The following is a 57,671-nucleotide window of genomic DNA, read 5'->3' as shown; positions in this document are numbered from 1 at the left end:
ATTTTTTTCATGTTTATCTCCTTTTTTTATGTTTATTTCATCTAGATAGTCCGAGGGCCCTTCATCTTATCTAAATGATTTTAACTACCTAATCTTAGTGATAGCATATGATTTAGAACCCACTATAATATTAAAATCATTGTTTAGTTCTAACCATTTTAAATCGTCTTTCTTTAATGAAATCGATTCATCAATTAATCCGGGATTAACAACAACTAAATAGGTTTCATTTTCATCATATCGTATAAATGAAAACACCTTTTCGCTTATTTCTAGTATGTTAAAATCACCGGTTTTGAAGACTTGTTTTTTCTTTATTTCAATTAAATCTTTATAAAAATTATATATATTTAAGTCTACTTGATTCCACGTCATTCCTGCACGACATAATGGATCCGTTTCACCCTTCATACCAATTTCATCGCCATAGTAGATTACTGGCATACCTGGTAACAAGAACTGAATTACTGCTGCAATTTTCAGGATATCTTTATCTTCGTTTGCAGTAGTTAAAAACCTTGCTGTATCATGACTATCCAAAAGATTATATAAAATATGGTGGACTTGTTTTGGATAATCAAAATAGATTGATTCAATTTGTTCATTGAATTGTGGTAAATCAATTTCTTTTAAAACTAGAATATCTATTAATGCATCTCTTAATCGATAATTCATTATAGTATCTACTTCATCACCACGTAATAAATCCTGCCCGTTATGCCAAGTTTCTGACATAATAAGTTTTTGCTTACTGGTTGATTTAATGTGTTGTCTAAATGATTTTCTAAACGTAAAATCTAATTCATCTCCCACATCTAATCTCCAACCTGCAACATGATATTTCAAAATCCAGTATGCCCCTACTTTGTTAAAATATGCTTGAACCTCTTTATTAGCTGTATTAAGCTTAGGCATATATTTGTAGTCGCCTACACATTCATAATTCACTTTATCTACATCGAGTTCATTACCATGTATTAAGAACCAGTCCCAGTATTTTGAGTTTTTTTGATTTTTAACCACATCTTGGAAAATATCTGAATAATATCCGATATGATTAAATACGCCATCTAGTACTAATTTGATTTGATTTTTTGACATTTCCTCAACCATATCATTAAATTCACTGTTGGATCCAAATGAAGGTTCTAGTTCAAAGTAATCCATTGTGTCATATTTATGATTTGATGGCGATTTGAATATTGGTGTAAGAAAAACTGTATTTACTCCCAATTCATTTAAGTAGTGAATTTTTTGTTTAATTCCTTCAAAATCCCCACCCATAAAGTTCTCTCTAGTTGGTATTGAATCCCAAGCCACCACTTCTTCAGGATCATTTTCTTTATTCCCGTTGTAAAATCTCTCCGGAAAAATATGATAACAAATATCCCCCTCAAAATTCGTTGGGATATCGAAAATATCATTGTGGTTTACACTTTGGAATTCGAAATATTTTTTAGGAAAACTAGACTGAACACCCGCAGGTGAATAATAATATGTTTTACCATTTTGATTGATTTCAAAAATATAATTTAAATATCTTATGGTATCTTCAAACTCAAGTTCTATGAAATAATACCTGCTATTCCCCATTGGGTTTAGCGAATACATTTTTTTAGTTTTCTTTGTATGATTTCTAAATCTTTTCCAATAATGAAGTGTAATTTCAGATATTTGTTTTGATGTTGCTTCAGCTTTTATAAGAACTTTTGAACGTGATAATGGATATATGTATTCTTTTGTCTCTTTATGTATAATTAATTTGTTCATCTTGTATTACTCTGTGGTTTCTCTTTCTATGATCTCTGTACCAATTAATAATCCTTTATTTTTTATTCCATTGTGCTCAATATGTTCAAAGAGTATCTTTGCACTTTGATATCCCAACTCGAATAAATCAACATCAATTGTCGTGATTGCTGGGTATGAGATTTGCGCAATTGAAGAACTATCAAAGGATATAATTGATACATCTTTTGGAATGCTTTTACCTAATTCACTGAGCGCTTTAATGACTCCAATCGAAATAAGTTCATCTGCACATATAATTGCATCAATATCTGGGTATTTTTTAAATAAATCCTGCGTATTTTTATAGCCGTCATCTTTAGTGTTTTCACATTCAACAATCAACTCGTGTCTAACTTCCAAATTACTTGTAATTAAAGCTTCTTTATATCCTTCGCAACGTTTTACAGAGAACATTTTTTTCTTATCAAGACCTAAGAAAGCAATGTTTTTATGTCCTTTATTTATTAAGAACTTTGCTGCTTGATTTGTTCCTAACTGATTATCTATATCAACCCATGAAACTGGAAGTTTATTTAAAACTGGCTGTCCAATTGAAACAAATGGAATTTGATATTTATGTAAAGTATCTATAAGTGCATCATCAATGATGGTTGATGGTAGGATGATACCATCTGTTCTTCTTGACTTAACTAGATAATCAACAATATTTTGATTTTTTATCATCGTCTTCATATTTGCAACAATAAGCGAATATTCTTTTTGATAAACATATCGTTCAATACCATACATTTCTTCATAAAAATACGGATTTTGGAAAGACACATCATCATCAATATTAACAATTAAAGTGACTGTATACGATTTATTATTCGTTAGTCCTTTAGCAAATACATTAGATGTAAAATTCAATCTTTTCGCTTCATTTTTAACGAGTTCTTTAGTTTTATCAGAAATAGAGGGGTGATCATTTAATGCCCTTGAAATTGTAGAAAATGATAAACCTAAGTTTTTTGCGATGTCTTTAATTGTTGGCATAAATTCCTCCTATTTGAGCAAACGTTTGCTCTACCTGCAATATCTTTCAATATGTAAAACGCTTGCATTACACTTAAATAATACAATATTGCTTAATATTTGTCAATCAAATTGTGCAAACGTTTGCACAGAAAATGAAATGATTTGTTTTCATTCTATTTTTCATAGCAGAGCATATAAAAAAAGCGGCCTTGCTCATATTGAGTTAGGTCGCTTTTGACTTATAATATTAGTTATTCAGTTTTAAATAAGTTAATTTAATTCCATTGTATGTGAAATATGCTGGACCTTGATATGCGCCGCTTGAATTTACATTGCCTTGTCTGGTGTAAAGATCTCTTACTAAAGGTGATAGTAGCCATTGTTCGTTTTCAAATAAAATATGTCGTTCAGCAGTAACAACTGCAGTTATAGTTTCATCACCTAAAAATTCTTTAATGTCAGCTAGTAATTCCTATACAGATTCTGAAGCAATATTAAAAAACCCGCGTCCTTTATTAATTCTTAGATCTGAAATTCTATCAATACTTCTGTGGATCATTCTTTCTGCTTCATTATATTTTCCAGTTTGTAGCGTTGCAAATATTTCATACGGTAGTGGTACTGCAGTATTATACAGCTCTCTACCTCTGACTTCTGGTAACCTACTACTTTTACCCAATTTTAACCCAATCATCTCTAAAACTCGGATTAGTTAAAACATAAACATAACCTTTAATAATTATGACGATCTCCTTTACTTGTTTGTAAACAGTAGTTCAGTTTGTTCTAATATCAATTTAATAGATTCATCATAGTTATTAGGGTTTAATGGATCATCCGGTGGATAGTTATATTTCTTTAGTAAAATTCTAATTTGAAATCTAATATCAGCTCTGACTGTTTCTCTGATATTCCAATCAACCGTTGTACTTGATTTGATTTTATTAGTTAACTCTTTTGCTATTTCTTTTAATATATCAGTTCCCATGATATCTTTGGCTGTAACATTGGATGATAAGGCTTCATAGAATGCATACTCTTCATCTGATAATCCGGTTTCTTTACCTTCTTCACTTGCTTTGGTAATTTCTTTAGCTAAAGAAATCAATTCTTGAATAATTACAGTTGATTCAACTAACCTATTTTGATACTTTCTAAGTGATTCTTCTAACATCTCTGAAAATAGTCTAGATCTTACTATTGTCTTTTTAGAAAACCCTCTTAATTTTCCTTGAATTAACCTTTTGAGCATTTCTACAGCAACATTCTTGTGTTTCATATTTTTAAATTCTTCTAGGAATTCATCAGATAATATAGAGATATCCGGTTTGTCTGCACCGATTTCTGCCATTATATCAATCACTTCATCTGATTTAAGAGATTTTGAAATTAACTGATTCAATTCGTGATCTAATTGGTCAACAGTTTTCTTTTTCGAATCATCTGTAGAAAGTTTTATAATGCCTGCACGGACTGTTTTATAGAAACTAATTTCAACATTTAGTTTTTCTGCTTCTTCAGTTGTTGAACATAAAGAGTATGCTTTAGACAACTCAGAAACAAGTTTTAAATAATCCTTTTTTCTTTCTTCCCTTAATCCTATGATATAGTCAATAGTCTCCATAATAGCTTGAAGTTTATCTGAATTTGTACCACTGAAATATTTTGAATAATCATGATGATGTAACATTTCTCTTATCACATCAATTTTTTCTATCATTAATGAAACTGCAACCTCGGTATCAAGTCCTGTTTCATTTCTATCATCATCTGTATACTCTGATAAGGCCTTTTTAAGGTTATCTGCAATACCAATATAGTCTACAATTAAACCACCTTGTTTTTCTCTAAAAACACGGTTTACTCTTGCTATAGCTTGCATTAGGTTATGACCTTGCATTGGTTTATCTATATACATGGTATGCATGCTTGGCACATCAAATCCTGTTAACCACATATCTCTAACAATAACTATTTCAAGTTCATCATTATTATCTTTCATTCTACGTGAAAGAGTTTCTCTTGTTTGCTTTGTTCCAGTATGTTTTTGCCATTCAAGCGGGTCGCTTGAATTTCCAGTCATTACGATCTTTATTTTACCCTTTAATAAATCATCAGAATGCCATTCAGGTCTTATTTTAATAATCTCATTATAAAGCTCAACTGCAATTCTTCTACTCATCGCAACTACCATTGCTTTACCGACTGGTGTTTCCATTGAAACTTGTCTGTTTTCAAAGTGAGTTACAATATCATTGGCAATATTTCTGATTCTATCTTGACTACCAACTATTTTTTCTAACCTTGCCCATTTACGCTTTAAGGATTCTTGTTGGACTTCTTCTTGGTATTCAGTGATCTCTTCATAATCATCATCAATATTGAAGTAATCATCAGTAAAATCAATTTTAGCAATTCTACTTTCATAATAAATTCTAACAGTATTACCATCAGCTACTGATTGTGCCATATCATAAACAGCAATATAATCACCAAAGACGGCTCTTGTATTTTTATCAGCTGATTCGATGGGTGTCCCTGTAAAACCGATATATGAAGCATTAGGCAATGAATCACGCATGTATTTAGCGTATCCATACTTTTCCGATGCACTATTATTATCAGTAACAATTTTAGCACTAAAGCCGTACTGGCTTCTATGTGCTTCATCAACAATCACAATCACATTGCTTCTATTTGTTAATGGTTCGCTTAATGAGGCTTCAGTAAATTTTTGAATAGTGGTAAAGATAATTCCACCAGAAGTTCTTTTGTTTAATTCTTGTTTTAAGTGTTCTCTTGATTCTACTTGAATTGGATTTGTTCTAAGTAGTTCACTCGATTTAGCAAAGGTTAAATACAGTTGATCATCTAAATCGTTTCTATCTGTAATAACCACAATTGTAGGATTAGATAATTCTTTTGAAGTTATCATTTTAGCAGCATAAAAAACCATTGATAGAGATTTACCACTACCTTGAGTATGCCAAACAACTCCAATTCTTTTATCACCTTCATCGCTTGTAGCATCTAAGCTAGAGGTAACTGCAGTATTAACTGCATGATACTGGTGATACCCCGCTAATATCTTTGTATATTCATGGTTGTTATCTTGAAACAATATAAAATTTTTAATTATATCTAAAAGGCGTTTTTTATGAAACATTCCTTTTATAACTACTTCTAATTGAGGTATCGATGTCGGTGCTAATTTTTCACCATCCATCGTACGCCATGTCATGTACCAATCTTTGTTTGAAGTAATCGTTCCTACTTTAGCATGTAGCCCATCACTTATTACATTAAATGAATTATATATAAATAATGACGGTACTTGTTCTTGGTATGTTTTGATTTGATTGTATGCAGCATCAATAGTAATATTTTCATCTGATGCTGTTTTAAGTTCAAATACTGAAATTGGAATACCATTAACAAAAACAACAATGTCAGGTCGTTTCTCATATTGTGTGTCAATAACTGTATATTGGTTCACAGCATAAAAATCATTGTTATTAATATTATCAAAATCAATAACCTTAACTAAACCATGTTTATTGTCCCCGTTTTTATCTTTATACCTAACACTAACACCATCTGTTAACATTTTTTGAAATGCTTTATTATTTTCAATTAAAGATACGTGCTTAGATATCAATATTTCTCTTAAGGCATCTTTAATTGCAGACTTAGGTAAGCCTTTATTTATCAGATACAAAGACTCTTCTAATTTATCTTTAATTATGACATCATAATAAGATTCCCTTAAAGGATTATCGCCACCAGGACTAATATTTGGTCCATATTCAGTACCATAGCCTAGTTCTTCTAACCATTCTAAAGCTGCTTCTTCAATGTTGGACTCATAGAATCTATTTTCATTCATATTGGACTACTCCTTTATTGGTACTTTAATTTCACCACTCATTAGTTTAGGTAATAGTAAATCTCTTAGTTTAGTTAATTTTTCATTCTCGCTTTTGTTATGTTCAGTGGTATTAATAATATTAGTAAAATAATATGAGAATTTTTCTAACTTTTCATTATCAGGCGTTATAATCTTATAATTTTCTAAGTCACCTTTTGTGATAAATTTAATAACACTACCTCTATGGCCGCTAGTTATTTTATTTAGATTTTCTTTTATCATGAAATAAAATAATCCTGCTAAATTTGAATTCTTTGGTATTAAAACATATGTTCTTTGATAAGCTTCAAATTTACCGCTATAATATTTAACATTAAAGTCTCCATTACCAGCTACTAAAATAGCTGTTCCGTCAAAAGAATAATCAGGAGCTTGAAAAACTTGTTGACTACAAGTGAAAAATTTAAATTTACCATCTAACGTTGCATAATTAGCATTTTTTTTACCTGTTATAACTGGAAAGTAGTCACCTTGTTCTCTGATTTCCCAGCCTTCAGGTATTAAACCCAGTTCACTTTCTACCATTTTTCCACCACTTGATTTGTATGGTAAACCTTCTTCATTTGGAAATTCAAAATCAACAAACCAATGTTTATAAAGGGTTTGGGCTAATTCTTCTAGGTTTTTATTGATTTTGTTATTGAGTTCGATTTTGTCATCAAGCGATGATAGGATGTTTGCTATTGCTTGTTGTTCTTTTAAAGTAGGGAGATTTATTTCTAAATTCGATAATTCTGTAAATGTAATTTGTGGAAATGTTCCTGATCTAGATTCTGCGACTGCCTGTAAAGTTTTTAATGTGTCATTACTCTTTAGAAAATGATATAAGAATTTATTATAAATATCTTTACTTTTAGTTCTTAAAACCATTAGTTTTGTTGATGCAACATAATTATTTGATTCAAAATCAATATAGGCATACCTTTTATTTGCTGGTCTTATCTCACTATATAAAATATCATTTCTCTTAAATGTTTTTTTGAATTGACCTGCAACATTAACAGGAAACACCTTACTGTGATTAAGGACTTTTCCTTCAAGAATATCAGATGTATTAACCAATACAACTGTTTGATTTTCACTAAATTTATATGTTTCTGATACTGTATTTATGAGTTCAAATAATTTCGTAGTTTTCCATTCACTATAGCTCATAACCAATGCCTCTTAAGTTCTCTTTAATCTTCTCCTCAAGAGATTTAGATTCTTCAAACAATTCAGAAAGCTCAGAGGTTAGTTTTTCCATCTTTTCTTCAAATGGAATACCATCATCTTCAACTTCTTCAAGTCCAACATATCTTCCAGGAGTTAAAACATAATCGTGTGTTCTAATTTCATCGAGTGTTGCTGATTTACAAAAGCCATCTACATCTTCATAACCATCATTGTTTTTCCAGTTATGATATGTAGAATAAATTTGTTCCATTTCTTCTTTAGTCAATTCTCTATGTCGTCTGGTTTCCATGTATCCCATTTTTCTAGCATCAAGAAATAAGACTTTATCTTTTCTATTTTCTTTATCTTTAGACATAATCCATAAACTTACAGGTATTGAAACGTCATAAAACAACTGAGAAGGCATTGCGACTATACAGTCTACTAATCCTTCTTCTAACATGTTTTTTCTAATTTGATATTCTTCTTTTTGACTTGTTGATAATGATCCATTAGCTAAAACAAATCCTGCTGTGCCTTTAGGACTTAATTTGCTTACCATATGGCTAATCCATGCATAATTGGCATTACCTGATGGAGGTGTTCCCCACTTCCATCTTGCATCATCTGTTAAATGAGCATGACCCCAGTCTTTAATGTTAAATGGAGGATTAGCTAAAATATAGTCTGCTCTTAAGTTTTTATGTTGATCATTAGTAAATGTGTCAGCATCCCTTGCACCTAAGTTACCATCAATACCACGGATAGCTAGGTTCATCTTTGCTAAGCGCCATGTTGTCGCAGTATACTCTTGACCATAGATAGAAATATCACCAATTTTACCTTGATGTTCTTCTACGAATTTAGCTGACTGAACAAACATACCACCAGACCCACAACATGGATCATAAACTCTACCTTTGTATGGTTCTATCATATTAACTAATAAATCAACCATGGTTGGTGGTGTATAAAATTGACCTTCACCTACACCAAACTTCTTTAAGAAATATTCATAAACTCTACCTAATACGTCTTTTGCTCTTGCTTCTTTTCCACCTACATCAAATGAAAACATATCAATCATTTCACCTAATCTAGTTTTGTCTAATTCTGGTCTTGCATAATCTTTAGGTAAAACATTTTTCAATGTTGGATTTTCTCTTTCAATTAAAATCATTGCATTATCGATTACTTGTCCGATAGTAGCTTGTTTAGCATTGCTTTTAATAAAATCCCATCTTGCTTCTTTAGGTACAAAAAATACATTCTTAGATGTATATCCATCCCTATCTTCTTCTAAACCTGGATACTCAACCTTTATTTCTTCATATCTTTCTAGAAATGAATCAGATATATATTTCAAAAAAACCAAACCTAATACTACGTGTTTATATTCAGAACTTTCAATGTTTCCCCTTAGCTTATCAGCCATTTCCCATAATTTATTCTCAAATCCTAATATTACTGATGACATCTTATCTCTCCTTCTAAAAATAATCAAAAATATATATCGATATTTGCATTAATTATAGCACTAAAAGCGGCTTTTTGAAAGAAAAACCTTATTAACATTATATTAACAACCTCTTTCAACTTAATTTTATAAAATCATGAATTATTATAGATTTCTTGTAATCGTTAAATTGTTGAGTAATCGTTAAATTGTTGAGTAATCGTGTAAATTGTTGAGTAATCGTTAAATTGTAGTTGCACTTTTGACTATTAACACTAAAAAGTCCCGAACAAACACCACTGCTGATATCATTTTAGAATATACAGAAACGGCAGATAGGGAAAAAAACCCTATCTACCAAACAAAAAAGGCTTGATACGATTGTATCAAACCTATTCTTTCAACTTGGTCCCCGTGACCGGACTCGAACCAGCACAGTCTTCACTACTTGATTTTGAGTCAAGCGCGTCTACCATTTCGCCACACGGGGATATAAGCAGGCATAAGCCTACTTTTTATTCAATTTTTCGTTGTTTTTATCTATTAAATCCAGATACAATGTTTCACAACTTTTTGCATATACTTCTTTAGCATATGGTTTTGTTGAGTTTTCAGCATTTTTAGATAGTGTGCTTAATATCTCAGGGTTTTGTCTAATGTGAATTAGATGTTTAACTAGCTCTTCATTCTTATTAAAGAAGATACCATTTTTACCATCTTCAACAAACGCATCAAATACATCATCATATCTTACTATAATAGGAAGTGATGCTGCAAGTGCTTCTACATAAGTTAGTCCTTGAGTTTCAGTTGTAGATGCATTTAAGAATACATCTGCAATTTGATAATAAAGACCCACTTCTGTGTTTTTGACAAATCCTAAAGTATTAATATACTTAGATGCTTTTTTAGAATCTATCAGTTTGTCTAATGTTGGTTTATCCGGGCCATCACCGATGATGATGAATCTCGAATTCGGATAACTCTTATAAAATTCTATAAAAGCTTCAACCAAATCACCAATAGATTTTTCTTTAGCAATTCGTGCTACAAGGATAGCTACAAACTCATCATTTCTAATGCCTAACTTATCTTTAAGTGCTTGTACCTGATCTACTGTGTGACTTGACTTATAAAACGGTTTTAAATTGATACCTGAAGGGATAATTGTAAACTCACCATCATGTTTCAACCTAATCATTTTATCATAAATTTTCTTAGTTGGAACAATTGTCATATGACAATTTTTAGTATATTGATTATTTATTTTAGCCGCTAACTTTTTAGCTACATTTGGTGCAAATTTGGTAAGTAACTTGGATACATAATGGGTGTAGTCCTGATAGCTTGTGTGTAATGTATAGACACTAGGAATACGTTCTTTTTTTGCAACCGCCAAACCTAATTTACCCATAGAAAACTCTGTGTGTATATGCACAACATCTAGTTTGAGTTTACGTATTTTTTTGACATATCTTTTAACAAAAGGAACTAACCTAAAACCCTTTAAAGATTTTCTTGGTATAACCCATCCTGGAATACGAATCACACTCGGATCGTTTTCTAATTTATCTTTAGATGGAATAGGCGTAATGATATACACCTCATGTCCTAAGGCTTCCAGTCCTTCTTTTAAATTAACTACCGATGTGACTACACCTGAAATAAGTGGTAGATACGCTTCTGAAAATATTCCTATTCTCATTTAGTTGTTCTCCTAGTTTTTAATAATAAAAAACCGATAAATCCAAATAGTAAACCTAAGTAGTACGTAACAATACGCCATATTAACATAACTGTTACAACTTGCACACTCGGCATTTTACCTGTTAATAATAAGCTAAACGAAAGCTCCGTGCCACCACTTGCACCAGGTAGAGGTACAAACATCATGGTTGTTACAGCTAGTATACTTGAATAAAACAAATAGAATGCATTATTTATACTTATTGATTGACCAAGTGCTCTTACTATGATTACTGTTGTTGAATAAAGTAGCGTTAAAGAAATAAGTTTTGTTAGTGAACTTAGGATAAATACACGTTTTTTTGTAAATAGAAATTTGACTCCACCTTGAAATTCATTAACAAATTTTTCAGTTCTTAATTTTAATTTATTAGCTGTTTTCTTGGTCCAATTAAATCGCTCAAAGAATCTAAATATTGCTTCAAATAATTTATATGCAGTTCGAACATATCCCAATAAGAATAATCCAACTAGGATCGCTGTATTAATCGTATAACCAATAAGTATGTAGATAATATTATGACCCATTACATTTAAAATATCTTGAAAATAAATAGCCATACCGATTGTAGATAATATAACAGATACGGTTTGGAAGATAATAAAGTTTACCGCAAGCACTGATGTTGCTTGATTCGATGCAACACCCATTTTCCTATAATAATATAACTGAAATGGTTGGGCACCGCTTGAAAATGGTGTGATGCCATTAAAAAATGTTTCAATAGACTGTATTAAGAAGCCGTCCACTAAACTAATCTCTTTATTTAATGCTCTAAGTACAATATGATTAGAAATTGATAAAAAGACAAAACTTAAAAAACTTGCTCCTAATGCTAGCCATAAAAACCTATTATCCATGGTTTTGATTGTACTAAATATTTCATTAAAATCGTTTAAACTACCAACAATAGTGAAGAGTGTTAATAGTATAACTACTACAACGATTCCATTTAACCATAATTTATTTGATTTTGTATTGTTGTTATTACTATTATTTTCCATATTACATTGCTTCTAAATGCTTCATACCTAGAAGTCTTAGGCCCTCGATTAAGATATTTAATATACTTTCTACTAATAAAAGATTCGTTTGTCTTACGACATCATTACTATCATTAATTTTTACTTTAGCATAAAATGTATTAAATTCTTGTGATAACTGTAATACATACTTAGCTACTGTAGATGGTGTATAACTTTCTGCTGCTCTTTGAACAATACTTGGGAATTGATCAAGTACCTTAATTAAACTATAATAATTTTCATCTTGATACAGTGTATAGTCTACTTGACTAATATCTATAGTATTTGATTTTAGAATAGAGAAAATTCTTACAATAGAATATAGCAGATATGGTCCAGTTTGCCCTTCAAACTTAAGCATACCATCTAAATCGAATTCAATATTTAAAGTTCTATCATTTTTAAGGTCATTAAAGATAACAGCCCCAATACCTACAACTTTTGCTACTTGATCTTTATTTTCTAAGTTTGGATTTTTTTCTTCAATCGCTTGTTTTGCTTTTAATACTGCTTGATTTAGTACATAATCTAACTTCGTAGTCTTACCTTTTCTAGTAGACATCTTTTTTCCATCTTGTAGAACAAGACCAAAGTTAATGTGTTCGATATTAAAATTATAACCCATCATTTTGACAACTTTCTTCAAGTTTTCAAAATGAAGTTTTTGTTCATTACCAACAACATATAATGCCTTATCAAAATGATATGTATCATTTCTATAAAGTAGTGCTGCTAGATCTCTTGTTGTGTATAATGTAGCACCATCACTTCTTTTAATCAGTACGGGTGGTGTGTCTTCTTCTAATTTAACAACCATTGCACCTTGATCTTCAACAAGTAGGTTTTTATCTTCTAGTTCTTTTATAACTCTATCCATTTTATCATTGTAGAACGCTTCACCATTATAGCTATCAAAACTTACATCTAAAATATCGTACATGTTCATAAACTCTTGTAAAGATACTTCTCTAAAGTAAGTCCATAGTTTTGTATATTCAGGATCTTCTTGTTCTAATTTTAAGAAAGCATCACGTGCTTCTTGTTTTAAAGATTCATCTTTTTCAGCTGCCTCGTGAAAACGTACATAAAGTGCTTGTAGTTCATCAATTGGATTAGCCTTAATTTTATCCTTGTCACCCCACATACGGTATGCAACCATCATAGACCCAAACTGAGTACCCCAGTCACCTAGATGATTAACCCCTACAACGTTATAACCTAATTTTTGGTAAATTAATTTTAAACTATTACCGATAACCGTTGAACGTAAATGACCAACACTAAAGCTTTTAGCAATATTCGGTGAAGAATAGTCAATAACAACTGTTTTATTGTTATTTGGTTGTGTGCCAAAGGATTGTTTCTCATCATGTATTGAATTTAAAATAGATTTTGAAACCTCTAATCGTTTTAAATAAATGTTTAAAAATCCTGCAGTAAACACTACAGATTCCACTAAATGATGTTGAATTAATATATCTTTAAATAAGTCAAAGATTTCAGGTAATTTTTTACCCATTTGTTTTTGATATCCAAATAATGGAATTGCCAAATCAGAATCGCCTCTTTTAGGTACTTCTAATACAACATCTTCTATATCTAAATGATCAAATAATAATTGTCTGAGCTCTAATTTAATTTGCTCTATCATGCATATCATCTCCATTTATCATATTATATCAAACTTTTAGTATAAATTATTTTTTTCTAATTGTTTTTACATACTTTTTGAACATTTTTTATTTTTATGATAGAATAAAGTAACCCCTAATAAGGGGGGGGTATGTAAGCGAGGTAAAATCATGCATGATCATAAAAATATAATCAAACTACTAAAAACTGCTCAAGGTCAGGTAGAGTCTGTAATTAAAATGACTGAAGATGATAGATATTGTTTAGATATTTCTACACAAATCAATGCTTCAATTGCCCTTTTAAAAAAAGCTCAAAAAGAGCTTTTGGTCAATCATTTAAATACTTGTGTACTTGACTCAATTAATGCAGGCAGTCCAGAAGAAAAGATTGAAGAAATTAGCGTATTATTAAAAAAACTGCTTTAATAAATAAAAAATACTTCGTTCGAAGTATTTTTTTATCTTCTTTAGTTGAGTTATGCTGTAAAAGCAATACTTTCTAGTACATCATTGTAGAAGTTAAATAATTGAAGTGGAATGTTTTCTTCGTTTAAAACTGCATAATCAACAACTTCATTATTTAGTAGCACTAAGACAAATGGCACATTTGAAGCAACGATTTTTGCATCTTCATATTTTTCATTTAGTGTTTCAACTAGTTTACTAAAATCTGTTCCATCATGTTCAAAATGGTATAGTTTTACTTGATCTTCTAATTGAACATATAAATCTGATGCTGCAATTACTGGGTCAACTTTATCTGTTCCATATAATCTAGCATATACATTCGCTACATGATTGCTACCATTTTCTAAAGATGGTGCACCAAAGTATACGATTGATACTTGGTCAACTTTATTTGTAACTGAGTATAAACCCTTGTTAATACCTAAGAAACCATCCTCTAAACGATTAATTAAAATATAGTTATTATCTTTTGGTAATTTCTTTTCAAAATTTACATCTGTAGCTACGGCGCTGTATGAATCATAAAATACATCTTTAGGTGCAGGTTGAAGTACAACTAATAAAACAATCATTGCAGTTACCAAAGTAGCCATAATTACCCAAGTTAACCAATGAATTTTGCTTTCAACAGCACGATATTTCTTTGCCATGTCAAATTCTCCTTATAGTTTTCGCAAATATAATTATAACATGATTAAAATTTTTATTCAATGTTATTTTTCTAGCTTTATTTTTAATTCGTTATCAAATACTCTATCTTTAATCATTTGAATTTCTAATTTGTAAGGTGCATTATCATTTACATACGGAGTTTCTAGTATTTTAGGAATCTCCTTAAATGCTTCATGATAAATTACTTTAAGTAAAGCGTCATAACCAATATAGCCAAAACCAATGTTTTCATGACGGTCTTTAGAAGCACCAAGTTCATTTTTAGAGTCGTTTACGTGGACTACAGAAATATAGTTTAATCCTACAATATCATCAAATAATTGGAGTGTTTTATCAAGATCATGAATTACATCATAACCTGCATCATGTACGTGACATGTATCAAAACAAACAGATACTCTTGATTTATCATCAACTCCATCAATAATTGCTTTGAGTTCTTCAAAGGTTTTACCAATTTCATTGCCTTTTCCAGCCATCGTTTCTAAAGCGATTCTTACGTTGTAATCTTTGGTGTTATCGATAATTTGATTTAAGCCTTCACTAATCCAGTGAACCGCTTCTTCTCTATTACCACCAACTGCTGAACCTGGGTGTAAAACCATTTGGTTAATGCCCATTTGTCCAACACGTACAACTTCTTTTGTAAGAAACTCTACAGCAAATGCACGGCGTTCTGGATCTGGGTTACATAAATTTATAATGTAAGGTGCATGCACCACGACATGATTTAAATCAATACCCTTTTCCTTCATGAGTGCATGCGCCTCTTCTATTTTCATTGATTCGATTGGTTTTCTAATTGTATTTTGTGGGGCTCCGGTATATACCATCATGGTATTGGCATTGTATTCTAGTGCTTCTAATACACTACCATAGAACATATCATTCCCCTTGAGACTGACGTGACTTCCTAAGATCAGCATCCCTGTACCTACCTTTCTTTACTTTTTTAATTGCAGCTTTAACTTTTTCAGCATGTTTTTTCTTATATCCTGGTGTAACACGCTTTGGTTTAGCTATTTTCTTAATCGCGTTAGCAATCTTTTTATCATAAGTTTTTGATTTCTTTTTAGGTTTTTTGAAACCATCTGGTGTTAAGGTGATTGGTATAAAATCAATTCCCTGGTTTCTTAATTTATCAATCTTTTTTTGATCCATTTCATCATAGAGTGTATAAACCTCACCGGTATCACCCATACGTGCTGTACGGCCACTTCTATGTAAGAAAAACTCTAATTTAAATGGTAAATCATAGTGAATAATATGACTTGCTTTAAAATCGATACCACGAGCTAACAAATCACTTGAGACAACATATTGATATTTTAAATTATGAATATCTTCTAGAATACGTTTTCTTTGTTTAACGCCTAAACTAGATTGAAATGATACAGCGTTAACACCTTGTTCTAATAGGTATTCATAGACAGTGTTGATGTCTTCGTTTTTACTTACAAATATAATACTTAAGTAAGGATTAATACGTTTAATGATATCCATTAAACTTTCTAGTCTTTGTTCTCTAATGTTTAATAAATAATAATCAATATTTAGAGTAGTTTCCTTCTTTGTATCAATAAATATGTGGTTTCCAAAGTATTTTGCAATAAATGGTTCCATGGCTTTAGTAATACTTGCAGAGAATATCATAAACTTGTCTATTTTTTGATTTGCTAAAACAGGGTCAATTAAACTCATAAAATCTTCATCAAACATCATATCTGCTTCATCTAGTATGAAGTAATCTAAATGTTTAATATTTAAAGCATTTTTATGGATGACTAGATCTATTAATTTTGAAGGTGTTGTAATAACGATATTGGGATGACTGTTTTTAAGTTTTACAGCTTCTCTTTGCATATCTTGTGAACCATAATATGATTTATAGCTTACAGTATCATCTGCTTCTAACAACATACTTTGAACTTGCATAACAAGCTCATTCGTTGGTAGTAAGATGATTGCTTCTACAACATTAGGTTCTCTTTTTAAGTTTTCTAAAACAGGAAAAAGATAAGCATGTGTCTTACCAGTTCCAGTTGGAGCTAAGCCCACAATATGTCGCTTATCATTAAAGTTTTTAATGACTTCAGTTTGTATTGGGGATAATTCAGTATATTTTAATTTCTCAAGCATTTCTTTTATTTTCATATTTTCACCTCCATAATTATATCATAATTTAGTGATAAACTTTTCATACGTGAACAGATTAAAAGGAATTTCATTATCTCTGTGTAAAATTAAGTTACTTAATGATGCACCAGCTAAACGATAAACCCCACCTTCAAATTCATTTTCAAAAAGTGATGTCAGTTCATATTTGATAATTTCAGGATCATTTGTATAATCTTCTAGTGTTTTAGAACGGGTAATGGATTTAAAATCACTGGATTTGAGTTTAAATCCAACTGTTTTTGTAAGCATGTTATATTTCTTTAGTCTAGCTAGGGATTCATCTAGTTGAGACATAATGATGTCTAATATAACGGACGGTTCATCGATATTTGTATTAAATGTAGTTTCAGCAGAGATGGATTTTGGTAAGCGGTATTTATCAGGATCAACAACATTAGAACTATTACCCAAGATATATTCTCTAAAACTATAATAAGTTTCTTCTTTCATCACACGTGTGATCTTTGGTAAGTTAGATAAGTCCATAAAGTCCTTTATCGAATTGATACCAAGAGCCATGAGTTTTGGGTATGTTTGTTTACCAATACCATATATGTCAGCAACACTTAAAGGATATAGTAACTTTTCTACATCTCTTTTTCTTAATACCGTAATACCTAATGGTTTTTTCATATCACTTGCCATTTTGGCTAAAAATAAGGTCGGTGCGATACCAATAGATGTTGGTAGTTGGTATTTATCAACCAGTTCTTTTTGAATCTTTTTAGCTAACTTAATTGGATGTATCTCCTCAGATGCTTTGGTCATATCTAAAAACGCCTCATCAATGGATGCTTGAAGGACTAAATCTGAATAAGAATCCAAAACTTCCATAAATTTGTTTGACATTTCTCTGTAAAATTTAAAGTCAACAGGTACTATAAGTAGTCTAGGAAATTTATTTAAAGCGTCTAACATGCTCATGCCAGCATGTATGCCATATTTTCTAGCTTTATAGCTTGCTGTTGATACAACACCTCTTGGTTGAGAGGATTGTCCACCAACAACAAAAACCCTATGCTTCAAATGTGGCTCTTTAATCATGGCACATGTAGCGTAGAAAGCGTTTAAATCAATATGAAATATAACTTTATATGATTTTTTCAAATTAAAACTTCCTTTAATACATATTATATAGTATAATATCATAAGACAAATTATTTTGGAGTGATAACATGGCAAAAAAGAATTCTGTTTCTAAAAAACAACAACCAGTTGCAAAGAAAGATACATACGTATTTAAAGATCCAAGTGAATCTCTATGGGGAAAAATTGTTATAGGGCTTATCATTTTCGGAACAATTGCAGTAATTTTAATTGGTGCAATCATCGCAGTCGTTAACTTTTTTAGTTAATTAACAATACCTTTTAATAAAAAAATGAACTTACTTTATAAGTTCATTTTTTTATTATGATAATAGTTTTTTTGCCTGTTCAATCGCAAACGGCGTAATTTCATCATCAGATAACATACTAGCAATCGCTAAAGTACGTTCTTCAAAATTTAGGATATTAATTTGAGTTTGCATACGTTTATCAACTAATTCTTTATAGATTGCATAATGATAATCAGCCTTTGCAGCTACTTGTGGTAAGTGTGTTATCACGAGTATTTGCATCGTTTTAGCATGGCGTTTCATCACATTTGCCATTTTTGTTGCAGTTTTTCCGGATATACCAATGTCAATCTCATCAAAAACTAAGAGACTTAAGTCACTATTTGTGGCATAAAGTGATTTTAATGCAAACATAAATCTAGCTTTTTCACCACCACTAGCTACTTTAGCAAGTGCTTTGAGGGGTTCACCTTCATTGAGTGATATCATAAACTCTACTGAATCTAGTCCATCCTCACCTAATACCAGCTGAGGTTTTAAGGCTTCAAACTCAATTTTAAAAACTGCCTTTTCTAAATCAAGTTCATGTAAGGACTGAGTTAATTCTTTTTCTAGCTTAAGTGCTAGTTTTTTTCTATAACTACTTAGTTTTTCACCAAGTTTGTAAGCTTCATCATAATGTGTATCCAGTTTTGATTTAGCTATTTTTAAATAGCCATCAAAGTCTTGACTCATTAATAACTCATCAGTCATTTCTTCTAAGTACTTCACTAGGTCATCATTTGATTTTGCATATTTCGTCTCTATTTTAGATAGTTCATACAAACGTTCTTGATAATTATTGTATGCATCACTATCAAAATCTAGACTATCTAATGAAGATTCAACACTTTTTTTAGCTTCTTCTAAGTTATAATAACTTTCTTCAAGAAGTTTTGATATTTCTTTATATTCATTATCATAGACAGCAATTTTAGACATTTGTTTGTACGCATCATATAAAAGATCTGTTTGAAAAAATTGCCCATTAAAGGTGTCATAACTTAGCTTTAGTGCTTGCTGAATACTATCAAAGTTTTTTAATCTTTGAACTTTTTCCTCTAATTCCTGTTTTTCTCCTAAGACTAGATTATAAGATTTTAACTCGTTGATTTGAAACTTTAAAAATTCAGCGCGTTCTTGAGTTTCTTGTTTCTTATTTTTTAAGTTTTCAAATGCCTTTAAAGCATCTAAATAAGTACTTCTTTTGAGTAAATAATGTTGTAGTAATTTGTTAATTTCTACTTGATCTAATAAGTCAATGAAAGATACATAGGTAGATTTATCTAGTAATTGATAGGTATCATTTTGTCCATGAATTAAGCCAATCTTATTCGTAATTTGTCTAAGTCTTGAAAGGGTGATTGTTTCATCATTTAGTTTTACTAGATGTCTACCTGATTGGTCTATTTCTCTACTCAGTGTAATATCATTGGGTAAGTCTAAATCTCTTGCTTGATTTGGTGTTAGACTAAATCTACCTAGAACGGTTGCTTTCGTTGTACCAGTCCTAATATACTCAGCATCTGAACGCTTTCCAAATAACAATTGTAAAGACTCTAAAAGAATCGATTTACCACTACCAGTTTCTCCAGTTAATGATGTTAAACCATGCTTAAACTCGATATTTAAATCATCAATTAAAGCGAAATTTTTAACTTCTAGATAATTTAGCATGTATTAACTCCTTGTACAGTAAATTAAATACTCTTGGTTTCCATCTTTGCCGGTTATTGGACTTGGTGTAAAACCTAAGATTTGTAATGATAATGACTTTAAGTGTTGGGTTGTTTTTTCAATGATCTTAGATATTTCTTTTTCTGATTTTAATATACCTTTTTTAAGCATATCCTTTGTAGTCTCAAATTGAGGTTTAAGTAAAAAGATAATCTCTTTTGCAAAAGGTGTGACATAGCTTAAAATTGGTAATACCGATGTAAAGGATACATCTATAACAATCAGATCATTTAGAGGTAGATTAACATCTAATATGTTTGTTTGTTCAAACGATGAGACACGTACATCACTACGTAAGCTTTTTGCTAACTGATCTGTACCTACATCATATGCATAGACATGCTTTGCACCATGGTTTAATACGCTTTGAGTAAACCCACCGGTCGATGCACCGACATCTATAACGACTTTATTAGAAATATCTATACCAAAAACATCAATTGCATGTTCTAATTTTTCACCGCCACGTGAAACAAAGACCTCGTCTTTATTGAATTTCACAACGTGGTGTTCAAGCACATCAAAAGATGGTTTGGTTATTACTTTATCATCAACAGTTATAAATCCACGCTTAATAAAGTCACTAAACTGTGAACGTGTAATGTCTTTATAGTGGTCTGTTAAATATTTATCTAATCTCAAGATTTAACTTCAACAATTAAAGATTCAGCTGCTTTAATCATTTCATATAATGATTTTGATAATTTTAAGCCTTCTTGATATTTTTCAATAGATTGTTCTAAAGAAATATCTTTACTTTCAAGTTGCTTAACAACTTCTTCTAACTTTTTAATTGTTTCTTCAAATGTAAGTTTTTCACTCATATGTGTTTACCTTCCTTGCTTAATACTTTAACTTTTGCTGTACCATCTTTATATTGAATATCTAATTCATCATTCGTGTTAATTTGTTCTATACTTGTAATCACTTTTTGATTTTTGGTTGTTAATGAGAAACCTCTTTGCATAATACGTAATGGATCTAGTCCTTGTAGTTGCTTTAAACTTGATTGATATTCGTAAGTTTTCAAATCTACTTGCTTCTTATATAAAAGGTTTATTCTTGATGTTAAAGTTTCTATACGTTCTTTATAACGCTCTATTTTTTCATCAGGCGATGTAAGCCTTTGACTCAAAAGTCTAACCTTATTTAAGTTATCTGTTAGTTTTGACTTATAAAAGTACGTTAATTTAGATGTTAAGTTATCAATTTGTTTATGTTCTAACTCTAACTTGGATTTAGGACTTGCAAGTTCAAGTCTTTCATCTAAATTTAATAATAATTGCGTATAGTTTTTTATACGCTCATTCATATAGTACTGACTTAATTGAACTTTGTCTTTTATTTCTTTAATTAAGTCCACCATATTCGGTGTGGCAAGTTCTGCTGCAGCTGTTGGTGTTGGTGCACGTAAGTCTGAAACATAATCAGATAGGGTTGTGTCTGTTTCATGTCCTATCGCTGTAATAACGGGTATTTTAGACTGATGAATTGCAACAACGACTTCAGCCTCATTAAAACTCCATAAGTCTTCAATCGAGCCACCTCCGCGTCCTAAGATAATGACATCTGCTTGACTTTCTTTGTTGACTCTTGCTAGTGTTCTAACAATATCATCTTTAGAGCCCTCACCTTGAACTAAAATGGGATAGAGTTCAATTTTCGCGAGTAAGTACCGTCTTGAAATCGTCGTTTTTATATCTTGAATCACTGCACCAGTTTCAGATGTAATGACTGCAATAATCTTAGGAAACTTAGGAATAGGTTTTTTTAGTGATTCATCAAAATAGCCGAGTTCTTGAAACATCTTTCTATTTTGTTCATATTTTAAGAAAAGCTCACCAATACCATCAAGCGTCATAGAAAAAATCGAGATACTATACGTACCACGTGCTTTATATAAAGAAATATAACCTTCTACTAAAACTTTATCCCCTGCTTTAGGTTTAAAACTTAATGTAGATGCATACGTTTTAAACATCATTGCAGAGATTGCTGCATCTTCATCTTTTAACGAGAAATATAGATGTCCTGAACCATGATGGGTGAAATTTGAAATTTCACCTTTTAAAAATACGCGTTTAAGATGGTTATCATTTTCTAATTTGACTTTAATATATTCAGTTAGTGCAGAAACGCTTAAATACTTTTGTTCGTTCATATGCCCTACTTAATTTTTTTATATATATTATCAATTAAACTATTGTTAAATTTGTGTTGCTTTTCATCATCTAAATCTGTAAATTCTTTAGATAATTCAATGGCTTCGTTAATCACGATTTCAGCCGGATCGATTTCTTTTAAAAGTGCATATACAGCAACTCTAATAATTGCTAAATCTACCAAATTTAAACGATCAATAGTGTAGTTTTTGATTGTTGATGAAATTAAAAAATCTATATGTTCTAAATCATCTATCATGCCATTAATAACTTCTTTGGATGCATCTTCAAGTAATGTGTAATCTAAAAAATCAACATGCTTGTGTAAACTATATTGATACATCACTTCCATTAGTTTTTTATATTGTGTATGTGTCTTTTGCATAATTATTTACCTCAAATGTATTTTAACATAAAACCCGTATAAATATGCGCTTATGTGACATAATACACGATGATTTATGTTTAATAAAAAAACCTAATAGTACTTATCTTATCGATTACTATTAGGTTTATATATTTAGGTTTAGTTACTTAAGATGACAAGTTCCCATGCATCATCCATTAATTTCTTTAATTCTACATCATATCTAAAGAATTCAAAGTTTGTATAAGGCACTGAGAATGCATAACCAATACGGTCATTGTCCCAGTTAAATTCTTCATCTTGATATAAGTTTTGGTAAACTGCTTCAGAAATTGGTGAATAACCCATTTCTGTTGCATTATCAAGTAATGCATCATAAGTGGACATGAAGTTGATAAATTCATATGCCCAATCTTCATGTTTAGTATTTGTTGGAATAACATATCCATCAATCCATACGTTTGTCCAAGTTGGTACAAAGTATGAATATTTTTCATTTTCTTGTAAGATGTATACCGCATCACCTGAGTAAACCATTGCTACATCATATGGTGTGTTATTATCAATCGCTTCACTTAAAATTTCATCTGACTTTATAGATGCATTTGATTTTGAGTATGCATCAATTAACCAGTTTTTAGCAACATTCACTTCAGTTGATGTTGCATTATTCATTTCAAAATTATTAGCGTATAAAGCTGCCATAAATGCATCTCTGGATGAATCATAGATCATTTTTGAATAGTTTGGATTATTTAAGATATTCCATTCTTCTTCAACAAGATCTTCATATAAGCCAGTTTTAGTATTGTTATAGATTAATCCCACTGTGCCCCAAAAATATGGTAGTGAATATTCTAAAATATCAAATCCATCGGTATTTAATTGTTCCATTGCATTAGATAAATTCACTGAAAAATCAGCTTTATCAAAGTCAATACGGTCCCAATCAAGTGGTTTTAAATAATCCCCAGCCGCTAATTCTTCAATTGCATAGTCTGATGGAATAATTAAATCGTATGAATTTACTTTAGCATTTGTAAGTAAAACTTCGTTTGAATCAAAGTAACGTAGTGCGACTTGAATGCCTGTTTCTTGTTCAAAAGCATCAATTAGATCTTCTGAGATATATTCTTTTGGCATATAAATTACTAATGCATTCGATGTACAAGCATTTAATATAAATAATGCTGCCATAATAAATGTTAAACTAAATATTTTCTTCATTTTTTTACTCTTCCTCGTGTTTTTTATTTCTCAAATTGACATAGTCTAGAATGACTTTGATGCCAATAATAAAGATAATGATGGTGGATAATGCGTTAATGTTTGGACGAATACCGTGTGACTGTGAATACATATAGGTTGAAATATTATTTACTAACTCTCCACTAGCAAACTTAGAAATAATATAATCGTCAAAACTCATTGTAAATGCGATTGCAGCACCTGCTACAATAGAACCTCTTAATTGTGGTAGTACCACTTTCCATAAAGCTTTACCCGGTGTTGCACCTAAGTCATAAGCAGCATCTAAAAGGTTTGGATCTAAGCTACGCACTTTTGGATAAATTGCTAAAAGGGCGTAAGGTGTTGAAAAAGATATATGGGCTAGAATCATAGTCATAAGCCCTCGTTCAATCCCAAAAGCAATTAAGAATACAAAGAATGCAACCGCAGTTAAGATATCTGGTGAAAGGATGGGTATATTATTTACAGATAATGCAACTTCTCTAAATAGACGATTTTGTTTAGATAAGGCCATCGCACCTAAAGTACCTAAAATGACTGCTGCCATGGTAGATATACCTGCAACTAATAATGTATTTAAGATAGGTTCTCTAAGAGATCTCGATGTAAATAAATCAACATACCAATTAAATGTGAAACCTGTAAATACAATCAGTGAATTCGATTGATTAAATGAGAATATAATCATTGAGATTAACGGTATTAAAACTGTAAGTAATACGATAAAGATATAAATATCTGCAAAGATTTTACCTTTAGTCTTCATTAGCTAATACCTCCTCATATTTATCTACCCTCTTAATTAAGAAGATAAATATCAGTAAGATGAGTGCAAGCACTAATGCAATCGCTGCACCATATCCAAATTTACCATTTTTAAATGCTAAATCAATTAGGTCACCAATCATTTTTCTTTGACCATTACCTAAGTATCTTGTAATAACTAGTGTTGTAGATGCTGGTAAGAATACCATCATAAATCCAGTTAAAACGCTTGATAAAGACATTGGAATGACGACTCTTAAAATGGTTTGAAGTTTATTAGCACCTAGATCTTCAGCAGATTCAAATAGGTTTTTATCCATTTTAGACATATGTGTATAAATTGGTAATAACATAAAGGGTAAATATAAGTACACCATACCAGTAATAATTGCTAAATCTGTACCTAGTAAGTATCTTGCTTCACCAAAGAATGTTGTTCCAATCATTTCAAATATAGAGCGTACAGCATATGCTAATAATAAAGAGTTAATAAACATATTAGATGTAATAAGAGATACTAATATCTTTTGTGTCATGAGCTTTCTTCTACTTAAGATGAATGCTAATGGGTAACAAATCACCAAACAAATAACAGCTGAGAAAAAGGATAAATAGACACTTTCTAACATACTTGAAATAAATGTTGGCTCTTTAAAAAATTGAATAAAATTATCAATAGTAAACTTAATAGAAATTAAGCTGTTTGAATCTGTTGTAAATGCATAAAGTAACATTAATCCAATTGGGATAATGACCAGTAAAATCATCATAAGATAATATGGAACACCTAAATAGAATTCAAAATTCAATTTTTGTGTTTTATGCAGATGTTTTTGTTGCTTCTTAGGGAAATTAATCATTACCAGACCTCCATAACATGGATATCTTCTGGGAACCAGTCTAGATCAACTTTCATCCCTTCTGCTTTAAAATCTGTTGTATGTACTGTATAAATTCTATGTTCTGTTTTCACATCAATTTCGAAGTGTACACCTTTAAAAACAACACTATCAACTATACCACTAATTTTTCCGGTACCTAACTCTACAATATCTAAATCTTCAGGACGTAGAACAATGTCTACTTCTTGATTGGTTTCAAATCCTTTGTCGACACATTCAAAATCGAAACCATCAAAATGTACTAGATAATCTTGTTTCATTATGCCTGATACGATATTAGATTCACCAATAAAGTTTGCAACAAATCGGTTTATCGGTTCATTATAAATATCAACTGGTGTACCTACTTGTTGAATTTCACCCTTATTCATAACTACAATCTTATCACTCATCGTTAATGCTTCTTCTTGATCGTGCGTTACGAAAATAAATGTAATACCAGCACTTCTTTGAATTTCTTTTAATTCATATTGCATTTCTTGACGTAGTTTTAAGTCAAGTGCAGCAAGTGGCTCATCTAATAGTAACACCTTAGGTTCATTAATAAGTGCTCGTGCGATTGCAACACGTTGCATCTGACCACCACTTAATTTAGAAATAGAACGGTTTTCATAACCATCAAGACCTACCATTTTTAAATATTTAGACACTTTTTCTTCAATGATAAATTCATATTTCTTTTTAGAAATAAAGGTAGCTTGTAGGTCTTTAATATCTTGATCAAGCTTTTCTTTTAATGCTTTCTTTTCTAATTTAACTTGGTTTTTTAATTCAAGACTACTTGTTCTGTCATGATCTACCTTATATTGTAGTTCATCAATTTGTTTTTTATAGATTTCTTTTAAAGTAGTAATTTCTTTTTTTGCTTCACGGTTTTGGTCTTTAACACGTAAACCAAATGCCACGTTTTCAAAAACATTTAAATGAGGAAATAAAGAATATCTTTGGAATACTGTATTTGTTGGTCTTTTATAAGCTGGTAATTTTAAAATATCTACACCATCAAATAAGACTTCACCACCTGTCGGTTCAATAAAACCACCAATAATTCTTAATGTCGTAGTTTTCCCACATCCAGATGGTCCAAGTAAGGTGACAAACTCATTACTTTTGATTTCTAGGTCAATACCCCTTAATACTACTTGATTATTAAACTCTTTAGTTACATCTTTTAATTCAATAAAAGCCATGATTTGTACCTTCCTTCACATATGTTTACTCATTGTAAAATATCGTCTTCATATTAACTCTATTTGTTTACTATATATAAACATATAGTTAAATTACAATAAACTAATCGCATATATTATATATATTTTTTCTTAGATGTCAACAATTAAGATTCATTAAATGATTTTTAATATTTTGTCGTTAATTATTAATTAATGTCTTAACAATTTAAGTGTTTATAGCTATATAAATAAAGATAAAACCTCAATAGCATATTTCTATTGAGGTTCATATTTTGTGTATAAGTAAATTGCTAAATGTTAACAGGCATCTGGCATGTAATCAGAATGTATTCTCACTGTACCATCAGCCAGAACATCTGTAGTTCTTACTTCAATATCGGATAAATCTAACCATTTAAGTTGTTCTTCTTTAAAAGGCGTACGCATACGGTCAGTAATAATATACTTATTTGGCTTTTCTTTATCTAAAAATTCTTTTACTGTCATATTGATCATCCCTTTCTATAGTTTGATTATACGCCATGAAATAACTTATTTCATAAGATACGCTTAAATGTGTTAGCAATCACTTGTTTCGTCAGTATCTTCTTTTACTTCGTTAGTTTTGTCACCTGACTCCGTTAAAATTGCAGTTATTGGAATAATTAAGAACACTAACCAAGCATATTGCCAGTAATTGCCAAGTGAGCCAAGAAGCATAAATATAGTAACTGCAATAAATGGCATGTATGCTACAGGATGCTCGAATTTAGTACCATCATAGATACCAATCATTGGAATGAGTAATAAGATAATCCAACTCCAAGTCCATATATTAGGGATCAAAAAACTTACCAAAAGATATGTAATAACAACAAGTAGCATTGCTAAAATTACCCATATTTTCTCTTTAACATTTACTTTATCACCGGATATTACTTGAATATAACCCAGTAAGATTCCTACAACTGTAGGTACTAGATACACCATCCATACATATCCTGCATTTTCAATCGTAAAGTAAATGGTGATATGTGCTGCCATAGCTAGTAATATTGTTGAGATCATGAAGATATCTTTCAATTTTATGGGTTGAGTTAAGATTGCAATTACAGGAATAAGTGCAAATATTGACCAACCATATTGATAAAAATCTTCAATAACATATGTACTTACTAAAATATAGATAATTAAGAACGCAAAAGGTGATAGTCCTATTATTTTTTCTTTACCCCTAGCATTAAGTACTATTGCAGATACTGGGACAATTAGGAATATCAACCAACCCGGATGCCATAATCCGAAAACAAATCCTAACGTGAAAAAAGTAATTGTTGCAATAAACGGACTTAAAGCAACGATTTTCTCTTTACTTTTTGTGTTTATGCTAATTGCAGCTATAGGTATAAGCAGGTAAAATATCCAAGCATATGCCCAACCATTTAATAAGAAGCCTACCAAGAAAAACAGGATTGTAGATATAAATGGCATAACTGCAACAATTCTATTATCTTTAGATTTTACATAATGTAGAGTATCTTTAATACTATCATAAATATCTCTTGGGTTTCCCAACTTATGAGCGACCTGCTCATCTGTTAAACCTAACTCAAGTGCTTCATCATATAGTTCTGCATAATCTTCAACCACAGTATTAATATCTTCTCTAGTTACTTCTTTTTCACTAAAATATTCTCTTATTTTATTTAAATAATCTCTTTTATTCATCTTTCTCATCCTTTAAAATATAATTTACATTTTTAATAAATGCATCCCAATCTTCCATATAGCTATATAATTTTTGCTCCCCTTCTTTAGTTATTTTATAATATTTTCTTTGAGCACCTAATGGACTATCTTTGGAATATGTTTCAAATAATCTTTGATCTGTAAGTCTTCTCAGTATAGGATAGATTGTATTTTCATTTATATCTAGTAAATTAGACAGTTTATCTATAATTTCAAAGCCATACATCTCTTGGTCTTTCACAGCTTTTAGGATACATAAATCAAGTATCCCTTTTTTAAATTGTGTGTTCAACTTATCACCCTTTCTTACGTATTGTGTTTAACACACTACTATAATATCATAAGTACTGTGTTAAACACAATACTTATACTTCACTATTCGTAAATAATAAAAAATACAGCCTTGTTAGGCTGTATTCTAGTTAATTATTCTTTAATGAGTGCAGTTGAGTGTTCAAATTTACGTGTTTTTTCTGGATAAAGCAGTGTTGTGATGGATTGAATAGCTGTTGCAGCCTCACCTTGACCTGTAGAAATTAGTTTCACTTTACCTGGATAATCAATACCATTACCCGCTGCATAAATACCATCAAGACTTGTTTTCATGGTGTAGTCTACTTTAATTAGACCTTTTTCACCTTCAATACCCCACTCATCTAGTCTAGATTTTGTGAGTACAAATCCATAGTTTACAACGATATAGTCTGCATCTAAATTTAATTTTTCATGTGTTTTAGCATGTTTAAGTACTAAAGTTTGAGCTAACTTTTCATTGCCTTCTACTGTATCTACAATATAAGGTGTAAGAATTGTCCCTTTTTCTCTAAAATGATCAACACTAGATTGAAGTGCTCTGAATTCATCTCTTCTATGAACTAATGTAACATCTTTTGAGTATTCAGATAAATCGATTGCCCAGTCAAGTGCAGAATCCCCTCCACCTAAAACAACAATTTTTTTATCTTTAAATTGGTTTAAGTCTTTAATGAAGTATAAGATATTGTCGTAATGTTCCTCAATCTTTAACTTTTGAGGTACAAATCCACCACCACCATGGGCAATTAAAACAAACTTAGTTTCAATGGTTTTAGTTGTTGTAGTCACAATAAAGTGATCGTCATGTTTTTTAATATCGATAGCTTCTTCATTATAATAAATTGGTAAATCTGATTTAAATCTTTCATATTGTAGAACTTGTCCATCAATATAGTCTTTAGCGGTTATCTTTGGAAAACCAGGTATATCATAAATATACTTATCTTTATATACTGCAGTTAATTGTCCACCTGGTTCAGCACTTGATTCTATGACAGCAGCCTTTAAATTTCTAAGACCTGCTAAAAATGCTGCATATAATCCGGTTGGACCTGCACCAATAATTAATACTTCTAACATAAATGCATCTCTCCTTGTTATCTTCATAGATTATAGCAAACTTTTATTAATTCTATAGAAGCAATGCTTCATTTGTTAAATTGTGGTAATTTAGCTTAAGGTTTATATAATAAAAAGGGATTTTAAATCCCTTTTAAATGTTTATCTATGATTGCTTGCGGCATGTAGTAATAGACTACATAGGCAAATATAAGTTTTGCTATATCCCAAATATAATATGGTATAAATACGCCAATGGTATATATAAAATCCAAACTTGTTGCATACATAAAGATTGCTATACCAAATAAATAGACAACCAGGAAGCCAAATATCATTAAGACAATTCCATCTTGTAAGATATTTTTACTTTTAGATTTAAATAAGGATATACCAGGTGCTACAACTAAAAATGATAGTAAAAATCCCCCTGTTGGTGCTACAAAACTTTGAAATCCACCACCAGTTGTAAAAATAGGCATACCAAATGCACCAGCAGTTAAATAGACTAACACTGCTAAAAATGCATCTAGAGGTGTTAATAATAATCCCGTAAGCACAATCATTAACGTTTGTAGGGTAAAACTTACAGGTGGTACAGGTACATTCATAAATGTAGAAACAGCAATCAAAGCTGCAAACATCGATATGATAATAATTCTTTTAATTGTCATATTACACCTAAAAATAACTTTCTAGAAGATTAGTCATTAGTTTAGACATAATCTTTCTTACATTTTGAGTTTTCTTTGTTTCTAAAAATATGGAAGTTGCTTTAAACTTGTGAAATATAAATTGATTCACATTTAAACCAATACCCACGATGACATAATCAAATTTATCGCCTGATCCTTTTGTTTCCATTAATATACCGCATAACTTTTTTTGATGACAATAAACATCATTCGGTTCTTTAAAATATACATCTAAACCTAGAGAACCTAGTGTTGAAAAGATACTACTTTTCACCCACTCTTTGATTGTAATCAATTGATTCATCGGTACATCTTTAATCATAAACGAAAGTAATAAATTACGTCCATTCGCACTCATCCATTGACGTTCGAATTGACCTCTACCTTTAGTTTGATAGTCTGTTCTTACAAAGGTAAAAGAGTCCAGTTTTTCATAATTTTGTTTTAGATAGTCACTGGTAGAGGGTATTTTTTTAAACTCTATTAATTTTACTTTAACCATGATCAGCCAATAGCAAAACTAATATCAGCTTCACATACTAATTCGCCTTCTACCCATGCTTTAGCGCTACCCACACCAAAAGCACCACGAATACGGGTTAATACTGTTTCAACTTTTAAAGTATCTCCTGGACGTACTTGTTTACGCCATTTAACGTTGTTAGCTCCTGTAAAAAAGCCGATTTTACCTTTGAACTCTGGAATACTTAGTAAAGCAATCGCACCAACTTGAGCCATTGTTTCTAGTATTAATACACCTGGCATTACAGGATACTGAGGAAAATGTCCTTTAAAGTAATATTCTTCTGCCTTTACATATTTAATACCTACACATTTTTCTTTTTCAACAAGTTCTAAAACTTCATCAACCATTAAAAAAGGATCTCTATGTGGTAATATTTCTTGAATTTGTTCTCTATTTAATAATGCCATATTTATTCTCCATATTTCTTATATAATACAACTGCATTTTGGCCACCAAATCCTACGTTGATATTCATAGCATAATTGATATCACGTTTTACGGCTTTGTTTACAGTATAGTTTAAGTCACATTCGGGATCTACATTACTGTAGTTGATTGTTGGTGGAATTAAACCTGTTTGTAGTGCTTTGATACAAAAGATACTTTCTACTGCACCGGTTGCACCTAACATATGTCCTGTTGCACCTTTTGTAGAAGATACATTTAAATCGTATGCATGTTCTTTAAAAGCACGTTTAATACCTAGTGTTTCAATTTTATCATTCAGTAATGTGGATGTACCGTGTGCATTGATATATCCAACGTCAGTTGGTGATACTTTAGCATCTTCAAGTGTTAACTCAATAGCCTTAGTTAATCCATCAGCAGCATTATCTGGTGCAGTCATATGGAATGCATCTGATGTTGAACCATAACCAACGATTTCAGCATAGATTTTAGCACCACGTTTTTGGGCACTTTCTAAAGATTCTAAAATAAGAACCCCAGAGCCTTCTCCCATCACAAAGCCACTTCTTTCTTTATCAAACGGACGACTTGCTTTATTAGGATCTGTTTCAGTTGATAATGCTTTTAATGCAGCAAAACCACCAATACCAGTTTCATTAATACTTGCCTCTGAACCACCTGCGAAAGCTAAATCTAAATATCCATCACGGATATTTCTGAATGCTTCACCTATTGCATTTGTTGCAGCTGAACATGCTGTAACAATCGGTATATTTGGGCCTTTAACTTGAAATTTAATAGATATCATACCACCTACCATATTTACAATAGAATTTGGTATGAAAAAGGGTGAAATTCTATCAGCACCACGAAGTGCTTTTACAGAAATATCTTTTTCCATTGTATCTAGTCCACCAATACCAGAAGTTACAAACGTACCAAATCTATAAGGATCATAATCAGTGTCTTTTAGTCCGCTATCTTGGTATGCTTGCATAGCTGCAATCGTACCTAAAATCATGACTTTATCACTACGTTTGATTTCTTTTTTATCAAGGTAATCTTCAAAATTAATATTTTTTAATTCACCTGCAATACTTATTTTTACCTTTTCAGTATCAAAGTAAGTAATAGGACCTAATCCATTCTTACCACTAATAATGGCATCAAATGATTCATCGACACTATTACCAACAGGGTTAATTGTACCCATCCCTGTAATAACGACTCTTCTTTTCATATATTCACCCACTCTTAAATTGTTAGACCGCCGTCAACATCAATCACTACACCAGTAATATATCCTGCTTCTGGTGATGCTAAAAATCCAACTAGATTTGCGATATCTTCAGGTTGTCCATAACTACCTAATGCAATGTATCTTAACATTTCTGCACGAACTTGTTCAGGTAGGTTTCTTGTCATTTGTGTTTCAATAAATCCAGGAGCAATTGCGTTTACTGTCACTTTTCTTGATGCAAACTCTTTTGCTAAGGTTTTTGTAATGCCAATCACACCAGCTTTTGCTGCACCATAGTTTACTTGGCCAACATTACCATATTCACCAATGACTGATGCAATATTAATAATTCTACCATAACCAGCCTTTAATAATGGTCTTGCACTGTGTTTTGATATATTAAAAACACCTTTTAAGTTTGTATTAATGACTCGGTCAAATTGATGTTCTGACATTCTTAGGATGAGTGCATCATCAGTAATACCTGCATTATTAACTACAATATTTAATGTACCCATTTGTTTTACTGTTTCATCAATTAAATTTTGAGCAGATTCAAAATTAGAAACGTCTGCATGAAGTGCGATTGCTTTGACTTGATATGTACTTGCTAATTCGTCTGCTACTTGCTTTGCCTCTTCAGGTCCAACAAAATAGTTTATGACAATATTTGCACCCATGGATGCTAATTTTGTTGCAATAGCTTTACCAATGCCTGTAGAACCACCTGTTACTAATGCTACTTTATCTTTTAAACTCATTATAAAATCTCCTCTAAATTTTTTATATCCTCAAATTTGGATACATTATATATTTTGCTTTCAGGGCTAATTTTTTTAACTAAACCTGAAAGTACTTGACCTGGACCGACTTCAATAAATCTTTCAAATCCATCTTTAATCATATGTTGAATCGTTTGTTTGAAGTATACTGGGTTTGCTATTTGCTCATATAACTCATTTAAAACATCTTCTTTTTTTAATGGCTTTGCAGTTGTATTAGCATAAAGCACTTTATCCGCATCTTGAACTTTAAAATTTTCTGCATATAGTTTTAAGCTTGTACCTGCATCTTTCATATAAGGTGAATGGAAGGCGCCTGATACATTTAACATCATCGCTCTTCTAGCCCCCTTTTCCTTAGCTAATTCTACAGCTAACTGTACTGCATTTTTAGATCCAGAGATAACAAGTTGACCATCACTATTATAGTTTGCTGCAACTACTAAATCATTTGGTGTTGACACTTCCTTACAAATTGCCTCAACAACATCATCACTAAGGGATAAGATAGCTGCCATGGCGCCAGGTTTTAGGGTAGATGCCTCTTGCATAAGTTTTGCTCGCATATCAATAATTTTCAAGATGTCATTTGATTCATAAAATCCTGCAGCATATAGACCAGCAAACTCACCTAATGAAAAGCCTGCATATCCATCAATTTTTAACCCTTGTGATACTAAGTAATCATGGATTAACATTTCTACTACAACCATTAATGGTTGTGTATATCTTGTATCATTTATTTTGGTTTCATCTTTTAAGTGAGATAAGATGTCTAAATCTAAAATAGCTGCGTATGACTCTAGTTTATGCTTTAACTCTGGAACATTTTCAATAAAATCTAGTCCCATGTTGACGTATTGAGCACCTTGACCAGAAAATAAGATCGCTGTTTTCATAAAAGTTACCTACACATTTAGGATGGCTGCACCCCAAGTGAAACCACCGCCAAATCCAACGAATAAAACTCTTTTTACTTCAGGGTTATTCGTCTTATGTTCATCTAATAAGAATGGAATACTTGCTGCGGATGTATTACCATACTCTTCTAGGTTCATTAAAAATCTTTCAATCGGTAAATTCATATCTTTAGCAACACTTTGAATAATTCTGTAGTTAGCTTGGTGAGGAATAATATAATCGATATCATCAATTGTAAGTCCTGCTTTTTCAAGTACTTTATGAATAGCTTTAGGCATAATATCCACTGCAAATTTATAGACTTCACGTCCTGCCATCTTTACTTTTGGATCAATCCATAAAATACCCGTATCATCACCTCTAGAACCATTCCAGAAATATGCATTATCTTTTGGATTATCACTTACTTCAATAATTGCTGCACCAGCAGCATCACCAAATAGGATAGCAGTTGAACGGTCTTCCCAATCAATGATAGATGACATATGTTCAGAACCAATAACTAATGCTGATTTATAATTACCTGATGAAATCATACTTGCTGCGATTTCAACTGCATAAACAAATCCACTACATGCAGCATTAATATCAAATGCTACGATGTTTTTATGATTTAGTCCAAGTTTAGCTTGGATTAAATTTGCAATAGATGGTGTTTTAACTGGAGATGTAATACTTGCAACAATAATTAAATCAATTTTTTCTTTATCATAATTTTTATTTTCAACAGCCTTTAAAGCTGCTTTATATGCCATATCAATTGCGGTTTCACCTTGAGCAATATGGCGTCTTTTAATACCTGTTCTAGTAGTAATCCACTCATCATTCGTATCTAATATTTTACTAAAATCATCATTTGTCATAACATTATCTGGTGCATAACGACCAGTACTTACTATTTTAATCGGCAAGTTCTTCATTTTTGATCACACTTTCTTCGTATTCACCCATTTTTTTGAACTTGTCATATCTATTAACAAGAAGTTTTTCTACAGGTGTTTTCATTAATTTTGTTAGTTGTTTACTTATTTGTTTCTTTAGATTGGTATAACCGACTTCAGGGTCTGTATTTAATCCCTTACCCTCTAAGATGATTTCATCTATAATACCAAATGATTTTAAGTCTTCTGCTGTAAGCTTCATTAAATGAGCAGCCTCGTTAGCACGTGTACTATCCTTAAATAAAATTGAAGCAAATCCTTCAGGTGATAATATAGAATATATCGCATTTTCAAACATCATAATGTGATCTCCTACACCTATAGCAAGAGCACCACCAGAACCACCTTCACCTAATACAATGACAATAATAGGTGTTTTTAACACCATCAGTTCTTTTAAATTTAATGCAATCGCGCCTGCTTGGCCACGTTCTTCTGCGCCAAGTCCCGGATAAGCACCCGGTGTATCAATAATTGTAATAATAGGACGTTTAAACTTCTCGGCTTGTTTCATCAATCTTAATGCCTTACGATAACCTTCAGGATGTGGCATACCAAAATTATGTTTTAATCTATTTTGTGTATCAGTACCCTTTTCTTCAGCAATCACCGTAACTGGTATATCGTTAAAGGTCGCCAGTCCACCTACAATAGCTTCATCATCGCCATAAAGACGATCACCATGTAGTTCAATGAAATCAGGGAAGATTGCTTTAATAAGTGACTTTGATGTTGGTCTATCAGCACTACGTGCCAACTTAACTCTTTGCCAAACTTTATCCATATCTGTCATGATGTCACCTTCTTAGCATGTAGTTTAAGTAATGTTGATATAGTCTTTTTCAATTGAGATCTTAAAACAACCAAGTCCACTTGTCCTTTTTGAAGTTGAAAAGCATCGGTTTGAAAACCAGTTGGTAAATCTTGACCAATTGTTTGTTTAATAACTCTAGCACCTGCAAAACCAATTAAACTGGATTTTTCAGCAATATTGATATCCCCTAAACTTGCAAAGGATGCAGCAACACCACCGGTTGTTGGATTCGTCATTACAGAAATGTATACTAAGCCTTTTTCATCAAGCAAATTTAGTGCACCAGATGTTTTAGCCATTTGCATTAAACTTAAAATACCTTCTTGCATACGTGCTCCACCGGATGCACTAAATATCACTAGCGGTAAATTGTGCTTAGCAGCATGTTCAATTAATCTAGTGATACGCTCCCCTACAACTGAACCCATTGAACCCATCATAAAATATGAATCAAGAACACCGATAGCCAAGTTTTGACCATCTATTTTCCCGGTTCCTGCTAAAAATGCTTCATTCATTTTTGCCATTCTCATACCTTTATCTAACTTTTCTTCATATTCAGGCATGCCTAGAGGATTTTTGGATGTTATGTTCTCAAATAAAGGTTTAAAAGTATCCTCATCAAGTGTATACTTTAAACGTTTTACCGCATTAATTTTAAAATGGTAACTACAATAAGGACATACTTCATAGTTATGTTCTAAATCCTTATTATAAATTGCAGAGTTACATTGTTCACACTGAGTAAATACACCATCAGGAATATCTACTGGTTTAGTTTCTATAGGTCTTTTTTTAATAATCTCATGGAACTGAGATAATCTTCTTTTACGTTCATCCAATAAGTGATTCATTATATTCACCTTGGATTAATCCATTAAATTTAGCTACAAATCCTGTATCATATGTACCTTTAATAAAATCAGTAGCATGTAATATTGCATAATGATATTCAATATTTGTAGTAATACCTTCAATAACTAATTGTTCTAGTGCAATGCGCATTTTACGCATCGCTTCTTTTCTAGTAGGTGCAAATACAATTAATTTACCCAACATTGAATCATAGAAAGGTGGTACCTCATAATCTGGATATATATGAGAATCAAAGCGTACATTAAAACCACCTGGTAGTAAAATCTTACCGATTTTACCAGGAGCCGGCATAAAGTTATTCATTGGATCCTCAGAATTGATTCTACATTCAATCGCATGCCCTGTAATTTTCACATCACGTTGTTTAAAGCTTAGAGGCTTACCATATGCTATTTTAATTTGTTCTTTAACAAGATCAATACCTGTAATCATCTCAGTAACTGGATGTTCTACTTGAATGCGTGTATTCATTTCAATAAAATAGTAATTTTTTCTAGAGTCTACTAAAAATTCAATGGTTCCAGCATTTTCATAGCCTACATGTTTAGCTAACTTAACTGCGGATTGACCCATTTTGCGTCTTAAGTCCTCATTTAAAATAGAAGACGGTGCTTCTTCAATTAATTTTTGATTACGTCTTTGCATTGAACAATCACGTTCATATAAATGGACGACATTGCCTTTACTATCTGCAATAATTTGGATTTCAATATGTCTTGGATTTTCTACAAATTTTTCAATATAGACAGATTTATCGCCAAATGCTGATTCTGCCTCCATCGATGTCATGTCAAAAGCCTTTTTGAATTCTGTATCATTGTGACATACGCTAATACCACGTCCACCACCACCAGAACTTGCTTTAATCATAATAGGATAACCAATCTGTTTAGCAATCTTTAATCCGATCTCCTTGTTTTCAACAACACCATCAGAACCTTCAACGACTGGAACACCTACTGCTTTTGCAATCGCTCTGGCAGTCGCTTTATCACCTAATTTACTAACAACGTTAGATGATGGACCGATAAACTTAATACCTGTTGCTTCAACCATCTCGATAAATTTAGCATTCTCTGCTAAAAAGCCATAACCTGGGTGAATGGCATTACATCCTGTTGCGATTGCTGCACTTAATACAGCCTGCATATTTAAATAACTATCTTTGGATCTTGCAGACCCAATACAAACTGCTTCATCTGCTAATTTCGTATGCAGTGAAGATTTATCAGCAGTTGAATAGACCGCTACAACAGGTATACCTAATTCTTTACATGCTCTAATAATACGAACAGCAATTTCACCACGGTTTGCTACTAATACCTTGTTTTGTGCCATTACGCTTGCACCACTGCAAATAAGACATCATCAAACCCTACAACATCACCATTTTTAAAGTTGATTTTAGTCACCTTGCCATCTACTGACGATGTAATTTCATTCATAATTTTCATCGCTTCAACAATACATACGACCTGTCCTTTTTTAACTACATCACCAACTTTTACAAATGGTTCAGCATCAGGTGAGGACGCTTCATAAAAAGTGCCTACAAGCGGTGATTTGATTGCTAAATCACCTAAATTAGGCGTCGTTGCAACTGGTACAGCTGTTTGAGAATTGTGTACCATCTGGGTACTTGCTGTAACATCTGATGATTGTACTACTTGTTCTACATTGTTTTCTTTATTTTTGGATAATTTTAACTTCACATTATCAGTTTCTAATTGTAAAACTGTAAGAGTGGATGTTTCAAAGTCTTTTATAATACTTTTGATTTCATTTAGTTTCATATTGTTCTCTCGTTTTCATTTTTTATACATCATTAGATCTTGAGTTTTTAAAACGCAATAAAGGCCAAATACGCATAAGCATATTCAGTTAATATTTCTTATAATGATGTGATGAATCTAAGCTCGAATTGCCTTGAACTTCAAACTTATTAACATTCTATCACTTTTAAGCCATTTGTCAATTGTTTTGAAGTTCAAATTATTGAAAACACTTCCCTTTCAAATTATTTTTGTTTCAAAGTTTAGTATGTATATACTTCATGAATTTTATAGCATACAAGCTAGACTACACACATCATTATTTTATTTTAGAAAATTTATTAAATATACTTTGTAGTAGATATAAAACAGATTTAATTATGTGTACATACAACATTAAAAAAAGCGCTAATTTAGCGCTTTTTAAAAGGTTTATTCATTATAATGCTTAACTTATATATGGTCTGTCACTATCTTTTTCAGGTTGTGGCTTATCTGTTGTAGGTAATTCTTTTTCTACATTTTTAGCCTTTTCCTTTTTAGTGTTTATACCCAAACTGTACTCACGGTATTTACCATAGCCTCTAGATCCATCATAGATTAAGTAGGCACCACCTAATAGTGAAATAACAAGTAATAACCATGCAATTGCAGATTCATCAAAGTCTTTTAATCCAAGGATTAATGCACCTAATGCAAATATAACAATATGTGTCCAAAACTTAATTTGTTCTGTTTTCTCTTCCAAAAATACTGTGGAATAAAAGAATACAACACCACGAGCTAAGAATACAAATGCTAAGGTGTATTTATATACTTGACTCCAAATCGGATCAATTGCATTCCCTGAATTAATGGATTCATAACCCACATAAATCATTAATGCGCCTAATAAAAAATCAAAGATAATCTCAATTAAGTTAATTGTTCTTAAAATTTCTTTGTTAAGTGATTTGACAAGGGGTACCACTCTAAATAGTGAAAACACTACAATCACTATACCTGTAATTAAAAATACTAAATCTTTTTGGAAAAACATTGTAAGACCTACAGCGATTAATATTGCTGCTAGAATCCATTTAAGAAGCCATCCATATGACGGTTTCATACACATCCCCTACCTTTCATAGTTCTATTATACATTATTTTTTATTCAATGTTACGCTTATAAACATAGATACAAACCCAGAAAGTGCTTTTCTGGGTTTGTAAGTACTTAAATTTTTATGGGTAAATTAAATCATGTAGTTCTTGACGGTTTGTAACTGAGATCTTATTTGGGAAGTTAAACGGATCTGAAATTTGGTTATCTAGTTTAGCAATCAAGAAGTCTTTAACAATAGTTAATCTGAGATCTTCTGTTAATGGATCATACGGTTCAACAAAATCGATATAAGCGTTAAATTCGGTTTCACTCATTGCTTGAGCACTTGCATATAATGTAGCCATGCTTGTACTTGTAGCATTATTGATATCACTAATACCAAACGCAATAAACGCGTCTACTAAATTTGTTAGTTCATCTTTTTGAATATCAATTAGTGGATCTTCCATACCTGTATGAGATTCTACAGTATCTAAACCTGCAGTAGTTACAGCATCTGAAATCATTCTATCTATAATATAAGAGTTTCTAGTTAATGCATCTTTTACATTTAATAAATCAGATGCCCCAGAGTCAACTATCGATGTATCAATATTTGTAAAGCCAAGGTCATCAAGCGCGTAAGTCAAGTTAACAAGTTCAGTCGATGTAATATCATCACCTGTATATGCATGGTTTTGTAGTGCTAGTGTAGGTATTGCAACTGGTAGGCTTGAACTGATTGCATTTGTTACTTTTCTATAAACAATAATAGATTCTCTTGTAGCTATTGTACGAATCAGTGATGTTTCTAGGTTTGTTGAGATGTTAGATTCTACATTGGTAATTGTTTCATCATCAGCTAAGTTTTGATCATTTGCATGCATAGATAATGCAATATCATTAAGTGATAGGAGTAACTTCGTAATTTCACCATGATCAACAATTTCCATTGTTAGGTCACTAAATGCATCATCTCTAACATTTGGTCTTTGTACAGCTGCGATAATACCTTCTGACATGAATTTTTGCATAATCAGTGAGCCTTCTTGATGCATACTTTGCATTTGTCCAAGTTTAAGTTGACCTACAGTACCTGCTAATGTATCCACTAAATCTGTTACTGGTAAGTCATTATTTAAGTCACCATCATTATATGTGGTATCTAATACAGCGATTGCATTTAAGAAATTAGTTAATTCTACGTAAGTTAAATCACCTAGAGCTAATTTATCATATGCGTCATCAGATATTCTTTGAGGTGTAGCAAACCCAATAATAGAATCACTCATTAATGTGCGGATGATACTAGATGTTTCTTGATGCATGAGCATCATATTATGAATGGTTAATGTATCTGTATCTAGGTTTGTAACAGAGTCAACAACAACATCTGTTGGTTCAAATAAGTTAGCAAGTGCATCGACTAATTTTTTCATTTCATCGTAACTAATTAAATCATAGACATAGGTACTATTATTATCATGATATGCTACATCTTGAAGTGTTAGGTCACTAATGATTTGAGTACCTAATAAATTATCACTAAATAAAGATCTAATAACGATAGAGTCTCCACTATTAATGATATCGGATGTTTGTTCATAGGTTAAAACGGTTGGATCCAGTGTATCCATTAATCCTTGTACAGTCATAGATGGTATAGTATCTAATGCATTTAAGATGTTGAATAATTCACCGATTTCAGTATTACTTAATACTTCTGGGTAAGTTGTATCAAGTGCAAGTGAATGCGGTGTGCCAATACCGGTTTTAATACCGTGGGTAATAAATCCTTTGATTAGATAGGATTGACTATAATCTAAGCTTGTTAGGTCACTTACATAATAACTATCTAGTAAGTTACCAGCGCCACCACCAATTAAGTCCCCTAATGTAAGGTTTAAATCAACTAATAAATTACCTAACGCTTCGAGTTCTTCTTGTTTAAGATCAAGTGCTTCATTCGTTTCATAAGCTACTTCAGGGATATCAAAAATATTTGCATCTTTAATATAGGTTGTAAGTAGTCTTGTCATAACTTTAGATTCTACAAGGATTACATCATTAATCTGTTCACCTGTAATAGCATCTAAGTTCATTTGTTCGCCTTCTTGTGGTACATCGACATTCATAATTACAATTGCTTCTAATATCTTTTTAAGTTCAACACGTTCTGTCCATTCATAATATGGTGAGTTGACATCAGTAACGATTGCATTATCTGGGATAGTAATTAAATCAATACCTTGAATCAAGTCATCTACGGTCTTATAAATGATATCTGATGATAAGAGTGTATCTCTATTTTCTTCACTACTTGCATAGCCTTTAATCACAGGGAAGAATTCATTCATAGATTCCATACCACCCAAGAGATCTTCAATACCCATATCATGAGATTCCATTTCAGTTAATAAACCATCAATAACGGATAATAAATTAGATAATTCAGTCTTTTTAATCCAACCTTCATACATACCTTCTGTTTCATAAATCACTTCAGGCATTTCAAGCATTGGGATACTTGATAAGTTATAATCTAAGAATGAATATAGGATGTTAGATGATAATAACTTAGTTTTTTGTGCTTCATCTCTAATATAAGTAATGATGGAAGGTAATAATGTTTCTAGCATATTAGAGTCTTCTTCTGTACTCATTGCTGCTTCAAGTGTCATACCTTCATCATATAGACCGAATAAGACATCTAATAATACATTAATTTCAGTATTAAAATTAAATGAAGAAATTGCTGCTGCACGGTTGAGTGGCTCAGCTAATGTCACTGGTTCAGTGACATATTTTCTAATAAGTGCACTACTCATTTGATTTGTTAATGCACTAATTGTTTGACCTTCTAAGAAGGTATCTACCATTTCTTTAAATAGCAGTTGACCATCATTATCAACAAGTAATGTGTCCATAATAACAATTGGTGTTTCACCAGCCTTTAATAATTCGCCTACTTCTAAACTACCAATCGCATAATAAACATCAGCAATCCAAGTTAGTTCTCTTACTAAGTCATCACTATCGCTAAAGTTAGTTTCTATAATATCTTTTAATAATGCTAATTCTGTTTCATCAAACATTTCATCTTGACCGGCTATTTGACTGTAAGCAATACCCATGAGTGGTTCCATAAATACGTCAATCACAGATAATGAACCAACACCATCTAATACTTCTTTAAACCAAGTATGATATTGTGGATCTTTATTTAATATAATACTTAAGTCTTCCATGTTTTCTATTAATTCAGATAGTTCGACATCGGTTGTACCATCACCATCAAGATCAATACCTGGGAAACTGTAGAATGTTGTCTCAAATAATCCAACAAGTTCGCTTAGAGTTGTTGAGACAAATTCACCTTCATAAGCATTTAATTTTGCACGAACGCTATTCAGTAGTTCTACTTTTTCTTCATTGGTTTCTAACCAAGTAATTTGATCAACGATAGATTGATCATACATACCTACAGATAAAATAGGATCTGCTAGTTTAAGTAAATCAAGGGTAACTAATCTATTTAATGCACTTATAAATAAGTCTTGATCATCGCTATCAAAGTTTGCTATTAAACCAAGGTTTTCAAGCGATGCTTGCCATTGTGCATAATCTTGTATGGTTAATAATTCTTTAGCTGCAAGATATACTTCATTGACATCATTTGATAAATCAATATCTACACCATCGATTTGTGTAATCAAATCAGCAATTTCTGTTTCTGATAAGAAATCAAATCCTTCTTGTTCTGATGCGACAAGGATAGCAAATTTCATCATTGGTTTGACACTTGAGTTTAAGAGTTGAGAATTAGAAAACGCGGTAAAAGCGCCTTCGAATTTAGTGATTTCAGCTAAGGTGATTTCCATTTCCGAATTTTCATCTAATATATAAGGTAGTGCTACTTTACCTGCTTCAGCAATCCATTTTAATTCGACACGCCAAACAATCATTTCGTCATCATTGACTTTAGATTTAAAAGCTAGGTCAAACATGAAATCTGCTAGACCAATATCATTAACTTTAGTCGCATCATTAATATATTTAACAAAGTTATATTGATTTGCTTGTGATACTGCTTGGGCAATATCACTGTATTCGGGATTATCTAACTCAACACCCTCACCAACTACTGTATTAATGATAATTAAGACAGGAAAGATTAAGAAAAATCCAGCAAAGGCACCTCTAAAGATACCTACGATACCGCCTAAAAATTTATTCTTTTCTTTATCCTTAACAATCGGTTTAATAAATATTAACCAAGGTATACCAAATAAGAACCATTTGAATATAGCTCTAAGGATTGTGTAAAAGACAATGAAAATACTCATTTTAATACTTAAATCGACAATTGCTAAAAACAGAGGTAACATACCACTAGCTACAATCTCATCCATGTATTCAACGAGTTGTTCATTACCAAAAGGTATAAAAGAGATGTACTGACGTACCATTGCTTCTGTTACCCAATCGTTTGTTTGGAATAATCCTAATCCCCAAAGTAAAACAAATACTAATATAATTTCACCGATAAATCATCTTTATTATATATCTTTTATATAGTTTTTTGTTAATTAATGTTTTAGGATTAAAAAAAGAGACTCTCGCAGAAGAATCTCTAATCAATGTTAACATGGTGCACAATACAAGGATTGAACTTGTGACCCCCTGCACGTCAAGCAGGTGCTCTCCCGCTGAGCTAATTGTGCGTTGAAATTTTGACGCAATAGTATTGTATCATATGCCTAAGCGATAATCAAACATTTCCATCCCTTTTTTGAGTTTCTTAATTATACTTTTTATAAGTAAAAATTACCAATTTATAATTATTTTAAATAGAGCACTTGCTCATTATAATTATTATAAATAAGGTAATTATTTTTATAAATAAGTTGACTATTTATAATATTGGTGGTAGATTATTACTAAGAAACGAGGTCTATATGAAAAAATTATTTACTAGATTAAATATCGAACTTACATTCGTTGTCACATCGGTTCTACTCTTAGGAGTAGCCGTCATATTAAACTTTACATTGCTTCCAAATAATGGAGATAATGTTCAATTACCACTTATCGTATTGTATGCTTTATCCTTTATATTAGGTGGGTTCTTCAAAGCTAAAGAAGGTGTTGAGGAAACTATTGCTAACAAGGCATTAAACGTAGAAATCTTAATGATTATTGCAGCTGTGTCAGCATTTATTATTGGTAATCCACTTGAAGCTGCATTACTTATTATGATATTTGCAATTTCTGGTTTAATGGAAACATTTGCACATAATAAATCACAAAAAGAATTAACTTCCCTGTTAAATCTTTCACCTGAAAGAGCAACCCTTTACCAAGATGGTGTAGAGACGGTTGTAGCAATTAATGATCTTAAACTTGGAGATATTGTTATTGTTAAGGTTGGGGATGCAATTCCAGTTGACGGTCTTATCTTTAAAGGTTCAACCGCAATTAACCAAGCTGCAATTACTGGTGAATCTATGCCGGTGAATAAGGGTGAAAATGATGAGGTATTTGCTGGTACATATAATCTAAACTCAGCGATTTTAGTTAAGATTACAACACGACCAGAAGAGTTCGTTGTCAATAAAATTATTAAACTTGTTCGCGATGCACAAGATAATCAAGGTCATACACAAACTCGTATTGAAAAAATTGAAAAATGGTATGTGTATTTTGTAATACTTCTTGCGATAGGTTTCATGCTGATTCCACCACTAACTAATACATGGACTTGGGATCAAGCATTCTACCGTGGTACGGTTGTATTAGTTGTTGGTTCTCCATGTGCACTTATGGCAAGTGTTGCACCTACAATGTTATCTACTTTATCTAATGCTGCAAGAGGTAGAGTATTAATTAAAGGTGGTAAATACTTAGAAGACTTAAGCCGTATCAAGGTTGTTGTATTTGATAAGACTGGTACAATCACAGAAGGTAAACCTGCAGTTGTTGATGTATTTGTCGATCCTAATTATAATAAACAAGATATTCTTGATATTGTCTACTCAGTAGAGAAACTATCTAATCATGCGCTAGCAAGTGCAATTACTACTTTTTTAGAAGATTCAACAACCTATAAACCAAATCCAGTAACAGAAATACCTGGAAAAGGTATGTCACTCAAAATTGGTAAAGATGAATACAAAATCGGTAAGTTTGATCATATGAAGTCTGATGTAGTGACTCCAAAAATGGTAGAAAGCCAATCAAATGGAAACTCTATTGTTCAAATCATCTTAAATGACAACTTAATTGGATATATTTCACTCATTGATAAATTAAGACCAAACGTTAAAGAAATGGTCATGAAACTTAAAAAAGAAAACATCATACCTATTCTTCTTACAGGTGATAACAATGCAACAGCCCACGCGATTGCGCAAAAAGCGGGTATTGATGTTATTATTGCAGATGCATTACCACATGAAAAGAGTGCACACATTATCGAACTTCAAAAACAATATGGTAAAGTCATGATGGTTGGAGACGGTGTAAATGATGCACCAGCACTAGCCATTGCAGACATTGGTGCCTCAATGGGAAGTGGATCTGATGTGTCACTTGAAACTGCGGATATCATCTTCATGAATAATAAAATTGAAAACATTGATAAGATCTTTAGAATCTCAAAAGCTAATCAATCTATCATCTATCAAAATATGATATTCTCACTGCTTGTTATACTTACATTACTTTCATTTAATATCTTTGGATTAGTCAATCTTCCATTTGGCGTTGTAGCCCATGAAGGTTCTACCATATTAGTTATCTTAAATGGATTACGCATGTTAGCTAAAAAATAAAGCAAAAAGGACCATCTTTCATTCGAAAGGTGATCCTTTTTTATACATAAAACCTTATATCATATACTTTATCCCTTTAGCATGTTCATAATATAACCTACTTATAATAAAAAGGTGTCTAATTATAAACGTATAATTAGGCACCTTTATGAATATTTGTTTAAGAAGTTTTCATATCTTTATAGGTTTTTAATACATCTATAAAATCATTTCTGTAATAATCTTCTAGATTATAAGTTTCTGTTTCAATACGTTCTAATACTGCACCAAGATCCGCATCCACTTTATATTTAGAATCCATTAAAATAAGACCAAATTCTACGACACTACTAATAAATTTTGCATCGACACTTGGGTTTTCATTAATTGCATTTAAAACAGTAAATGCTTCTTCAAGTTGGGTATCATCCGTAATGTCATGGTTTTTATAACGAATCGTTAATGATCCAACATCACTAGCACCTTCATTGAGTTTTAATTCATAAATTGCAGTCACTTGAAGACCTGTACCAATTTCACCAGCATCCGTTGTACCATCATCAAACTCATCATCTGTTAATTGTCTATTCTCATAACCAATCAAACGATACTCTAATACTGCAGATGCATCAAATGCAATTTGAGCCTTTGCATCACGTGCAACGGTATATAAAACACCATCTATGTTATCCACAAAAGCCTTTCTAGCTGATATGATGTCATCAATATAGTGATATGTCCCATTACCAGCATTAGCTACACGTTCTAACTTTTCATCTTTAAAGTTACCATAACCAAAACCATATGCAGAAAAGTAAATGCCACTTTCTCTTTTCTCAGAAATATATTCAATAAGCATATCTGTACTGGAAATACCTACGTTAAAATCACCATCTGTTGCTAAAATTATGCGGTTGTTTCCACCTTCAATGAAGTATTCTTCTGCCACCTCATAGGCCATATCAAGTCCCTTTTTACCTGCGGTTGCACCACTTGCTTTTAAGAGTCTGATTTGACTTGTCATATAGGCCATATCATCTATACTTTTACCCTTAAAAACCACCTTTTCACCAGATGAATAGGTAACAAGTGATATCACATCATTAGGTTTCATTTGTTCGATTAATAACTCCATTGCTTTTTTAGCTAGTGAAAGTTTATTTGTAGCACTCATAGAACCAGATACATCCAGTAAAATAACAATATTGGATGGTATATCACCTAAATCAACCTGTTTAGTTTCTAAACCTATTAATAGTAAATGGGTTTCATTATTCCATGGTGTTTGGATAAGTTCAGATTTAAACCCAAATGTTTTATCTGTTTCAGGTTGATTATAGTTATAATTGAAGAAATTGACCATTTCTTCAATGCGTACGGCATTACGATCTACTGCACGTCCGCTATTAATTTGAGATCTGATAAACGAATAAGATGCAGTGTTTGAACTTAAGGATATGTTAGATTTATAATTCACAGAAACATCAATAAATGGATTTTCTATTATTTCTTGATGTTCATCATCATTAAAAATATAATTATAGTTCTCATCTTGAAGGTAACCCCCATTATACTTACCACTACATGCAACTAAAAAAATTAATAAACTAGACAAAAATATGATAGTCAATATTTTTTTCATTTTCCTAACCCCTCCTTTATAAGTTCATTATATCAAAGCTTTTTAATACGGGTGTGAAATACTGTAAAAGTATTTATAAATTAATGCATTTCATGTATATTTTCTATTATGTAACCGCTTGTATATTGATTGTTTACATTTTTACTAGTAACTAGATTAAATTCGTCTATAATTAAAATTGAGGTGATTATCATGAACAACAATAAATTTAAATTAAGAGAAAATGATTGGCGAAATGGCGCATTAGTTTATCAAGTCTTAGTGGATAGATTTAATCCTTCAAGTCATTTAGAGTCTAAAAATGGGTTATATGCATATCCTAAAACTCTACATGATTGGAAAAATTTACCAAAACCAGGTACTTTCTTAGAAGATCATAGATACTGGTCTCATGAACTTGATTTTTGGGGTGGAGATTTAAATAGTTTAAATGAGCGTTTAAACTACATTAAAAATCTTGGTATGGATGTACTCTATTTAAATCCTATTTTTGAATCCCTTTCTAATCATAAGTATGATGCAACCAATTTTTTAGAGATATCTAAAGAATATGGTACTAAAGAAGATTTAAAAAAACTGATTCAAAATGTGCATGAACATGATATGAAAATCATGTTAGACGGGGTATTTAACCATGTGGGTGTAGGCAACCCGATGTTTCAAAAAGCACTAAAACATGAAGGTTATAGACACTTCTTTGATTTTAATGATGTTTACCCAAGAGGTGTTAGATTATGGGCAGATGCTCCGAGTCTACCTGAACTTAATTTAGAACATGAAGATGTTAAAAACTATATTTTCAAACAAGATGATTCCGTTATCCGTTCTTATATTCAAATGGGTGTTGATGGCTGGAGATTAGATGTTGCTTTTGATATCGGTTTTGATATCTTAAGTGAACTAAGAGATTATGCTAGAAAAGATAAATCCGATGTGATGATTGTTGGTGAGATTTGGAACTATCCTGAAAAATGGTTAAAATCTATTGACGGTGTTATGAATTTTACTTTTAGAGAAATTACTTTAAGATTATTATCTGGTGAACTATCACCTCATAAAGCCATTAAAATGTTTAAAGATACCATTGATGATGCAGGTATTGAACCGATTTTAAAATCTTGGAACTTACTTGATAATCATGATGTTGCAAGATTAAAGCATCTTCTACCTAAACTTGAACTACAACGCCTTGCTCAAGTCATGCAGTTTACGCTACCTGGTTCACCTAATCTGTATTATGGTACTGAACTTGGCATGGATGGTGCAAACGATCCAATGAATAGAGCACCGATGAACTGGGATTTATTTAACGATAAGAATGAAACTCTAAAGTGGACTCAATCTTTAATTAGTCTTCATAAAAGAGAAAGAGCTCTTAAAATTGGTGATTTTATAGCCATAAATGCAGATGACTTATTATGTTATATGCGTATTACTGATAAAGTTGAGGATACTTGTATCATCGCGATAAATCCATCTAAAGAGGACGTTTCTGAAACTGTCTTATTAAAGGATTCAAGATTAATGAATTATTCCAATTTTAAGACAGTATTAGGAAATGTCAAACCTGTGACACTCTTAGCTGGACTTATGAACATTACATTAGAACCATACGGGTTTGTTGTATTAAAACCAGAAACCAAACCTCAAAAAAGCTATACACCATATAAACGCGTTTAAATAATTAAATAATAGGGGCAGTTGTCTACTAAAAACAACTGCCCTTTTCTTATACTTTTATTTATATTTTTTCTCGTAAAAAATCACTTTATTTCTACCACTGTTTTTACCAGAGTATAATGCTTTATCTGCTTGTTCTATCAAATCATTTATATCTATATTATCAGTTTTATCTGTAACAGTAACACCAATACTTGTAGTGACTTGTTCAAACGGTACTTTCAATTTAAAGGTATCCATTTTAATATGATTTGCTAGGTTGATGAGTTCTAATTTATCTAGGTTGTACGTGATTCCAATAAACTCCTCACCACCATATCGGTAAAATTTAACTGGGTATGTTTTAGAAAACACTTCTAATAGTCGTGCAAATTCTGTAAGTACTTGATCGCCATTTAAGTGACCATAGTTATCGTTATACTTTTTAAAACGGTCTATGTCAAACATCATAAGACCCATATAATTATATGCCTTAAATGTATCTTTTTGAGCATATTCAAATAGTGATCGGCGGTTTGGTAGACCCGTTAAAAAGTCTGTTTCTCTTTCTATTAAAAGTGCTCTGTGCATATCAAAATTTATCAATCTAGTGACTAAGAAGATTCTACCAAATAACATGCCAGCTACAAGACTGATAAATGAGTTTAATAAATCAACTGAGGCTATATCAAATGTCTTATATTGAAAGGATAATATCGTATGAATAATAAACATTAACACTAAATAGATGTTTATCTTATATGGTTTATCTACAAATATTAAAGGTGCAACAACAAAAAATATGAGTGCAGTACCAGCTGGTCTAGATTGAAATCTATCTATACTTAGGTATACTACAAATATAAAGAACACAATACCAAATGTATAAGCAAACACTAAAGGTTTTTCATGAAATGGTTTAAAGTTAAATAGGATAAGTAAAAGTATAATAACACTAAATATAACTAGATAAGCCGGTAAGGTTTCTAGCATGGATGGTCTAAATAGTGAAAAAAACATTGGGATTAAAATAGTAACCAATGAAAAAATAAATGCGATAGGTATTAGTTGTTTATTGTAACGTATAATGTCATGCTTATTACGTTCAAATAAAGGGTTCATATTAAAAAATAGACCCTTAATCATAGATTTAATGAACATGCTTTCTCTCCCTAAAAATGATTCGTTTTATTATACACTATAAATTAATAAATTTCACATTATCGTTAATTACTGTAAATATTTGACTTACTTGATGATATATGTTTTTATATTTTTTTCCCTTTTTATGACTAAGTCTAGCGAATAAAGTAATAATCATCGCCGTCCATATAGTTTGTTTTAACAAACCCGTGCTTGTAGTAGAATTTTTCAGCTCCAATGTTATCTTTATGTACTCCTAAGACAATTGGTCTTACACCAAATTCTTCATACATATTAGTAATAACTTTTTCAATCACAAATGAGCCTAGTCCAATATTTCTGTATTTTTGGACAATAATAAAATCCATTAAGCGGTAAAAAGGTACATCTTTAAGTTCTATAGGATCTGTTTCCCATGCTATACCTTCTCCTATGAGTAATATACCTGCAAGTTCATTTTGATATTTAATTAAATATGTATGTCCTTTTAAATGATGTTCAAGTCCATAATTCGTATATGCATTAATAGAATCTAAAGAATCTACAAAAGATTCACTCACATCTAATCTTTCTATATTTTGAAGTTGTTCAGAATTTATATCGCTAATATATTCTATAGTGATATGATTAAAATCCATGTTCATCTATCCCCATTTTTGTTTTATATGCTTTACATCATTATAGCAAATAATTGATACAATAGACGTTTTCTTAATTATACTTATTTAAGTCAAAAAAAGGCTTGACATCATTGTTACAAGATAGCCAATTTTATTATTTGTTCAACAACTGAGTTACTATGTTTGAATCTACAAGATTGTCATATGAAACTTTCATCAGCACCAAATACACATGCATCACATTAGATGATGTATACATTTCATTTTCAGAAACCCATTTCATAACTTAGAAATTTTAGGCATAGCTCCTTTAAACAAAAGCATATATGAAAGTATAACTACTCCTATAACTACAAAAACGTCTGCAAAATTAAAAATGGGATAATTAATTAGTGTAAACTCGAGAAAGTCGGTCACATAGTTCAATCTAATTCTATCGATAAGATTCCCTAAAGCACCGCCGATAATGATTGCTAAAGATAGTTTAAGGGCTACCTCTTTTGTTTTAAATAATCGTATTAAATAGTACGTTAATACGCCAATAACAATTGCTGTGAATATTATTAAAATGCCTGCATATTCATCATAATGCTAAATGCTGCTCCTGTATTCCTTGCATAAGTTAAATGAAATACATCTTGAAAAATGGGTATAAATCCTAGCGGTTTCAATTGTGTTTCTGCAAGATACTTTGTCCACTGATCAACCCCTGTCAATAATATTATTATAAATATAAATAACATTTTCTTCCCCACCTTAATTTTAACTTCTGGTTTGATCTATCTACTTAAATACAATTATGCTCCCTTAGATTACAACTAGATGAAATTGTTTTTATTTGAAGAGACTAAGATTATCATAACCAATATGAACACAATCCCTTAACACATTCGAATCAAATCAACTATTTATTTTTGTAATCATATTTGAGTACTCTCATTGCGTTCAGAACTGCTAATAAAGATACCCCAACATCAGCAATCACGGCTTCCCACATAGTTGCGATTCCGATAGCTCCTAAGGCTAGAAACAGGAATTTGACTCCTAGTGCGAAGTATATATTTTGCCAAACAATCTTTCTGGTTCTCTTTGCCACAAAGACCGCAGTACCTATCTTTGAAGGTTCATCATTCATTATCACGACATCAGCTACATCGATGGCTGCATCGGCACCGAGTCCACCCATAGCTATACCGATATCAGCTCTCGCTAATACTGGTGTATCGTTGATACCATCACCTACAAAGAATAGTTTTCCCTTGCTCGATTTTTGGAGTAATAACTCCTCTACAATGTTGAGTTTATCTTCAGGCAACAATTCGCTATGAATTTCATCGATATCTAGCTCTTTTCCAACTGTATCAGCAACTAATTTCTTATCACCAGTTAGCATGACAGTTTTTTTAATGCCTAATGATTTCAACATTTTGATAGCTGCTTTTGAGTCTTTCTTTATCTGATCTGAGACAACAATATTTCCAACATATTTCCCATTGATAGCGATGTATATAATTGAACCCAAGGCAACAGATTCCTTGAATTCAATACCTTCTCTTTTCATCAACCTAGCATTCCCTATTGCAATGACGTCATTTTGATAGGTTGCTTTCACACCGTGTCCAGATATTTCTTCAACATCAGTTATTAAACTTTGATCAATTTGTTTATTGTATTTATTGACGACTGAGACAGCGATAGGATGATTAGAAAAACTTTCTACATAAGCTGCTTTTTCGAGCAACTCTTCTTGTGTTGCACCATTTGCTGTATTGATTTCAGTCACCGTAAACGTTCCTTCAGTCAATGTGCCAGTCTTATCAAAAACTGCAATCTCAATTTTATTTAATGCTTCTAGGTAATTCCCACCTTTAACTAAGATACCATTTCTTGATGCAGCTCCAATACCTCCAAAGAAACCAAGCGGAATCGATACAACGAGAGCACATGGACATGAAATAACTAAGAATATAAGTGCTCTATAGATCCATTCCTCAAAAGTTGCACCTTGTATAACGAGTGGTGGTATTACCGCAATCAAAACAGCCAACGAAGTGACAATTGGAGTATATACTCGTGCAAATTTAGTGATAAAATTCTCGGTTGGTGCTTTTTTGCTGGTTGCATTTTCGACCAATTCAAGTACCTTAGAAACAGTTGATTCGCTTGCGAGTTTGGTAACTTTAACGGTCAATAACCCGTTGATATTAATACAACCAGAGAGTACCATCTCGCCTTTTGTAACATTTACTGGCACAGATTCTCCTGTTAGAATTTTTGTGTCAATCGTGGAATCTCCTGACAACACTTCACCATCAAGCGGAATTCTTTCGCCCGGTTTAATGATCATTATCTCTCCAGTTTGAACGTCTTCAACACGCATTTCCACAGAAGTATTGCCTCTTTTAATCGTTGCGACATCAGGTCTGATTGACATCAATTTTTTAATGGATCTTCTGGATCGATTGACTGCTACGTCTTGGAAAAACTCACCGACCTGATAAAAAATCATAACTGCGACTGCCTCAGGATGTTCTCCAATTGCAAATGCACCCATAGTCGCTATCGTCATCAAGAAATTTTCATCGAACACCTTACCTCGATATATGTTATTGACTGCCTTCAGTACAACTTCTCCACCGATGATGAAATAACTTAGTATAAATAGTACATAGTAAAAAACCGTTCCTTTTGCAATCAATAATGCTCCAATAAATAGTAAGATACCTATGCCAAAGATGATTAGATCTTTCGTCATCGTTGATTCTTCGTCAACGTGATCTTCATTCTTCACATCTGATTGCGCTATAGTTACGCCTGGTTCAATTTTATCAATGATTTTTTGAACCTTCTCTTCCATACGTTTTTGATCTAGAGAATTTTTAAATTGAAGTGTTAGCTTTTTTGCTAGAAAATCAACGTTGGCACCTAAAATTCCTTCGGTTTTGTTTAATTTTTCTTCTATTTTAGCCGCACAATTTGCACAGTCTAAACCATCTATAATGTAAATGACATTTGGGGTTAGTTCACATACCTCGACATCACCCTCTTCATCTTTCACAATTTTTTTAATCGTGTCAAATAGTCTTACGGTATCAGTTGAATCCGTAACTTGTACCTTGATTTCTTTTGTAACAAAGTTCAAATAACCTTCCTCAACTCCGTTTAACTTCTTTATCTTTTGTTCAATCTTATCTGCACAACTCGCACAGCTTATTTCTGATAAACTGTATTTAATCTCTTTCATGTTTCTTCTCCATTCTACTTATGTTTTAGATGATTCATTGCTTGTGTAATTAACACATGGACGTGGTCATCGTCAAGCGAGTAATAAACAACATTTCCTTCTTTTCGGTATTTGACTAAACGGTTATCTCTTAAGGTTTTCAATTGATGTGAGACAGCAGATTGACTGACATTAATTACAGCAGACAAATCGCATACACACAACTCGGTTTCTTTTAATGCCAATATGATTTTCATTCTTGTGGAATCACTAAATGTTTTGAAGAACAAAGTTAGCAGTGAAATAGATTCATTATCAAGCAAATTTCTATGGGCTATTTCTATTTTATCAGGGTGAAGAACATTACATTCACAAAACTCTATGATATCTTTTTGATCCATACTAATCTCCTATCTATATGAGTGAACGCTCATATAGGTATATTATATCACAACAAAATATGCAGTTAATGAAATTACACTATTTTGAACCATAATAAGTTTTTGTTGTTCCTTCCATGTTGAGTTAAATGTGTTGCGTAAGACAACCTTTCGGACAAAAAAGGTCATTTTTCATCAAAAAATATGTTCCCACAATGGACGAAATTCGCACACATAGACAAAAAAACCATCGGATACCTATGAAGGTCTTCTGATGGCTGATTTTATTAAGTTGGGTTAAAAATAGAGAGTTGTCAAGTATGTGTCAAGTATATAACAAGTGCTATTTTAACGAAAGCAAGGTAATTGTTTCCATATGAACTGTAGACGGGAACATTCTAACTGGAATGATCTTTTTAATGTCATATAAATCTTTTAAGCCATTGATATCTCTTGCTAGTGATTTTAAATCACAAGACACATAAACAATCATCTTAATTTGATTCAGTTTCACGAGTTCAATAATACTTTCTGTTAATCCACTTCTTGGTGGATCAAATACTATAACATCCGCATGTTTGATGTATGCTTCTAGTTTTTCTTCTACTTGTCCATGAATCAACTCTACATGGTCTATTTGATTTACCTTTAATATCTTATTAGCTTGAGTAATTGAATCTAGATTAGATTCAATTGCATATACCTTTTTAGAATCAATATATTGACCAATACTTGCCATACCTGCATAAGCATCAATGACTGTGTGATTTTGGGTAAGTTTCTTAATTTCATCATACATTAAAATCGCTACATCTTTATTTACCTGGAAGAAACTTTCAGGTCCTATTTCAAATGATAAGTGATTAAATGTCATGTTTATGGTCTCTAGACCATAAACATGAATTGACTCATCTGATAGGTTTTCAAAACTTCTTTTTTCAATATTTAGGTAGATGGATTCAAAGTGTTTTTTAAGTTCATCTATGATGCTTTCTACACCTTCAAACTTAAGTTTTATACCAATGATGAGCATCACATCTTTACCGTTTGTTCTGAGGGTAAAGTTTTTAATATCATTAGTTTCTAATTTAAAAGTTTTAAGCCATTTATTTAAAATTGTAATTTTATCATTTATGACAGGTAGTGCAAGATGATGTGTTTCAATTGGTTCAAGATAATTAGAGTTTTCTTCATAGGTACCAATCTTTAATGAACCACCAATATTTTTTACATGTAAAGTGATTTTATTTCTGTAGTTTAGCTTCTTACCATCTGTAATGGTGTCTTCTACTTCAACATCTAAATTTGTTATTTTTTTAATGGTTTCTTTAGTAATCTTTTGTTGCCATAAGCATTCTGCTTTTAAGGAGATTCCAAAAAACGGTGCATAGTCAAAAGAGTTTTCTGATACACGTTCTTTATTTTTTTGAATAAGTTCAATAAGTTTTGCTTGTTGGAAATTCTTTTTTGATTTTGTGATTTCTATGATACCTACTTCATCATCAAACATACCTTTTATAAAGGTTACTTTATCATCTATTCTTGTTACACCTTGACCTTGGTAATCAAGATCATTTGTTTTTACTTTTAATCTCATTATTTTAACTATAGAAGTTATGAAATATACTTCCACCATTTCTTATTTTAAATAAATTATCATACATCATATTTTAGCATATTGAAACCATAATAGTTAAATAAAAATAAGGACATGTTCGTCCTTATAGTTTCATTACTTTAATATGTTTCATCATCTTAATCTATATTAAGTATTTCTTTTTCTTCTACTGTTAATAAACCCTTAGCAAGCACTCGGTTTAAATATATTAGGTAATGATGAAATGATCACTAAAGCAATTATAGATAGGATTCTTGATCACTTTAAATATTTACGCTTATAGGATTTAAGATAACTTAATATATAAACAATAGATAAGAAATCTCAACTGCACAAATTTGTACATCCACACATTGATATTCATAAACCAAGTTACTTAGTAAAATAATCATACTCTTTTAATATGTTTGCTTGGAGTTTGAAGTACAATAATTTATTAATTTTTGTATTTCAATTTAAAATAACTAAAACTAGTTAATAAAACATAAGCAGTAATTGATAAAAAGATTAAACATATCGTTAAGAACTTTTCAAAAAATTCAAATCATTAGTATTTAAAGTGATAATTACTATCAGTGTATATACAAATACAAAATAGATTAATTTGCGTTGTTCCATTAAAATTATC

At 31.5% G+C, this 57,671-nt stretch carries 52 protein-coding genes and 2 tRNA genes (1 of these 54 running past the window's edge); 4 read left to right on the top strand and 50 right to left on the bottom strand.

Features of this window, described 5'->3' with window-relative positions:
- The 11 genes from IY230_RS03575 to argS form a co-directional block, all read right to left on the bottom strand.
- Positions 1 to 11 carry the 5' end (the start) of an extracellular solute-binding protein gene (locus tag IY230_RS03575; RefSeq protein ID WP_196369957.1) on the bottom strand. Its footprint begins 1,213 nt before the window's first position, so the window shows 11 of its 1,224 coding nt (coding positions 1-11); the start codon lies at positions 9 to 11; the stop codon falls past the left edge of the window.
- Between the two features lie 73 nt (positions 12 to 84).
- Positions 85 to 1,770 carry a glycoside hydrolase family 13 protein gene (locus IY230_RS03570; RefSeq protein ID WP_196369956.1) on the bottom strand — a complete coding sequence of 562 codons (1,686 nt, stop codon included), beginning with the start codon at positions 1,768 to 1,770 and terminating at the stop codon, positions 85 to 87.
- Between the two features lie 6 nt (positions 1,771 to 1,776).
- Positions 1,777 to 2,787 (bottom strand): LacI family DNA-binding transcriptional regulator, encoded by a 1,011-nt coding sequence (locus tag IY230_RS03565; protein WP_196369955.1) that lies wholly within the window; start codon positions 2,785 to 2,787, stop codon positions 1,777 to 1,779.
- 454 nt (positions 2,788 to 3,241) lie between these two features.
- Positions 3,242 to 3,463 (bottom strand): GIY-YIG nuclease family protein, encoded by a 222-nt coding sequence (locus IY230_RS06600; RefSeq protein WP_230852589.1) that lies wholly within the window; start codon positions 3,461 to 3,463, stop codon positions 3,242 to 3,244.
- 60 nt (positions 3,464 to 3,523) lie between these two features.
- Positions 3,524 to 6,655 carry a type I restriction endonuclease subunit R gene (locus IY230_RS03555; protein WP_196369954.1) on the bottom strand — a complete coding sequence of 1,044 codons (3,132 nt, stop codon included), beginning with the start codon at positions 6,653 to 6,655 and terminating at the stop codon, positions 3,524 to 3,526.
- A 6-nt stretch (positions 6,656 to 6,661) separates the two neighbouring features.
- Positions 6,662 to 7,852 (bottom strand): restriction endonuclease subunit S, encoded by a 1,191-nt coding sequence (locus IY230_RS03550; protein ID WP_196369953.1) that lies wholly within the window; start codon positions 7,850 to 7,852, stop codon positions 6,662 to 6,664.
- Positions 7,842 to 9,329: a type I restriction-modification system subunit M gene (locus IY230_RS03545; protein ID WP_196369952.1), complete on the bottom strand. Its 1,488-nt coding sequence runs from the start codon at positions 9,327 to 9,329 to the stop codon at positions 7,842 to 7,844. Before IY230_RS03545 ends, IY230_RS03550 begins: the two co-directional genes overlap by 11 nt.
- A gap of 385 nt (positions 9,330 to 9,714) precedes the next feature.
- Positions 9,715 to 9,798: transfer RNA gene (locus tag IY230_RS03540), tRNA-Leu, on the bottom strand.
- 18 nt (positions 9,799 to 9,816) lie between these two features.
- On the bottom strand, positions 9,817 to 11,013 hold the full coding sequence (mgs, locus tag IY230_RS03535) for an alpha-monoglucosyldiacylglycerol synthase (RefSeq protein ID WP_196369951.1): 1,197 nt from the start codon (positions 11,011 to 11,013) through the stop codon (positions 9,817 to 9,819).
- Positions 11,010 to 12,059 carry a lysylphosphatidylglycerol synthase transmembrane domain-containing protein gene (locus tag IY230_RS03530; RefSeq protein WP_196369950.1) on the bottom strand — a complete coding sequence of 350 codons (1,050 nt, stop codon included), beginning with the start codon at positions 12,057 to 12,059 and terminating at the stop codon, positions 11,010 to 11,012. Before IY230_RS03530 ends, mgs begins: the two co-directional genes overlap by 4 nt.
- Position 12,060: 1 nt before the next feature.
- Positions 12,061 to 13,731, bottom strand: coding sequence for an arginine--tRNA ligase (gene argS, locus IY230_RS03525; protein ID WP_230852588.1), 1,671 nt, complete (start codon positions 13,729 to 13,731; stop codon positions 12,061 to 12,063).
- Positions 13,732 to 13,882: 151 nt separating this feature from the next.
- On the opposite strand from argS, the gene IY230_RS03520 reads away from it, so the two are divergent.
- The gene (locus IY230_RS03520) at positions 13,883 to 14,140 is read left to right on the top strand and encodes a metal-sensing transcriptional repressor (RefSeq protein WP_196369948.1); all 258 of its coding nucleotides are present in this window, start codon (positions 13,883 to 13,885) and stop codon (positions 14,138 to 14,140) included.
- A 50-nt stretch (positions 14,141 to 14,190) separates the two neighbouring features.
- Here the strand turns inward: IY230_RS03520 and IY230_RS03515 are convergent, their stop codons facing one another.
- The 4 genes from IY230_RS03515 to dinB all read right to left on the bottom strand — a co-directional run bounded on the left by IY230_RS03515 (position 14,191) and on the right by dinB (position 18,139).
- Positions 14,191 to 14,832 carry a hypothetical protein gene (locus IY230_RS03515; RefSeq protein WP_196369947.1) on the bottom strand — a complete coding sequence of 214 codons (642 nt, stop codon included), beginning with the start codon at positions 14,830 to 14,832 and terminating at the stop codon, positions 14,191 to 14,193.
- Between the two features lie 63 nt (positions 14,833 to 14,895).
- Positions 14,896 to 15,777, bottom strand: coding sequence for a deoxyribonuclease IV (locus IY230_RS03510; protein ID WP_374978444.1), 882 nt, complete (start codon positions 15,775 to 15,777; stop codon positions 14,896 to 14,898).
- Positions 15,740 to 17,008 carry a DEAD/DEAH box helicase gene (locus IY230_RS03505; protein WP_196369945.1) on the bottom strand — a complete coding sequence of 423 codons (1,269 nt, stop codon included), beginning with the start codon at positions 17,006 to 17,008 and terminating at the stop codon, positions 15,740 to 15,742. Before IY230_RS03505 ends, IY230_RS03510 begins: the two co-directional genes overlap by 38 nt.
- Positions 17,009 to 17,029: 21 nt before the next feature.
- Positions 17,030 to 18,139 (bottom strand): DNA polymerase IV, encoded by a 1,110-nt coding sequence (gene dinB, locus IY230_RS03500; protein ID WP_196369944.1) that lies wholly within the window; start codon positions 18,137 to 18,139, stop codon positions 17,030 to 17,032.
- 68 nt (positions 18,140 to 18,207) lie between these two features.
- Here dinB and IY230_RS03495 point away from each other — a divergent pair, with 68 nt between their 5' ends.
- Complete coding sequence (locus IY230_RS03495) at positions 18,208 to 18,387, top strand: hypothetical protein (protein WP_041633819.1); 180 nt, start codon at positions 18,208 to 18,210, stop codon at positions 18,385 to 18,387.
- Positions 18,388 to 18,441: 54 nt separating this feature from the next.
- Here IY230_RS03495 and recN read toward each other — a convergent pair whose 3' ends face one another.
- From recN to IY230_RS03360, 27 genes are all read right to left on the bottom strand, one after another.
- Positions 18,442 to 20,085 (bottom strand): DNA repair protein RecN, encoded by a 1,644-nt coding sequence (recN, locus tag IY230_RS03490; protein ID WP_196369943.1) that lies wholly within the window; start codon positions 20,083 to 20,085, stop codon positions 18,442 to 18,444.
- Positions 20,086 to 20,088: 3 nt separating this feature from the next.
- Entirely contained in the window at positions 20,089 to 20,787 is a 699-nt protein-coding gene (locus IY230_RS03485) for a TlyA family RNA methyltransferase (protein WP_196369942.1), read from the bottom strand.
- Positions 20,784 to 20,969: an exodeoxyribonuclease VII small subunit gene (gene xseB / locus IY230_RS03480; protein WP_196369941.1), complete on the bottom strand. Its 186-nt coding sequence runs from the start codon at positions 20,967 to 20,969 to the stop codon at positions 20,784 to 20,786. Before xseB ends, IY230_RS03485 begins: the two co-directional genes overlap by 4 nt.
- The gene (xseA, locus tag IY230_RS03475; protein ID WP_196369940.1) at positions 20,966 to 22,306 is read right to left on the bottom strand and encodes an exodeoxyribonuclease VII large subunit; all 1,341 of its coding nucleotides are present in this window, start codon (positions 22,304 to 22,306) and stop codon (positions 20,966 to 20,968) included. The genes xseB and xseA overlap by 4 nt, the downstream gene beginning before the upstream one ends.
- A 5-nt stretch (positions 22,307 to 22,311) precedes the next feature.
- Positions 22,312 to 22,692 (bottom strand): transcription antitermination protein NusB, encoded by a 381-nt coding sequence (locus tag IY230_RS03470; RefSeq protein WP_196369939.1) that lies wholly within the window; start codon positions 22,690 to 22,692, stop codon positions 22,312 to 22,314.
- A gap of 141 nt (positions 22,693 to 22,833) precedes the next feature.
- Complete coding sequence (locus IY230_RS03465; protein WP_196369938.1) at positions 22,834 to 23,901, bottom strand: ABC transporter substrate-binding protein; 1,068 nt, start codon at positions 23,899 to 23,901, stop codon at positions 22,834 to 22,836.
- A gap of 4 nt (positions 23,902 to 23,905) precedes the next feature.
- Entirely contained in the window at positions 23,906 to 24,691 is a 786-nt protein-coding gene (locus IY230_RS03460; protein WP_012242423.1) for an ABC transporter permease, read from the bottom strand.
- A complete protein-coding gene (locus IY230_RS03455; RefSeq protein WP_196369937.1) occupies positions 24,681 to 25,550 on the bottom strand; it encodes an ABC transporter permease in 870 nt (289 codons plus the stop codon). Before IY230_RS03455 ends, IY230_RS03460 begins: the two co-directional genes overlap by 11 nt.
- Positions 25,550 to 26,782, bottom strand: a complete 1,233-nt coding sequence (locus IY230_RS03450; RefSeq protein WP_196369936.1) for an ABC transporter ATP-binding protein — start codon at positions 26,780 to 26,782, stop codon at positions 25,550 to 25,552. The genes IY230_RS03455 and IY230_RS03450 overlap by 1 nt, the downstream gene beginning before the upstream one ends.
- Positions 26,783 to 27,082: 300 nt before the next feature.
- A complete protein-coding gene (locus IY230_RS03445; protein WP_196369935.1) occupies positions 27,083 to 27,271 on the bottom strand; it encodes a hypothetical protein in 189 nt (62 codons plus the stop codon).
- A gap of 72 nt (positions 27,272 to 27,343) precedes the next feature.
- Positions 27,344 to 28,492, bottom strand: coding sequence for a DUF1700 domain-containing protein (locus IY230_RS03440; protein WP_196369934.1), 1,149 nt, complete (start codon positions 28,490 to 28,492; stop codon positions 27,344 to 27,346).
- Positions 28,485 to 28,805, bottom strand: a complete 321-nt coding sequence (locus IY230_RS03435) for a PadR family transcriptional regulator (RefSeq protein ID WP_196369933.1) — start codon at positions 28,803 to 28,805, stop codon at positions 28,485 to 28,487. Before IY230_RS03435 ends, IY230_RS03440 begins: the two co-directional genes overlap by 8 nt.
- A gap of 134 nt (positions 28,806 to 28,939) precedes the next feature.
- Positions 28,940 to 29,908 (bottom strand): NAD(P)/FAD-dependent oxidoreductase, encoded by a 969-nt coding sequence (locus IY230_RS03430; protein WP_196369932.1) that lies wholly within the window; start codon positions 29,906 to 29,908, stop codon positions 28,940 to 28,942.
- Positions 29,909 to 30,030: 122 nt separating this feature from the next.
- Positions 30,031 to 30,561 carry a biotin transporter BioY gene (locus IY230_RS03425; RefSeq protein ID WP_196369931.1) on the bottom strand — a complete coding sequence of 177 codons (531 nt, stop codon included), beginning with the start codon at positions 30,559 to 30,561 and terminating at the stop codon, positions 30,031 to 30,033.
- A 7-nt stretch (positions 30,562 to 30,568) separates the two neighbouring features.
- Entirely contained in the window at positions 30,569 to 31,084 is a 516-nt protein-coding gene (locus IY230_RS03420; protein WP_196369930.1) for a biotin--[acetyl-CoA-carboxylase] ligase, read from the bottom strand.
- Between the two features lie 2 nt (positions 31,085 to 31,086).
- On the bottom strand, positions 31,087 to 31,515 hold the full coding sequence (gene fabZ / locus IY230_RS03415) for a 3-hydroxyacyl-ACP dehydratase FabZ (RefSeq protein ID WP_012242415.1): 429 nt from the start codon (positions 31,513 to 31,515) through the stop codon (positions 31,087 to 31,089).
- A 2-nt stretch (positions 31,516 to 31,517) separates the two neighbouring features.
- Entirely contained in the window at positions 31,518 to 32,756 is a 1,239-nt protein-coding gene (fabF, locus tag IY230_RS03410) for a beta-ketoacyl-ACP synthase II (protein WP_196369929.1), read from the bottom strand.
- Between the two features lie 14 nt (positions 32,757 to 32,770).
- On the bottom strand, positions 32,771 to 33,517 hold the full coding sequence (gene fabG / locus IY230_RS03405) for a 3-oxoacyl-[acyl-carrier-protein] reductase (RefSeq protein ID WP_196369928.1): 747 nt from the start codon (positions 33,515 to 33,517) through the stop codon (positions 32,771 to 32,773).
- Complete coding sequence (locus IY230_RS03400; protein ID WP_196369927.1) at positions 33,517 to 34,437, bottom strand: ACP S-malonyltransferase; 921 nt, start codon at positions 34,435 to 34,437, stop codon at positions 33,517 to 33,519. The genes fabG and IY230_RS03400 overlap by 1 nt, the downstream gene beginning before the upstream one ends.
- A 9-nt stretch (positions 34,438 to 34,446) precedes the next feature.
- Positions 34,447 to 35,379, bottom strand: coding sequence for a beta-ketoacyl-ACP synthase III (locus IY230_RS03395; RefSeq protein WP_196369926.1), 933 nt, complete (start codon positions 35,377 to 35,379; stop codon positions 34,447 to 34,449).
- Entirely contained in the window at positions 35,360 to 36,193 is an 834-nt protein-coding gene (locus IY230_RS03390) for an acetyl-CoA carboxylase carboxyltransferase subunit alpha (protein WP_012242410.1), read from the bottom strand. Before IY230_RS03390 ends, IY230_RS03395 begins: the two co-directional genes overlap by 20 nt.
- Positions 36,190 to 37,068, bottom strand: a complete 879-nt coding sequence (gene accD, locus IY230_RS03385; protein WP_196369925.1) for an acetyl-CoA carboxylase, carboxyltransferase subunit beta — start codon at positions 37,066 to 37,068, stop codon at positions 36,190 to 36,192. The genes IY230_RS03390 and accD overlap by 4 nt, the downstream gene beginning before the upstream one ends.
- Positions 37,049 to 38,428, bottom strand: coding sequence for an acetyl-CoA carboxylase biotin carboxylase subunit (gene accC, locus IY230_RS03380; RefSeq protein ID WP_196369924.1), 1,380 nt, complete (start codon positions 38,426 to 38,428; stop codon positions 37,049 to 37,051). Before accC ends, accD begins: the two co-directional genes overlap by 20 nt.
- Positions 38,428 to 38,883 (bottom strand): acetyl-CoA carboxylase biotin carboxyl carrier protein, encoded by a 456-nt coding sequence (gene accB / locus IY230_RS03375; RefSeq protein ID WP_196369923.1) that lies wholly within the window; start codon positions 38,881 to 38,883, stop codon positions 38,428 to 38,430. The genes accC and accB overlap by 1 nt, the downstream gene beginning before the upstream one ends.
- 427 nt (positions 38,884 to 39,310) lie before the next feature.
- Positions 39,311 to 39,970, bottom strand: coding sequence for a hypothetical protein (locus tag IY230_RS03370; RefSeq protein ID WP_196369922.1), 660 nt, complete (start codon positions 39,968 to 39,970; stop codon positions 39,311 to 39,313).
- A 116-nt stretch (positions 39,971 to 40,086) separates the two neighbouring features.
- Positions 40,087 to 44,415: a hypothetical protein gene (locus tag IY230_RS03365; RefSeq protein WP_196369921.1), complete on the bottom strand. Its 4,329-nt coding sequence runs from the start codon at positions 44,413 to 44,415 to the stop codon at positions 40,087 to 40,089.
- A gap of 180 nt (positions 44,416 to 44,595) precedes the next feature.
- Positions 44,596 to 44,670 (bottom strand) — tRNA-Val (locus tag IY230_RS03360).
- Between the two features lie 234 nt (positions 44,671 to 44,904).
- Between IY230_RS03360 and IY230_RS03355 the strand changes: the two genes are divergently transcribed.
- A complete protein-coding gene (locus IY230_RS03355) occupies positions 44,905 to 46,779 on the top strand; it encodes a heavy metal translocating P-type ATPase (protein WP_196369920.1) in 1,875 nt (624 codons plus the stop codon).
- Positions 46,780 to 46,939: 160 nt separating this feature from the next.
- Here the strand turns inward: IY230_RS03355 and IY230_RS03350 are convergent, their stop codons facing one another.
- Positions 46,940 to 48,400, bottom strand: coding sequence for a vWA domain-containing protein (locus IY230_RS03350; RefSeq protein WP_196369919.1), 1,461 nt, complete (start codon positions 48,398 to 48,400; stop codon positions 46,940 to 46,942).
- 192 nt (positions 48,401 to 48,592) lie between these two features.
- On the opposite strand from IY230_RS03350, the gene IY230_RS03345 reads away from it, so the two are divergent.
- Complete coding sequence (locus IY230_RS03345; RefSeq protein ID WP_196369918.1) at positions 48,593 to 50,080, top strand: glycoside hydrolase family 13 protein; 1,488 nt, start codon at positions 48,593 to 48,595, stop codon at positions 50,078 to 50,080.
- Positions 50,081 to 50,137: 57 nt separating this feature from the next.
- Here IY230_RS03345 and IY230_RS03340 read toward each other — a convergent pair whose 3' ends face one another.
- The 7 genes from IY230_RS03340 to rlmD all read right to left on the bottom strand — a co-directional run bounded on the left by IY230_RS03340 (position 50,138) and on the right by rlmD (position 57,022).
- A complete protein-coding gene (locus IY230_RS03340) occupies positions 50,138 to 51,220 on the bottom strand; it encodes a GGDEF domain-containing protein (RefSeq protein WP_196369917.1) in 1,083 nt (360 codons plus the stop codon).
- Positions 51,221 to 51,357: 137 nt separating this feature from the next.
- Positions 51,358 to 51,840, bottom strand: a complete 483-nt coding sequence (locus IY230_RS03335; protein WP_196369916.1) for a GNAT family N-acetyltransferase — start codon at positions 51,838 to 51,840, stop codon at positions 51,358 to 51,360.
- A 261-nt stretch (positions 51,841 to 52,101) separates the two neighbouring features.
- Positions 52,102 to 52,341, bottom strand: a complete 240-nt coding sequence (locus tag IY230_RS06675) for a signal peptidase II (protein WP_308705627.1) — start codon at positions 52,339 to 52,341, stop codon at positions 52,102 to 52,104.
- Positions 52,342 to 52,385: 44 nt separating this feature from the next.
- Complete coding sequence (locus tag IY230_RS06670) at positions 52,386 to 52,565, bottom strand: signal peptidase II (RefSeq protein ID WP_269059429.1); 180 nt, start codon at positions 52,563 to 52,565, stop codon at positions 52,386 to 52,388.
- Positions 52,566 to 52,726: 161 nt separating this feature from the next.
- The gene (locus IY230_RS03325) at positions 52,727 to 55,066 is read right to left on the bottom strand and encodes a heavy metal translocating P-type ATPase (protein WP_196369915.1); all 2,340 of its coding nucleotides are present in this window, start codon (positions 55,064 to 55,066) and stop codon (positions 52,727 to 52,729) included.
- Between the two features lie 14 nt (positions 55,067 to 55,080).
- The gene (locus tag IY230_RS03320; protein WP_196369914.1) at positions 55,081 to 55,446 is read right to left on the bottom strand and encodes an ArsR/SmtB family transcription factor; all 366 of its coding nucleotides are present in this window, start codon (positions 55,444 to 55,446) and stop codon (positions 55,081 to 55,083) included.
- 322 nt (positions 55,447 to 55,768) lie between these two features.
- Positions 55,769 to 57,022 (bottom strand): 23S rRNA (uracil(1939)-C(5))-methyltransferase RlmD, encoded by a 1,254-nt coding sequence (rlmD, locus tag IY230_RS03315; protein WP_196369913.1) that lies wholly within the window; start codon positions 57,020 to 57,022, stop codon positions 55,769 to 55,771.
- Between the last annotated feature and the right edge of the window lie 649 nt (positions 57,023 to 57,671).

This window comes from Acholeplasma laidlawii (assembly GCF_015709225.1).
Taxonomy (GTDB): Bacteria; Bacillota_I; Bacilli_A; order Acholeplasmatales; family Acholeplasmataceae; genus Acholeplasma; species Acholeplasma laidlawii_A.
The sequence above is the reverse complement of the archived record's forward strand: the minus strand, read 5'-3'. Positions and strand labels throughout refer to the sequence as shown.

Coding starts and splice junctions, on each gene's coding strand:
- IY230_RS03570 (WP_196369956.1), bottom strand. CDS start 1,770: ATGAACAAATTAATTATACATAAAGAGACAAAAGAATACATATATCCA.
- IY230_RS03565 (WP_196369955.1), bottom strand. CDS start 2,787: ATGCCAACAATTAAAGACATCGCAAAAAACTTAGGTTTATCATTTTCT.
- IY230_RS06600 (WP_230852589.1), bottom strand. CDS start 3,463: ATGATTGGGTTAAAATTGGGTAAAAGTAGTAGGTTACCAGAAGTCAGA.
- IY230_RS03555 (WP_196369954.1), bottom strand. CDS start 6,655: ATGAATGAAAATAGATTCTATGAGTCCAACATTGAAGAAGCAGCTTTA.
- IY230_RS03550 (WP_196369953.1), bottom strand. CDS start 7,852: ATGAGCTATAGTGAATGGAAAACTACGAAATTATTTGAACTCATAAAT.
- IY230_RS03545 (WP_196369952.1), bottom strand. CDS start 9,329: ATGTCATCAGTAATATTAGGATTTGAGAATAAATTATGGGAAATGGCT.
- mgs (WP_196369951.1), bottom strand. CDS start 11,013: ATGAGAATAGGAATATTTTCAGAAGCGTATCTACCACTTATTTCAGGT.
- IY230_RS03530 (WP_196369950.1), bottom strand. CDS start 12,059: ATGGAAAATAATAGTAATAACAACAATACAAAATCAAATAAATTATGG.
- argS (WP_230852588.1), bottom strand. CDS start 13,731: ATGATAGAGCAAATTAAATTAGAGCTCAGACAATTATTATTTGATCAT.
- IY230_RS03520 (WP_196369948.1), top strand. CDS start 13,883: ATGCATGATCATAAAAATATAATCAAACTACTAAAAACTGCTCAAGGT.
- IY230_RS03515 (WP_196369947.1), bottom strand. CDS start 14,832: ATGGCAAAGAAATATCGTGCTGTTGAAAGCAAAATTCATTGGTTAACT.
- IY230_RS03505 (WP_196369945.1), bottom strand. CDS start 17,008: ATGAAAATAAAAGAAATGCTTGAGAAATTAAAATATACTGAATTATCC.
- IY230_RS03495 (WP_041633819.1), top strand. CDS start 18,208: ATGGCAAAAAAGAATTCTGTTTCTAAAAAACAACAACCAGTTGCAAAG.
- recN (WP_196369943.1), bottom strand. CDS start 20,085: ATGCTAAATTATCTAGAAGTTAAAAATTTCGCTTTAATTGATGATTTA.
- xseB (WP_196369941.1), bottom strand. CDS start 20,969: ATGAGTGAAAAACTTACATTTGAAGAAACAATTAAAAAGTTAGAAGAA.
- xseA (WP_196369940.1), bottom strand. CDS start 22,306: ATGAACGAACAAAAGTATTTAAGCGTTTCTGCACTAACTGAATATATT.
- IY230_RS03470 (WP_196369939.1), bottom strand. CDS start 22,692: ATGCAAAAGACACATACACAATATAAAAAACTAATGGAAGTGATGTAT.
- IY230_RS03465 (WP_196369938.1), bottom strand. CDS start 23,901: ATGAAGAAAATATTTAGTTTAACATTTATTATGGCAGCATTATTTATA.
- IY230_RS03460 (WP_012242423.1), bottom strand. CDS start 24,691: ATGAAGACTAAAGGTAAAATCTTTGCAGATATTTATATCTTTATCGTA.
- IY230_RS03455 (WP_196369937.1), bottom strand. CDS start 25,550: ATGATTAATTTCCCTAAGAAGCAACAAAAACATCTGCATAAAACACAA.
- IY230_RS03450 (WP_196369936.1), bottom strand. CDS start 26,782: ATGGCTTTTATTGAATTAAAAGATGTAACTAAAGAGTTTAATAATCAA.
- IY230_RS03445 (WP_196369935.1), bottom strand. CDS start 27,271: ATGACAGTAAAAGAATTTTTAGATAAAGAAAAGCCAAATAAGTATATT.
- IY230_RS03440 (WP_196369934.1), bottom strand. CDS start 28,492: ATGAATAAAAGAGATTATTTAAATAAAATAAGAGAATATTTTAGTGAA.
- IY230_RS03430 (WP_196369932.1), bottom strand. CDS start 29,908: ATGTTAGAAGTATTAATTATTGGTGCAGGTCCAACCGGATTATATGCA.
- IY230_RS03425 (WP_196369931.1), bottom strand. CDS start 30,561: ATGACAATTAAAAGAATTATTATCATATCGATGTTTGCAGCTTTGATT.
- IY230_RS03420 (WP_196369930.1), bottom strand. CDS start 31,084: ATGGTTAAAGTAAAATTAATAGAGTTTAAAAAAATACCCTCTACCAGT.
- fabZ (WP_012242415.1), bottom strand. CDS start 31,515: ATGGCATTATTAAATAGAGAACAAATTCAAGAAATATTACCACATAGA.
- fabF (WP_196369929.1), bottom strand. CDS start 32,756: ATGAAAAGAAGAGTCGTTATTACAGGGATGGGTACAATTAACCCTGTT.
- fabG (WP_196369928.1), bottom strand. CDS start 33,517: ATGAGTTTAAAAGATAAAGTAGCATTAGTAACAGGTGGTTCTACAGGC.
- IY230_RS03400 (WP_196369927.1), bottom strand. CDS start 34,437: ATGAAAACAGCGATCTTATTTTCTGGTCAAGGTGCTCAATACGTCAAC.
- IY230_RS03395 (WP_196369926.1), bottom strand. CDS start 35,379: ATGAAGAACTTGCCGATTAAAATAGTAAGTACTGGTCGTTATGCACCA.
- IY230_RS03390 (WP_012242410.1), bottom strand. CDS start 36,193: ATGACAGATATGGATAAAGTTTGGCAAAGAGTTAAGTTGGCACGTAGT.
- accD (WP_196369925.1), bottom strand. CDS start 37,068: ATGAATCACTTATTGGATGAACGTAAAAGAAGATTATCTCAGTTCCAT.
- accC (WP_196369924.1), bottom strand. CDS start 38,428: ATGGCACAAAACAAGGTATTAGTAGCAAACCGTGGTGAAATTGCTGTT.
- accB (WP_196369923.1), bottom strand. CDS start 38,883: ATGAAACTAAATGAAATCAAAAGTATTATAAAAGACTTTGAAACATCC.
- IY230_RS03370 (WP_196369922.1), bottom strand. CDS start 39,970: ATGAAACCGTCATATGGATGGCTTCTTAAATGGATTCTAGCAGCAATA.
- IY230_RS03365 (WP_196369921.1), bottom strand. CDS start 44,415: ATGGTACGTCAGTACATCTCTTTTATACCTTTTGGTAATGAACAACTC.
- IY230_RS03355 (WP_196369920.1), top strand. CDS start 44,905: ATGAAAAAATTATTTACTAGATTAAATATCGAACTTACATTCGTTGTC.
- IY230_RS03350 (WP_196369919.1), bottom strand. CDS start 48,400: ATGAAAAAAATATTGACTATCATATTTTTGTCTAGTTTATTAATTTTT.
- IY230_RS03345 (WP_196369918.1), top strand. CDS start 48,593: ATGAACAACAATAAATTTAAATTAAGAGAAAATGATTGGCGAAATGGC.
- IY230_RS03340 (WP_196369917.1), bottom strand. CDS start 51,220: ATGTTCATTAAATCTATGATTAAGGGTCTATTTTTTAATATGAACCCT.
- IY230_RS03335 (WP_196369916.1), bottom strand. CDS start 51,840: ATGGATTTTAATCATATCACTATAGAATATATTAGCGATATAAATTCT.
- IY230_RS06670 (WP_269059429.1), bottom strand. CDS start 52,565: ATGTTATTTATATTTATAATAATATTATTGACAGGGGTTGATCAGTGG.
- IY230_RS03325 (WP_196369915.1), bottom strand. CDS start 55,066: ATGAAAGAGATTAAATACAGTTTATCAGAAATAAGCTGTGCGAGTTGT.
- IY230_RS03320 (WP_196369914.1), bottom strand. CDS start 55,446: ATGGATCAAAAAGATATCATAGAGTTTTGTGAATGTAATGTTCTTCAC.
- rlmD (WP_196369913.1), bottom strand. CDS start 57,022: ATGAGATTAAAAGTAAAAACAAATGATCTTGATTACCAAGGTCAAGGT.